43 protein-coding genes are annotated in these 43,052 nt (G+C 46.0%); 39 read left to right on the forward strand and 4 right to left on the reverse strand.

The window, feature by feature from the left end:
• The first annotated feature begins 1 nt into the window (after position 1).
• The 3 genes from trmB (at position 2) to pepF (ending at position 3,706) form a co-directional block, all read left to right on the forward strand.
• A complete protein-coding gene (gene trmB, locus FC61_RS00735) occupies positions 2-613 on the forward strand; it encodes a tRNA (guanosine(46)-N7)-methyltransferase TrmB (RefSeq protein ID WP_057717076.1) in 612 nt (203 codons plus the stop codon).
• Between the two features lie 126 nt (positions 614-739).
• Positions 740-1,834 carry a competence protein CoiA gene (locus FC61_RS00740; protein ID WP_021740937.1) on the forward strand — a complete coding sequence of 365 codons (1,095 nt, stop codon included), beginning with the start codon at positions 740-742 and terminating at the stop codon, positions 1,832-1,834.
• 66 nt (positions 1,835-1,900) lie between these two features.
• Complete coding sequence (pepF, locus tag FC61_RS00745) at positions 1,901-3,706, forward strand: oligoendopeptidase F (RefSeq protein ID WP_021740938.1); 1,806 nt, start codon at positions 1,901-1,903, stop codon at positions 3,704-3,706.
• Between the two features lie 53 nt (positions 3,707-3,759).
• Here pepF and FC61_RS00750 read toward each other — a convergent pair whose 3' ends face one another.
• Positions 3,760-4,623 carry a DegV family protein gene (locus FC61_RS00750; protein ID WP_021740939.1) on the reverse strand — a complete coding sequence of 288 codons (864 nt, stop codon included), beginning with the start codon at positions 4,621-4,623 and terminating at the stop codon, positions 3,760-3,762.
• A gap of 162 nt (positions 4,624-4,785) precedes the next feature.
• The gene (locus FC61_RS00755) at positions 4,786-5,424 is read right to left on the reverse strand and encodes a ClpXP adapter SpxH family protein (RefSeq protein WP_024526733.1); all 639 of its coding nucleotides are present in this window, start codon (positions 5,422-5,424) and stop codon (positions 4,786-4,788) included.
• Between the two features lie 326 nt (positions 5,425-5,750).
• Between FC61_RS00755 and yjbM the strand changes: the two genes are divergently transcribed.
• From yjbM to FC61_RS00800, 8 genes are all read left to right on the forward strand, one after another.
• Positions 5,751-6,410 carry a GTP diphosphokinase gene (gene yjbM / locus FC61_RS00760; protein ID WP_011668198.1) on the forward strand — a complete coding sequence of 220 codons (660 nt, stop codon included), beginning with the start codon at positions 5,751-5,753 and terminating at the stop codon, positions 6,408-6,410.
• 1 nt (position 6,411) lies between these two features.
• A complete protein-coding gene (locus FC61_RS00765; protein ID WP_021740943.1) occupies positions 6,412-7,215 on the forward strand; it encodes an NAD kinase in 804 nt (267 codons plus the stop codon).
• Positions 7,212-8,111 carry an RluA family pseudouridine synthase gene (locus FC61_RS00770; protein WP_042516744.1) on the forward strand — a complete coding sequence of 300 codons (900 nt, stop codon included), beginning with the start codon at positions 7,212-7,214 and terminating at the stop codon, positions 8,109-8,111. Before FC61_RS00765 ends, FC61_RS00770 begins: the two co-directional genes overlap by 4 nt.
• 694 nt (positions 8,112-8,805) lie before the next feature.
• Positions 8,806-9,588, forward strand: coding sequence for a hypothetical protein (locus tag FC61_RS12520; RefSeq protein WP_021741810.1), 783 nt, complete (start codon positions 8,806-8,808; stop codon positions 9,586-9,588).
• A 31-nt stretch (positions 9,589-9,619) separates the two neighbouring features.
• Complete coding sequence (locus FC61_RS12525; protein ID WP_021741809.1) at positions 9,620-9,976, forward strand: hypothetical protein; 357 nt, start codon at positions 9,620-9,622, stop codon at positions 9,974-9,976.
• A gap of 428 nt (positions 9,977-10,404) precedes the next feature.
• Entirely contained in the window at positions 10,405-10,611 is a 207-nt protein-coding gene (locus FC61_RS00790) for a hypothetical protein (RefSeq protein ID WP_021741807.1), read from the forward strand.
• 33 nt (positions 10,612-10,644) lie between these two features.
• Positions 10,645-12,168, forward strand: coding sequence for an accessory Sec system glycosyltransferase Asp1 (gene asp1 / locus FC61_RS00795; RefSeq protein WP_021741806.1), 1,524 nt, complete (start codon positions 10,645-10,647; stop codon positions 12,166-12,168).
• A 28-nt stretch (positions 12,169-12,196) separates the two neighbouring features.
• The gene (locus FC61_RS00800) at positions 12,197-13,702 is read left to right on the forward strand and encodes a glycosyltransferase (RefSeq protein ID WP_011668189.1); all 1,506 of its coding nucleotides are present in this window, start codon (positions 12,197-12,199) and stop codon (positions 13,700-13,702) included.
• A gap of 331 nt (positions 13,703-14,033) precedes the next feature.
• Here the strand turns inward: FC61_RS00800 and FC61_RS00810 are convergent, their stop codons facing one another.
• A complete protein-coding gene (locus FC61_RS00810) occupies positions 14,034-14,666 on the reverse strand; it encodes a copper homeostasis protein CutC (protein ID WP_021741804.1) in 633 nt (210 codons plus the stop codon).
• 89 nt (positions 14,667-14,755) lie between these two features.
• Between FC61_RS00810 and FC61_RS00815 the strand changes: the two genes are divergently transcribed.
• The 4 genes from FC61_RS00815 to FC61_RS00830 all read left to right on the forward strand — a co-directional run bounded on the left by FC61_RS00815 (position 14,756) and on the right by FC61_RS00830 (position 19,960).
• The gene (locus tag FC61_RS00815) at positions 14,756-15,943 is read left to right on the forward strand and encodes an AI-2E family transporter (RefSeq protein ID WP_021741803.1); all 1,188 of its coding nucleotides are present in this window, start codon (positions 14,756-14,758) and stop codon (positions 15,941-15,943) included.
• Positions 15,930-16,784: a methyltransferase domain-containing protein gene (locus FC61_RS00820; protein ID WP_021741802.1), complete on the forward strand. Its 855-nt coding sequence runs from the start codon at positions 15,930-15,932 to the stop codon at positions 16,782-16,784. Before FC61_RS00815 ends, FC61_RS00820 begins: the two co-directional genes overlap by 14 nt.
• Before the next feature lie 299 nt (positions 16,785-17,083).
• The gene (locus FC61_RS00825) at positions 17,084-17,596 is read left to right on the forward strand and encodes a tRNA (cytidine(34)-2'-O)-methyltransferase (protein WP_011668185.1); all 513 of its coding nucleotides are present in this window, start codon (positions 17,084-17,086) and stop codon (positions 17,594-17,596) included.
• A gap of 18 nt (positions 17,597-17,614) precedes the next feature.
• The gene (locus FC61_RS00830) at positions 17,615-19,960 is read left to right on the forward strand and encodes a DNA translocase FtsK (RefSeq protein ID WP_035464561.1); all 2,346 of its coding nucleotides are present in this window, start codon (positions 17,615-17,617) and stop codon (positions 19,958-19,960) included.
• Positions 19,961-20,019: 59 nt separating this feature from the next.
• Here FC61_RS00830 and FC61_RS12250 read toward each other — a convergent pair whose 3' ends face one another.
• Positions 20,020-20,142: a DUF4044 domain-containing protein gene (locus FC61_RS12250; protein WP_011668183.1), complete on the reverse strand. Its 123-nt coding sequence runs from the start codon at positions 20,140-20,142 to the stop codon at positions 20,020-20,022.
• Between the two features lie 172 nt (positions 20,143-20,314).
• Between FC61_RS12250 and FC61_RS00835 the strand changes: the two genes are divergently transcribed.
• The 24 genes from FC61_RS00835 to FC61_RS00950 all read left to right on the forward strand — a co-directional run.
• Complete coding sequence (locus FC61_RS00835; protein ID WP_035464557.1) at positions 20,315-20,668, forward strand: DUF3397 family protein; 354 nt, start codon at positions 20,315-20,317, stop codon at positions 20,666-20,668.
• A 210-nt stretch (positions 20,669-20,878) separates the two neighbouring features.
• A complete protein-coding gene (gene mraZ, locus FC61_RS00840; protein WP_011668181.1) occupies positions 20,879-21,310 on the forward strand; it encodes a division/cell wall cluster transcriptional repressor MraZ in 432 nt (143 codons plus the stop codon).
• A 31-nt stretch (positions 21,311-21,341) separates the two neighbouring features.
• Positions 21,342-22,286, forward strand: a complete 945-nt coding sequence (gene rsmH, locus FC61_RS00845) for a 16S rRNA (cytosine(1402)-N(4))-methyltransferase RsmH (protein WP_021741799.1) — start codon at positions 21,342-21,344, stop codon at positions 22,284-22,286.
• Between the two features lie 44 nt (positions 22,287-22,330).
• Complete coding sequence (gene ftsL / locus FC61_RS00850) at positions 22,331-22,726, forward strand: cell division protein FtsL (protein ID WP_021741798.1); 396 nt, start codon at positions 22,331-22,333, stop codon at positions 22,724-22,726.
• Positions 22,726-24,885 (forward strand): penicillin-binding transpeptidase domain-containing protein, encoded by a 2,160-nt coding sequence (locus tag FC61_RS00855; RefSeq protein ID WP_021741797.1) that lies wholly within the window; start codon positions 22,726-22,728, stop codon positions 24,883-24,885. The genes ftsL and FC61_RS00855 overlap by 1 nt, the downstream gene beginning before the upstream one ends.
• Positions 24,886-24,906: 21 nt before the next feature.
• Positions 24,907-25,878 carry a phospho-N-acetylmuramoyl-pentapeptide-transferase gene (gene mraY / locus FC61_RS00860; RefSeq protein WP_011668177.1) on the forward strand — a complete coding sequence of 324 codons (972 nt, stop codon included), beginning with the start codon at positions 24,907-24,909 and terminating at the stop codon, positions 25,876-25,878.
• A gap of 101 nt (positions 25,879-25,979) precedes the next feature.
• Positions 25,980-27,359: a UDP-N-acetylmuramoyl-L-alanine--D-glutamate ligase gene (gene murD / locus FC61_RS00865; protein ID WP_035464568.1), complete on the forward strand. Its 1,380-nt coding sequence runs from the start codon at positions 25,980-25,982 to the stop codon at positions 27,357-27,359.
• A complete protein-coding gene (gene murG, locus FC61_RS00870; RefSeq protein ID WP_021741795.1) occupies positions 27,359-28,453 on the forward strand; it encodes an undecaprenyldiphospho-muramoylpentapeptide beta-N-acetylglucosaminyltransferase in 1,095 nt (364 codons plus the stop codon). The genes murD and murG overlap by 1 nt, the downstream gene beginning before the upstream one ends.
• 32 nt (positions 28,454-28,485) lie before the next feature.
• On the forward strand, positions 28,486-29,355 hold the full coding sequence (locus FC61_RS00875) for a cell division protein FtsQ/DivIB (protein WP_021741794.1): 870 nt from the start codon (positions 28,486-28,488) through the stop codon (positions 29,353-29,355).
• A 141-nt stretch (positions 29,356-29,496) separates the two neighbouring features.
• On the forward strand, positions 29,497-30,825 hold the full coding sequence (gene ftsA / locus FC61_RS00880; protein WP_021741793.1) for a cell division protein FtsA: 1,329 nt from the start codon (positions 29,497-29,499) through the stop codon (positions 30,823-30,825).
• Positions 30,826-30,846: 21 nt separating this feature from the next.
• Entirely contained in the window at positions 30,847-32,106 is a 1,260-nt protein-coding gene (gene ftsZ, locus FC61_RS00885) for a cell division protein FtsZ (RefSeq protein ID WP_035464556.1), read from the forward strand.
• Between the two features lie 35 nt (positions 32,107-32,141).
• A complete protein-coding gene (locus FC61_RS00890) occupies positions 32,142-32,573 on the forward strand; it encodes a cell division protein SepF (protein WP_021741791.1) in 432 nt (143 codons plus the stop codon).
• A gap of 12 nt (positions 32,574-32,585) precedes the next feature.
• Positions 32,586-32,870 (forward strand): YggT family protein, encoded by a 285-nt coding sequence (locus FC61_RS00895; protein WP_011668170.1) that lies wholly within the window; start codon positions 32,586-32,588, stop codon positions 32,868-32,870.
• A 21-nt stretch (positions 32,871-32,891) separates the two neighbouring features.
• Complete coding sequence (locus FC61_RS00900) at positions 32,892-33,671, forward strand: YlmH family RNA-binding protein (protein ID WP_021741790.1); 780 nt, start codon at positions 32,892-32,894, stop codon at positions 33,669-33,671.
• Between the two features lie 19 nt (positions 33,672-33,690).
• Positions 33,691-34,401, forward strand: a complete 711-nt coding sequence (locus FC61_RS00905) for a DivIVA domain-containing protein (protein WP_011668168.1) — start codon at positions 33,691-33,693, stop codon at positions 34,399-34,401.
• 351 nt (positions 34,402-34,752) lie between these two features.
• Positions 34,753-37,566, forward strand: a complete 2,814-nt coding sequence (ileS, locus tag FC61_RS00910) for an isoleucine--tRNA ligase (RefSeq protein WP_021741789.1) — start codon at positions 34,753-34,755, stop codon at positions 37,564-37,566.
• Between the two features lie 102 nt (positions 37,567-37,668).
• Positions 37,669-37,893 (forward strand): cold-shock protein, encoded by a 225-nt coding sequence (locus FC61_RS00915; protein ID WP_011668166.1) that lies wholly within the window; start codon positions 37,669-37,671, stop codon positions 37,891-37,893.
• 1 nt (position 37,894) lies between these two features.
• Complete coding sequence (locus FC61_RS00920) at positions 37,895-38,437, forward strand: NUDIX hydrolase (RefSeq protein ID WP_011668165.1); 543 nt, start codon at positions 37,895-37,897, stop codon at positions 38,435-38,437.
• A gap of 8 nt (positions 38,438-38,445) precedes the next feature.
• A complete protein-coding gene (locus FC61_RS00925; protein ID WP_021741788.1) occupies positions 38,446-38,739 on the forward strand; it encodes a hypothetical protein in 294 nt (97 codons plus the stop codon).
• 23 nt (positions 38,740-38,762) lie between these two features.
• On the forward strand, positions 38,763-39,455 hold the full coding sequence (locus FC61_RS00930; RefSeq protein WP_011668108.1) for a 5'-methylthioadenosine/adenosylhomocysteine nucleosidase: 693 nt from the start codon (positions 38,763-38,765) through the stop codon (positions 39,453-39,455).
• 26 nt (positions 39,456-39,481) lie between these two features.
• On the forward strand, positions 39,482-40,678 hold the full coding sequence (locus FC61_RS00935) for a cysteine desulfurase family protein (protein WP_080664798.1): 1,197 nt from the start codon (positions 39,482-39,484) through the stop codon (positions 40,676-40,678).
• A 1-nt stretch (position 40,679) separates the two neighbouring features.
• Positions 40,680-41,021 carry a DUF1831 domain-containing protein gene (locus FC61_RS00940; RefSeq protein ID WP_011668106.1) on the forward strand — a complete coding sequence of 114 codons (342 nt, stop codon included), beginning with the start codon at positions 40,680-40,682 and terminating at the stop codon, positions 41,019-41,021.
• 218 nt (positions 41,022-41,239) lie between these two features.
• Positions 41,240-42,367, forward strand: a complete 1,128-nt coding sequence (mnmA, locus tag FC61_RS00945; protein WP_021741785.1) for a tRNA 2-thiouridine(34) synthase MnmA — start codon at positions 41,240-41,242, stop codon at positions 42,365-42,367.
• 142 nt (positions 42,368-42,509) lie between these two features.
• Positions 42,510-43,052: histidine phosphatase family protein (locus FC61_RS00950; RefSeq protein ID WP_338086364.1), on the forward strand; the 543-nt coding region annotated here is incomplete at its 3' end.

The following is a 43,052-nucleotide window of genomic DNA, read 5'->3' on the forward strand; positions in this document are numbered from 1 at the left end:
TATGGCCGATCATTTGGACCGGTTGGTGGTGGAGCCAGAACCATTAAAGGGAAATTGGCAAAGTCGTTTTCCAAGTAACCAACCGTTATTCGTGGAAATTGGTACTGGTAAGGGGCAATTTATCATTGAAATGGCCCGTCAGCACCCAGATCGCAATTTTATTGGGATTGAAATTCAAACGTCTGTGATTGCGGTCGCTTTGAAGGGTGTCGTCAATAGTGGCTTAACCAACATCCAGTTGGTGCATACGGATGGTGAAGCCATTAATACTTTCTTTGAAGCTGGCGAGGTCGCAGGACTTTACTTGAATTTCTCCGATCCGTGGCCCAAGAAACGACATACGAAACGACGGCTAACATCACCAGTCTTTTTGGCGCATTATGCGGATGTGTTACAGCCAGAGGGGCAATTACAATTCAAGACGGATAACCGGGGCCTATTTGAATATTCTTTGGGTAGCCTGAACAATTTTGGCATGGTGTTTGAAGGCGTATGGCTGGATTTACATGCAGCTACCGACGGCGTTGAGGATATTCAAACGGAATATGAGCAAAAGTTTTCCAAGAAAGGGCCAATCTATCAGGTGATTGCCCGCTTTCCAACCAACAACTAATATTTAAGTGGAAGTTCGGGTCAAATGGCCCGGACTTTTTGTGTCTTTAAAATCTAGTTGGAATGACGCCCTTTTACAGGTTAGTGGCTATTCTTTGCGGATTTACTCGTAGAGGAGGGATGCTTCATGTTAATTGCGGCGCATATGTCTGGCTTGATCGATGCCAGCGAGGCAACTCGGGGACTTGATTATCGGTGTCCTGCTTGCCAGCAACCGGTGGTATTACGCCATGGGTCACAGATCCCACCATACTTTGCACATCACCCCCAAGCGCCTTGCCATTTAGCTGGCGAAGGGGAGACGCGCCAACACCTGTTGGGCAAGCGTCAGCTAGCTACCTTCTTTTCGGACTGGGGACCGGTGACATTAGAGCGTGTTTTACCGGCCATTCAGCAACGTGCAGATGGGTGGTTGGACGTACCTCAGCCAGTGGCTTTGGAGTTTCAGTGTAGTCCCATCAGTCGCGAGGCAGTTGCACAACGAACAGCTGGCTACCGACGTATAGCCTGTTACCCATTTTGGCTACTGGGAAGCCGGTATGCCCAACAAAAATTGAATTGGCGGTTAATTGAGCGCTTTGCCTGCTGGTTAACGGGATGGGACCTTTGTCTGTTATTCTGGGAAGTTGACCAGAATCGATTACGGGTAGTCCATCACTTACGCCAAACAGCAACTGGGGCTTACATTAATGAAACAGCGTGGATAACGACGCTGTCTGAGTTAGTGGCAGGGCCCACCCCATGCACCACTGTTGTTCGAAACCTTGGGCAAAAACAGTATCGATCTTACCTTAATCAGGCATTACGGCGTGCTACGCCAACTTTACGACCGATTCAAGAGGCCCTTTATTTAACGGGACACCAAGTCGCCGGCTTCCCAGGTTGTTTGATGACAACGACCTTAACGGTCCCAATTTTTGGTCAGGGATTGATCTTGTGGCGAATCGTCTTAACTACGTGGATTGAAGAACAGGTAGATATGACGTTTTTGACCCTAGCCGAATTAAGTCAACGGGCCTTGTTACTGGTCAACGGTCAGACCACTGCCGTTCGATTTGATGGTCAGTCAGCTTTTCGGCAAGAACAACGAAAATTATTAGCACTTCTCACGCAAGCTGGCATTTTGCGCCCCACGACGCAGGGATGGCACGTGTGTGGTCATCTCGAATGGGCGCGTGATTATACTGATTGGTTAGAAAATGATGAGAAAAATGGATGCTAGTTCACCTAATGTTAGCTTGAAAGTGGTAAACTATCTCTATGCAATCTTAAAGGAGGATGAGAAAAGGTGAAACAAATTCCGAAACGATCAGAGGTTCCCACGGCACTGACTTGGGACCTGACAACTATTTTTCCCGACGAGGTAGCTTTTAAGACCGCAATTGCCGCGATTAAAGCGCAAACAACGGTTGTGGCCGGCTTGAAGGGACAATTGGCCCAAAGTGGGGCCGCGTTATATCGTGTCACGACGGCGGTATTTGATTTGAATCGCCAGTTGGAGCGGGTATACGTCTATGCGTCTTTAAACAATGATCAGGATACCGGCAATGCTGCGGCCCAAGCATTAATGGGGCAGGCCGAGAGCTTGGTGGCAACTGTGGGTGCCGCCACGGCTTGGTTTGAACCTGAGGTATTGGCCTTGTCAGCGGATCAGCTGCAAACGCTGATTGATAACGACCCCCGGCTGGCAGATTATCAGCATGTGTTTGACGTATTGGGCCAGCAGCGGGCACATACGCTGTCAGTGGCGGAGGAAAAATTGTTAGCGGGGGCTAGTGATATCTTTGGTGCATCTGCTAAAACTTATAGTGTGCTGAGTGATGCTGATCTAAAGTTTCCAGTTGTTCAAGACGAGGCCGGCAACGATGTGCGACTGTCAGAAGGACTGTATGGTGTTTTGCTACAATCCACAACACCACGGGTGCGGCAGCAGGCCTTTGAAGCATTATATTCGGTTTATCAACAATTCCGACATACCTTTGCTGCAACCTTGGCGAGTGAAGTCAAAACGCATAATTTTAGCGCTGAGACGCGTCACTATGCGAGTGCCAGAGCGGCCGCAATGAGTCGCAATAATGTGCCAGCAGTGGTCTATGATACCTTGGTGGAAACAGTCAATGATCATTTAGACTCGCTGCATCGCTATGTTAATTTGCGCAAAGAGATTTTGGCCTTGCCGCAACTGCACATGTACGACCTGTATACGCCAATTACGGGTGAACCCAGCTTGAAATATACCTACCAAGAAGCACAAGAGATGGCGTTAAAGGCACTAGCAGTTTTGGGACCGGATTACATTGCCAATGTTCAAAAGATGTTTGATGGCCGGGCAATTGATGTGGTTGAAAATCAGGGTAAGCGAACGGGCGCTTACTCAGGCGGGATGTATGATACCAAACCGTATATTTTGTTGAATTGGCAAGATAGCTTGGAAAGCTTGTTCACGTTGGTTCATGAGATGGGACACAGCATGCATAGCCATTACACTCGGACAAATCAACCGTACCAGTATGGTGATTATTCAATCTTTGTTGCGGAAATTGCCTCGACAACGAATGAAAACTTGCTGACGGACTACCTGTTGAAAACCCAGACTGACCCCAAGGTGCGAGCTTATGTATTAAACCATTATCTGGATGGCTTTAAAGGCACGGTATACCGTCAGACGCAGTTCGCAGAATTTGAGGACTACATTCACCAACAGGATGCCGCTGGCGAAACTCTGACGGCTGACTTCATGAGTGATTTCTACGGCAAACTTAATCAGCGTTATTACGGTGATGGGGTGATTTCCGATCCACAAATCGCTGATGAATGGACCCGAATTCCACATTTCTACTATGACTACTATGTGTACCAGTACGCAACCGGGTTTGCGGCGGCCACGACGTTATCGCAACGGATTTTGAGTGGTGACGAGGCAAAGCGGGATGCCTACTTGGCCTATCTAAAGGCGGGCAGTTCTGCCTTACCACTTGATGTGATGAAACAAGCGGGCGTCGATATGACGCAACCGGGCTATTTGCAGACGGCTTTTGCAACGTTCGACGAGCGCTTGGCAGAATTCACGCAATTGGCGCATGAATTAAACTAACAGATCGACTAAAAACACGACCACTCCGTTTCGGAGGGTCGTGTTTTTAGGGATTAATCAGTAGGCAACCAGTCACGTTGCCAAATTAACCCCATAGTTTTTTCACCGGTGTGCACGCTAATAGCTGGTCCGAGCTGGCTTTGAACAAGTCGGACTTCGGGGAATTGGTCAGTGAGCGTGGCGGTCCACTGAGCGCCCAGTTCAGGATTATTCGCATTGATAACTGTCACGACGAGTGGATAATCGACTTGCTGTAAAGTAGCTTTCAGCTTAGCAAGCATGTAGTTAAAGGCTTTGCGCATAGTGCGCTCCTTGCCAATCGCAATGATTTGACCGGTGTCATTAAAGGTCAATAGGGGCTTGATATTTAACAGGTTGCCAATCATAGCGGAGCGGTTGGTTAGTCGTCCTGTTCGCGCCAGATGACTGAGGTTGTCAACCGCGAAATAAACGTGCATGGTATCGCGGAGATTCTCTAATTCGGGAACAATTTCACTGGCAGAGTCACCATTGGCAATCATTTGACCAGCCAGAAGACAAAGATTAGCTTCGCCAGCGCTGGCAACGAGTGAGTCAACCGGATATATCTTGGCCTTTGTGTAGGTTTGGCAAAACATCTTGAGGTTACTCATAAATGACGTAATCCCACTCGAAAGGTGAATCGAAATAATCTCATCAAAACCAGCTGCAGCCAACCGATCATAGGCAGTTTCAATTTGGCCTAAGGAGACTTGCGCAGTCGTTGGGAGTTCTTGATTGGTTTTCAAGTAGTCGTAGAAAGTGGCGAGGCTGAGTTCGGATTCAGGATACTGGTGGTCGCCCAAAATAACGGTAATCGGCAGAACTGTAATGTGGTACTGTGCGACCTGCTCAGCGGTTAAATACGCGGCAGTGTCCGTGACGATAGCGGTTGGCATAGACGTTCCCCTTTGTTCTTCAAAAAATAGTTGGGTCAATCATACCATATTGATTATCATTTGCGTATTTTTCTTCAGGATAAACGCGAAATAATACTATTTTTTGACCAAAAAAACACCACTAGCTGTCTGGTAATAGCTAGTGGTGAGCATTGATTAAACTTAGAGAACGTGCAAATTAGGCTGTAAAGTGGTGGTTGAACCTAAGTTTGGTGCATAAGTTGGTTCAGCCATCAAGGATTGTTTTGTCGCAATTCCTTGGCTTTCGCAGACTTCACAGAGTGCTTCGTAAGTCACGTCATTTAGCAGTAATCCGCATTGAGAAACATCACAATTGAAGATAACGGCCGAAGGAGATTGGGTAATCTTCATTTCAGCAGCCAACTTCTGATCGGTCTTGAATGCCTGCTTGGCTAGGTCAGAAGAACAATCTTCCTTAAACATATCAATATCCAAATGACAGGCTTGAGCTAAAGATAAGGCTAAATCAGTCGAGAACTGTTGATGATCCGCAACAACGGCTGTTTGCATCTTAAGTAGAAAATCACGGCCTTTGCGTTTACCTTGAAATAACGCCGCTTTATAAGCCAAAATAGCATTATAATGAACCTTGAACTGGGCATTACGCTCAGCTAAAGTGGGCTGTGCCGGAAGTGATCGTGCCACCACCTGTTGTGTCAACAGGGGCACGAACTGAAAGGATACCTTGCTATTAAGACGCGCCGCTAACTTCATAATGTTTTGTTCGGAACGCATACACGGTGCGCCCAATGGGTTAACGAACAAATAGACTTCTAACACATTGCTTCCTCCTAATATCCATCCTGGTTGGTGACGAACGAAGGTGACCAACCAAAAAATAACAATACCACTACATTAGCAAAATTTCAAAAAATAGCAACTCGGAACATTTGTTTGTTAGTAACTTACTCGTTTAAAACGCAACCTAATCATGCAACATTTTTCCAGATAGGTAAAGCTAAACGCCTTGTAAAAATGAAGGGGCGTGACGAATGCATAATTAGTGAAGAAAACCACAAGTCGTTGAGGTAATTACTCTCGATTCTGGTTAAAATATGGTAGAATCGTAAGATGGAACGTGTAATTAAAGTTGGGGGATAGTCAGTATGGTAACCAATTGGGATCAATTTTTATTACCCTATCAACAGGCCGTGAGCGAGCTGAAAGTAAAGCTACGTGGTATTCGTAAACAATTTGAGAATCAAAGTGAGCGACCACCGATTGAATTTGTGACGGGCCGAGTTAAGCCAATCGCTAGTATTAAGGAAAAGATGTCCCGACGACACGTTGCAGAAGAACGGTTGGAACAAGATATGCAAGACATTGCGGGCTTGCGTATCATGTGTCAATTTGTCGAAGATATTTATCAAGTAGTTGATCTTTTGCGACGCCGGACTGACCTAACGATTTTAGAGGAACGGGATTACATCCACAATGAAAAACCAAGTGGATACCGTTCTTACCATATTGTTATTGAGTATCCGGTTCAACTGGTGTCCGGTGAAAAAAAGATCTTGGCTGAAATTCAGGTGCGAACGTTGGCCATGAATTTTTGGGCAACGATTGAACATTCGTTAAATTATAAGTACCAAGGTGCGTTTCCTAAGGCGTTAAGTGATCGACTGCAGCGCGCAGCCGAAGCAGCGTTTAAGCTGGATACGGAAATGTCTGAAATTCGTGAAGAGATCCAAGAAGCACAGCAGTATACCCCCAAACATGATGATGGCACCACCGGTTCGCCGGCACGGCCAAGCAAGGAAGAATGATATGAAGGTTTCCATTTTTAGTAATAATGGGTTGTCCTCTCAAAAGGTGGCGACCGCTTTACAAAAAGGTTTAACAGCAGCAGGCGTTCCGATTGATAGTTTGGACCCTGATGTGGTCGTAACGGTTGGTGGCGATGGGACATTATTGTCGGCCTTTCATCACTACAATGACCGGCTAGATAAGGTTCGCTTTGTTGGGATACATACGGGGCACCTCGGCTTTTATACGGACTGGCGCGACTATGAGGTTCAAGAGTTAATTGATAGTCTGGCGCAAGACAACGGTCAAAGCGTGAGCTACCCGTTGTTGACGATACAGGTAGAGTATGCGGATGGTACCCACCCAGATCAAGCATTGGCGCTAAATGAGTCAACTATCAAGAAAGTCTCGGGGACAATGGTTGCTGATGTCTATATTAAGGATGAGTTATTCGAAAGTTTTCGAGGAGACGGTTTGTGTATCTCGACGCCAACTGGTTCGACGGCTTATAATAAATCAGTCGGTGGTGCGGTGTTGAACCCACGGTTTAATGCCGTTCAGATGGCCGAGATTGCCTCTATTAATAATTTGGTTTTCCGGACGTTGGGATCGCCTTTGATTATTCCGGCGGATGAGTGGATTCGTATCGAGCCGGCTGATCCGACTGACAACGTGTTGATGTGTGATCAGTTGGGAATCGAGGGCCGACCGATCAAGGCCATTACGTACCGAATTGCCCGGCAGCGGATTGCCTTTGCGGAGTATCGGCATACGCATTTCTGGCAACGTGTGGAATCTTCCTTTATTGGGAGGGAGAACGCATGATGACATTTGAATGGCAAGTCACTGGTGAAAGTCCCGTGCACGTGCGGACCGTGTTAATGGCCCACGGTGTCACGCGGACTTTTTTAAAACAGGTGAAGTTCCATGGTGGTGTGGTAACGTTGGATGGTCAACCGGTGCGGGTGATTGCGATGGCTACGCCAGGGCAAGTGGTTGGATTGCAATTACCACCAGAGCCAGATAACCCGCACGTGACGCCGTCGTTTGCGCCTTTAGATATTCTGTATGAAGATGAGCACTTTCTGGTCGTCAATAAGCCAGCAGGGATGGCGTCAGTGCCCTCGCACCTCTATTCAGAGGATACGTTAGCGAATCGGGTCAAAGGGCATCTGATGACGATTCAAGCGCCAAGTACGGTGACCCATATTGTTACACGATTGGATCGAGATACGAGTGGCGTGGTGTTATTTGCCAAACACCACTTTGCCCACTCAGTGTTAGATAAGCAATTAAAACTGAAACAAATTGATAAGCGTTATGTTGCGGTGGCAAGTGGTCGGATGATGCCGGCTCATCAGCAGTTGACGGGACCGATTGGGCGCGAAGCAGGGTCCTTTATTAAACGGACGGTTAGACCGGATGGACGAGCTGCTGAAACGGAGGTATGGGTGCGAGCAACGTCAGCAACGGCAAGTCTATTGGCGGTCAAGCTGCATACGGGGCGAACGCATCAGATCCGGGTGCATTGTGCAAACGCGGGGCACCCCTTATTAGGGGACTGGTTGTACGGGCGACCAACTAATCCGTGGATTCAGCGCCAAGCGCTGCACTGTGCCCGCGTGCAGTTTTTTCAGCCATTTGCGGGTAAGTGGGTAACCTGTTATGCCCCGTTGCCAGATGATATGGCGCGAGTTATTTCTCAAGAATTTGATAGTTGATTAACTCTAAAAAAGGTGGAGCTGGGTAAAACTGGAGTTCCGCTAGCTGCGGCACTTTCAGCAATTAGTGCTGGTTCATGGCGGCTTATTGATGGTAAACGCCGGAAACGCGACGATGATCAATAACCAAAAAGAAAGAGTAGTCAGTGAGCTACTAGCGAAAAAGGTCATGCTTAATTGCGTGGCCATTTTCGTGTTTATGGGTGGATTAATGTTGAAATGTTAAAATCACACATATCGTTAAATGTGAGCATAATGCAATTCTCGTGGCTAGAGGTAATTGGGATAAATAGGTCTTTTAAATTTCATTTTAAAAAATGATGCATTTTTTAGTAAATACTGAATTAAATTAAAAAACAACATAATGAAAGAGACACCAGTTTGAATAAGAATCTCGTAATCGCGTATTTTTCACTAGTTTTGATAATATGGTTGTGATAAATCAGATTTTAAGTAATAATAATTTGACAAGGCTATTTTGCAGCTGCGTTAGTATGTAGAGTAAAACTATGCTAATATAAATTTATACGAGCAATGAACAAAAAAGCTGATTGATAAGCCATGTAAAAGGGGTTGCCATCTGACTAGGTGGATGGCTGTCCAATGGTCGACGAAGGTTCGCGTTGGTGGTAATAACCGGTATGAAGAAAAGCGTAATAAAAGACTTTAAATCGACTATGGAAAACTAGAAAATATGAAGGATCATGCAACTGACAGCGTTACGTTAGCGGTATCTATTTCCGATCGACGGCACCGAGCTGATGTAAAATTTATTCGTGCGGTGAGCTTTAAGCGTGCTTGGGAACCGATTGAAGGGCTATTAGCGAAAGCACCGCAGAATATTTGGATTAGAATTGAAATCATCCATTCGGTTCAAAGAAAACGGCGCGCTCAGTTAGAACGAATTTTACATGAGATGACACGGATGAATTACTGGCGGCAAGGTGTTAGCTTTGATGCAGATTTTAAAACGGCCCTTTTAGAGATGGAAATCAACGGACACGAGTTCTTTAAACCAGGTAAGGGCCACGTTGTAGGTAAAGGACGTTCGGAGTCGTGGATTGATTATCAGCAAGTTACTAAGTATCTGAGACGGCGAAATGGACAACTAAGTTTTGATATTGAAAGCAGCGAGTATGTTTGGCTATTTACGACTTCTGGTATCTTTTCTGATGGTGAGCAGATTTGGGTGTTAAATGATACAGAGACAGCGGAAAAGGGAGTACGACGCTTAGAAAATCCTAAAAAGGAATTACAGTCTTACTTAGTAGCAGGTGAGGATTTCTTGACTTGGCAAATCAAAGAAGACGGTAAGTTTATTTACGGATATTATCCGGGACTTCAGCGGATTTTAAGCAATTATAATAGTGTTCGACATTTTTCCTCAGTATATGCATTATTGGAAGCGATTGATTTTACTGGAAACTATGAGGATACTAGACGAGCTAAGAAAACGCTACAATGGGGGATAGATTAATCACCAGCATGAAAAAAAGCCATTGTTGTTTGTGGTAGAAAAACGGAAACAGGGAACCGATGAAATTAAGCTTGGCGCCCAAGCAATGCTTATTTTGGCCCTATGTAAGTATCAGGAGGTCACAAAAGATGCTAGTTTTTTACGGCGACTTATGGAAGCATTCAATGCAGTTGTGTTCTTCCGTCAAAAGTCTGGGCGCTATAATCATGTATTAAATACTGATTTAACGGTCAAAGATGAGTTTCGGATTATTTATTATGAGGGTGAGATTACATTCGCATTGGCCCGGCTCTACGAACTCACTCAAGATAAACAGGTCTTAAAAATGGTTAAGCAATCTTTAGACTTCATGGTTGATAATGATTATGGCAAATATCATGACCATTAGATATCTTATGTAGTAAATGAGTCCTTGCAGATTTTTCCGAATAATCGAGAGTATATGAAGTTGGGCCTTAAGAATGTTTTTAGTCACCTAGATTTTATTACGAAGCGAGATACGTCATATCCAACGCCGTTGGAGCTAATGAATGTTGCTGTGAAGATGACGGATATCATCAGGCTTACGGGCAACGATGATTTGTTAGAGACGTATGATTTAATTCGATTACGAAGAATTTGGAAGTATCGAGTTGAATATGAGCTGGCAACGGGAAGCTTCCAGCCAGAATTAGCCATGTATTTTTATGTACCATATAAGTTTGTTGGTGGTTTTTTTGCCCGACATGATCACTTCCGTACGAGAATTGATGACTGTGAGCATTTCTTATCCGGATTAATTACTATAACTATACGTATTAAGGAAAGGATTAAGCCATGATTATTCTGACGAGCATTTTCGCCTATAAGAAGGTTCAATTTGCCATTCGAATGTCGCCTTACGTCATCTTTGGTGGGTTAGTACTGTTTGTGCGCTTCAAGAACAAGAAGAAAACACGTAAACGGCTAGATAAAAGAACAGAGCATATGATGAAGAACACCCCTAAAGACAAAGATGGCAAATATCCTTGGGAAAAAAAGTAAGCGCTCAATAACTATGAAGAGGAGTGTTAGGCCGTGTTTTATTTTATTAATGAATACATTCTGCAAAAGAATTCTAGTGTAGAACACACTGCGATTAATCGGGTGAAACTATTTACGCACTATAAGCAACCAGCTAAGATTGTCACAAAGATTTATGATCGTTTGCTGCATCGAACGATTACTGACTTTAGTCTGACAGATGAGCAAGTGATAAACATGTTTGATTATTTTCAGGAAGCGACGGATTTAAAACAATCTGTTTTTTTGAAAGCCGACGACATTCATTTACCAATTGACTATGAAATCTCAGTCGGTGCGAATTATAGTCAAGTGTCTAATGGAGATACATTGGTTGAAAATGTGGGCTTCATTCCCGGCACTATTGGGCGAGTGTTTTATCAAGAATTTTTTGATCCCCAAGGTAATCGAATTGAAACAGATCTATGGGACTGGCGAGGATTCAAGTCAGCGACGCAATACTTTGGGCAGAATGGCAAATTAATTATGCAACGGTATTACACACCAACTGGTAAAAATGTGCTGGAAGAATACTATGCACCAGATACTCAAGGCAATCCACTACTATCACGAGTGATTTTAAAGAATTATCACGGTGAGGGAGATCGCTTCTTCCAAAACAGTGACGATCTGTTCGTCTTTTTCTTAAAAGAATTGAGTAAACAAGCTGAAGGGACGACTACCTTCATTAGTGATCGACCAGGGACCGGAGTTAAACCGCTCTTAGCGTTAGATGACGCTTCCCGTAAGTATGTATACATTCCAATCAATCATGCTGTTAATCCGAATGATCCAGTTCACGCGGATTTGGATGGCTTCTTACAGCCGGCCTTTGAGCACTTTAAGCATTTTGATGGGTTTATTACTGCTACGGTCCAACAAGCAGAACATCTCTCGGTGCGTTATCCGACTGCCAATATTTTTGCGATGCCGGCGGCGACAACTTTGCCGTTATCCAAAGAGGCTGATGATCAGGTTACACCGGACCAGCGTAAACGGCATAGTTTACTTTACGTTGGTCGGATCGCACAAGATAAACGGATTGATCAATTACTGCGGATGTTTTCTCTAGTTAAGGATCGTGTGCCAGCTGCTACCTTTACTCTGTTTGGATATGGTGATCCTAAGTATTTGGAAGATATGCAAAAGCTAATTACTGAATTAAATCTGGAACATAATGTTACCTTGAATGACTACACACCAGGTATTGAAAGTGAATATGATCATTATCAGGTTTTGGTAAACATGGCCTTTGCTGACGGGGGTCCAGTTGCAATGGCTGAGGCAATGATGCATGGGTTGCCAGTCGTTAGTTATCGATTTAACTATGGACCGGCTGAATATATTGATGAAGGCGTTAATGGTTATTTGATTGATTCCGGTCAGAGTCTGGCAATGGCTGAAAAGATTGTTGATTTATTTAATGATGATAAGTTATTGGCTGACTTTAGCAAGGCAGCGTATACCTCAGCGCATACGCGATGGACTCGCCGTAAGGTTTGGAATCGTTGGCAACGTAATCTGAAAACCTCATTTTAAATTTGCCTAAGAAGGGAAGACATCTGGTATGTATTATTTCTTGAACGATAACATGCAATATTCTAAGTCGGGGATTGAACATGCAGAAATCAATCGCTTAGATCTGTTTAAAAAGCATCATGTCCCCGCTAAAATTGTGACACGTGTGTTTTCCATGAAATTAGAAAATGTTTTACAGCAGTCGGGTATTGCACGTGAAGACTTTATTAATCTGTTTGAATTCTTTTGTGGCAGTATGCATGTGGCTACAAAGACTTTTACGATGAATGATCTATCGCTACCGGTTAATACCACTTCCACGCGTAAAGATAATCAATTGCAGATTTTCAGCCAAGGAAAGATGCTGATGATTATTTACTTCCGTCAAAATAGTGAAGAAATTAGTAATATCCAGTACTTTGACGTCAATGGTCGAACACTGAAGATGACCTGGTGGGACGTACGAGGTTTTAAGTGTCTAGAACAGTATTTTGACTGGGATGGCAAGATCTCACAAGAACAGTACTTTGGTCCTGATGGTCAGGTTCATATCGAGAAAAATCACTTGTTGGATCGTACGGGTAAAGAACGCATTTCTTGGAAGGTTGTTAACTACCATCAAGGAAGCTGGGTTTTTACAGGGATGAATGATTTAACTCGATTTTTCTACGATGAGTTGAATGCGAATGGTGAAGACAATGTCTTTATTTGTGACCGGACAGTGGAATGTGACTGGGGGTTGTTCCACATGCAGACGCCGGCAAAGAAGGTCTTGCATCTGCATAACGATCATGTTAGCGATCCAAGTGATATGTTGCACTCAACCTTGAATAATAATTATACGAATGCCTTGAATAATTGGGATAAGTGGGATGCGGTTATTTCTGCAACACCAGAACAAAGCAAGGATATCGAAGACCGTTTTGGTAAGAGCATCCCGGCCTTTACCATTCCAGTTGGCTATGTGACTGATGCGGAAATTGCGGCTAAGCATCAGGACTTTGAACAGCGACAAAAGGGGTTGATTGTTCACGTGGCCCGGTTGGCCCCAGAGAAGCAACAAAATCATTCCATTCAAGCCTTTGCGAAAGTTCGCGAACAGTTTCCGAATGCGCGTCTGGAACTGTGGGGGTACGCTAACGGTGATATTGAAAAGCAATTAAAACAACAGGTAGCAGATGCGGGATTGAATGACGTGATTAGCTTTAAGGGCTATACAACAGATGTGAATGCCGTCTATAATCGTGCCCAAATTGGCTTGCTGCCAAGCCGCGCTGAGGGATTTTCTTTGATGTTGTTGGAAGCCCAGTCCCACGGTGTAGCGATGATTGCTAATGATGTTAAGTACGGCCCAAGTGATATTATTCAGGATGGTGTTAGCGGTATTTTGACGGAAGATGGCAAGCCAGAACAATTGGCCGAGGCCATGATTAAGCTGTTGGATGATCAGTCGTTACTGAACCAGTACAGTGATGCAGCTTATGAGAATGCTAAGCGTTATTCAGAAGATACGGTTTTTGAGAAGTGGCAAAGATTACTAGATTACTTTGGCTAAAGAAAATATGGTGGTGGCTTTAATTGATTCTGTCTTTGGAGGATTGTTGTATGAACTATTTTATTGGTCAGAATTTAGGAGATAGATTGACTGGTATTGAGAAGGCACAACTGAATAGGCTGAAGCTTTTTGAAAGCAAGAAACTTAAGGCAAAGTGTGTTTATACTGAGTATAGTGGACGATTGCATGAACACACAACGCGTTTTGGGGCTACGGATAATTGTTTTACGATGTATGATTTCTTTCGGTGATATTCATTCGGAATCCCATTAATAAGAAAAACTGTGAAAGATTGCTGATTTGGCAATCTTTCACAGTTTTTTGATAGTGATTATAAATCGATCACAGCTGGACCAGCAATCAAATGGACGTCAAGCTGCTGACTAATTTTGGCAACTTCGGCTGCAGTGACATCTGTTGGCACTAACGTTAAACCAACAGAATCTGCCAATCGTTTGCTAGCTGTCCAGTCGGCAAGCCGGTCTGTTGAGTTACCAGCGCTCCAGATCCGATCAAATCCTTGGTTTGCTAACCAATCAATGGCCGTCCCGCGGTCTTGTGGACGAATCTGATCAAATGCTGTGCTGAACGTGAGGCTCATACCGCCTGCTGCCGCAATCAGCGGGGTTAGGGCTTCGGTATCGACCTGTTGTTGATCAGTCAAAGCACCTAAGATGACACCATCTACACCCAGTTGTTGGGCCTCTAGCAGGTCAGCTTCCATCATTTTAATCTCAACGTCATTGTAAGGTGACACACCGCCACGCGGCGCAATGACCAACTCTATGCTTACTTGATGCTCATGGGCGTAACGAACAGCTTCACCCATTACGCCTTTACTAACGGTGGTTCCGCCCACAGCTAGATTATCAGCTAATGCGACACGCTTACTACCAGCCGCTACTGCGTTGGGCAACTGCACATAGTTCTCTAATAAAGGTTCTGTTAATAGCAAAGTTGACATCCTCTCTAACGTTCCCGCTTTAGTCACAGCAGGTGACAGTATGTTACAATATATGCACTTAAATTAATTCAGATTAGGAGGGACAATTAATGAAAGAACCCGCGAAGCAACGGCGCTCTTGGTTCTGGAATTGGGTTATCAACAATCGCCTAGTTTCCGTCCTAACCGTCATACTTCTTATTTTACTCATTTTATTAGTCTTAAGTAAAGTCCCTTGGCTCGCAACCCCCTTTGTCTTGGTGGGCGAGATCCTCGGTTTACCTATTGTATTAGCAGGAGTCGGGTACTATCTCTTAAATCCGATTGTGGATTGGCTGGAAACGAAGCATGTGAAACGGACCTGGTCGATAAGTGGCTTATTTGTGATCGTGGCTGGGTTACTCGCGTGGGGGATTATCAGCTTAATTCCTATGATTCAACAACAAGTAACTGGATTGATCACGGAGTGGCCTCATTACTGGCGTGAAATTACCAATACGACCATGCATTGGCTCAAAGATGATCGACTAGATGGTATTCGAAAACAGCTAGAGCAATTCAACCAGCAATTGTCTGACAGTTCTTCGTCCGCGATCTCAAGTCTGGCTAAGAACACCGTCAGCTCCGTGGGCGGGATTGTGAGCCGCGTAGTTTCAATTGCTGTTGCGGTGGTGACGGCGCCTTTCATTCTGTTCTATCTTTTGCGTGATGGTCATCGACTTCCTGAGTACTTGGCACGATTATTTCCAATTAAGCGACGAGAAGACGTGGTTCATCTGTTACGGGAGATGAACTTACAGGTTAGTAACTACGTTCGAGGACAGTTAATTGTTGCCTTTATCGTTGCGATCATGTTTTATATTGGTTTTCTCATCATCGGTCTGCCATTTGCGCTGTTGCTGGGGATTTCAGCCGGTATTTTGAACTTGGTACCGTATCTGGGGTCCTTCTTGGCGATGGTACCAGTTGTCATCGTTGCTGCCTTTATTTCCCCGTGGATGCTGATAAAAGTGCTGATTGTCTTTGTGATTGAGCAAACCTTAGAGGGACGAGCAATTTCGCCACTTGTTTTGGGTAGCTCTTTGAAGATTCATCCGCTAACGATTATTTTTATCTTATTAGTGGCCGGCAAAGCATTTGGTGTTGTTGGTGTGGTGCTGGGAATCCCAGGCTATGCCGTGATTAAAGTTATTGCCACTGAGTTTTTCCAGTGGTATCAGAAATTTATCGGTGGATATGAAACCACTCAACCGGCCGATAAAGGCAATCAAGGAGTCGAAAAAAATGAAGAAAATTGACCAAGCTGCCGCTTTTTTGGCTGCTCAACCGGGATTATTTCGTTGCCCAGTCTGTCTAACACCGTATGCGGCCGTCGTGGGTCACAGCTTGCGGTGTCCCAACGGTCATGGCGTGGATTTATCCAAAAAAGGGACGTTATACTTTATGCAACGAGCAGTGGCCAGTGAATATGACAATGCGATGTTAGCTGCACGACGGCGGATGCTTCAAGCGGGCTTGTTTCGTGGAATTACGGATGAGTTTGTCGCCCACCTTCCCCAAACGTCACAGACGATTTTGGATGTGGGCTGTGGTGAAGGAACACCATTAGCCGATGTTTTACGCCAACGGAATAATATTGAAGATGTAGCGATTGGTTTCGATTTATCAAAACCAGGGATCAATTTAGCGACGCAACTAGCTAGTGGGGCCTTCTTCTGTGTTGCTGATTTGGCGCAGATGCCGTTTGCCAACCAGCAGTTTACGGCTATTTTAGATCTGTTCTCGCCGTCAGCTTATCAGGAATTCAACCGTGTTCTGGCACCAGGGGGACAATTGCTCAAGGTTATCCCTAACGCTGATTACCTTATTGAATTACGTCAGGCAATCTTTCCTGCAGGGAGCACTCATGCAAGTTATGATAACAGTAATGTGTTGAACCTGTTCCAGCAGCATTATCCCACGGCCACAACACAGCGCATTCGCTATCAAGTGCCGGTGCCCACAGAATTGTTTGCGGATCTCATGCTGATGACACCGATGCACTGGGGCGCAGACGAGTCACGCCTAGCAGAAGTGCGGGCTAATCCGTTTCCCGCAATTACGGTGGATGTAACCCTCCTAATGGCACAAGGGGTTTAGGTAAAACGTTTAAAAATCTTAGGAAAAGGACTTGCGAAGCTGACAGCAGCGTGTTATATTGACTCATGAGAAATCGTTTGGCGGTCGATATCAGCGTTTAACTGTTAGCGGCAGACAAGTAGCACTTCACTAAAGTAGTTCCTCGCCGTGCCCACACCGAGGAGCTGCTTTTTTTGTCCCATTAATTTGATAACAGATGGGAATCTCACGTTGGGACACCTCTTGTCAAAACCTAGCCGAAATGGCTATAATAGTGAGACAGAACGAATGTTTGATAATAGATCGGAGAAGAGAATTTTATGACTAACCACATTGCGCTATTTGAACCGTTATTTCCAGCCAATACCGGAAATATTGCCCGGACGTGCGCTGGTACCGACACCATTTTGGATTTAATTAAACCCTTGGGGTTTTCTGTGGATGATGCCCATCTTAAACGAGCTGGCCTGGATTATTGGGACAAAGTTGATGTCCGCTATCATGAAAACCTACCAGCTTTTCTAGATACCATTTCAGATTTGAGCCAACTATACTTAGTGTCCAAATTCGCAGATCAAGACTATACGGAGCCAGATTACCAGGTGAATGAGCATGATCATTACTTCCTATTTGGTAAGGAAACAACTGGGCTACCAGAGCCCTTTATGCGGCAGCATGCAGAGAAGTGCATTCGGATTCCGCAAGACGACACGCATATTCGGGCTTTGAACTTGTCTAACAGTGCGGCCATTGTGATTTATGAAGTCTTGCGCCAACAACAATTCTTGAATTTAGAGCGGGTTCATCAGTATCCCCACGATAAGCTCAAGTAAGTGAAAGGGGGCAGTTGATTGGCTACGAAACGAAAAACACCCCGCCGGCGCCCAACTAAGCGCAAACCAGCCCGTCGCAAGTCAGCTAAACGACAACCATTTCCCTATACGAGCAATGTATTAGGCCTAGTTTTAGTTGCGCTTGCCATGCTCGGATTATTTAATCTAGGGGTTCTCGGCACATTAGCAGCTAATATCGTGCGACTCTTTTTGGGTGACACGTATCAGTTCGGATTAGTGATTATCGGGGCCTTAGGCGTTGCTTTGACGGTCACTGGGACGTGGCCACAGTTAGCACGGCACTATCCGATTGGCAGTGCGACGATTTACGGTGGCTGGCTCTTGTGGATCAGTGCGAACCATTTTATCGATGTTGATCAGCACCGGCAGTTTATGGCAACCATCTGGCATGCGAGTCTGGCAGACTTGTGGAGTGGTGGACTAACCTCACAACTGGGTGGCGGACTAATCGGGGCCTTTGAATTAAGCATTGTTGCGTGGTTGATTGCACTGTTGGGTGCCCAGATTGCCGCTTGGCTAATTATGGCCGGTGGTGTGATGATTTTCTTCCAGATTCCCTGGGCCAAAGTCGAGCAGGGATTACAGACCGTTTGGCAGATGGTGCATACGGGTGTCCAAGCTAGTGGAACCGCATTGAAGCGGGGTAGCGAGCTGGCTAAGAAACGACAGAATCAGCGACCATCGAAGCCGGCTTCGGTGGCACCAGCAGTGACGCCAATGGATCCAGATGATAAGGACTTGCCAGAACCAATTGCCCAAGCCAAACCAGCGGCTGAAGAACCCAGCTATCATATCACGGTGGCGGCCAATGAATCGGCTAAGGCGCCAGTCGCACCAGCTACGACATCTTCTCATGAAGAAGACACGACCGCGGATGCGTTGGCTAGCAGTACACCGGTTGATCCCAATTATCAGTTACCAACGGCGGATTTGTTGAAACAAGTGCCACCAACTGATCAAACGGCGGAGGTTAACGCCATTGATGCGAATACTAAAATTTTGAAACAAACGCTGGATAGTTTTGGCGTTGATGCTGAAGTTAAGAATGTTAGTTTGGGACCATCTGTGACTGAGTATGAGTTGCATCCAGCCATTGGGGTTAAAGTTTCTCGGATTGTGAATCTAGCGGATGACTTAGCGTTGGCTTTAGCGGCCAAAGGCATTCGAATTCAAGCACCCATCCCTGGTAAATCACTGATCGGGATTGAAGTGCCTAATCGGGAAGTCTCAACGGTGGCCTTTCGCGATGTTGTCGAAGCCCAACCGGCTCACCCCAACCATCCGTTGGAGGTCCCGTTAGGACGTAATGTAACGGGACAAGTGGTCACCATGGATCTAACGAAGATGCCACATTTACTGATCGCCGGGGCAACTGGTAGTGGGAAATCTGTCGCCATCAACGATATTATTACCAGCATGTTGATGAATGCACGACCAGATCAATTGAAGCTGATGTTGATTGACCCCAAGAAGGTTGAACTGAGCGTGTACAATGGGATTCCACATTTACTAACGCCGGTGGTTTCTGAACCTAAAAAAGCGGCCCGAGCCTTGCATAAGGCGGTGGCCGAGATGGAACGGCGGTACGAATTGTTCTCGCAATTTGGTCAACGTAAAATTTCTGGTTACAATACCTTTGTGCAAAAGGCTAACGCTGAAGACGGGCAAGAACGGCCGTTGCTGCCATACATTGTGGTGGTGGTCGATGAATTGGCTGACTTGATGATGACGGTTTCGAGTGAAGTGGAAGATGCCATTATTCGCTTAGCCCAAATGGGTCGGGCGGCTGGTGTGCATATGATCTTGGCAACCCAACGACCATCCGTTGATGTTATTACCGGGCTGATTAAAGCCAATGTGCCATCCCGAATCGCCTTTGCCGTTTCTAGTGGAACGGACTCGCGGACGATTCTCGATGCTAACGGGGCAGAAAAACTACTTGGGCGGGGCGACATGTTATACCAACCGGTAGACGCCAATGCCCCAGAACGGGTACAGGGGGCTTTTATTCCTGATGAGGATGTCGCTAACGTGGTTGACTTTATCAAGGAACAGCAGCCGGCTGATTATGATGACGATATGATGGTCACGGACGAAGAAATACAGCAAGAAGAAGCTGGTGACAGCGATGATGAGTTGTTCAACGATGCCTTGAGCTTCGTGGTTGAGCAACAAAAAGCTAGTACATCTTTGTTACAGCGGCGCTTTCGAATTGGATACAATCGGGCCGCCCGGATTATGGATGATCTGGAGCAACGTGGTTATATTGGACCCCAAGAGGGAAGCAAGCCACGGCAAGTCTATAAACAACCAGACAGCTCTGCTGATGGACCAACGCAATGATCAAATAAAAATAGGTGTCAAGTCCATCTACGGACTTGACACCTATTTTGTGTTGGTAATTACCCCATCAAACCTAATGATGAAATGGCTCCAAAGACGAGTGAACCAATCGTTGCGAGAATCATGATCCAGACGAAAACGTTCGTAATTTTTTGAAATGTTGATTTTTTCTTCTTTTCCATGTGGAAATAGCCACCTCTTTGCGTCTAATTTTACTCAATTAGTTTACCGTGGCTACCGCAGAATTGCAACCGGCAGGGGGAAGTTGTCAAGAGCTTGTTACAAATGGCGATTGCAACTCTCATGGGAAATCTCTATAATTAAACGGAAATCAACGTGTAAGGGGATATGAACATGGCGTTTTGGATCACACCTGGTGGTCAGCTCGTAATTTTAGTTGTAGGGTGGCTATTAATCCAGGCGGTTAAACGGATTTTGCGGCGAAACTGGCCGAAGTATTTGAATACATGGGATCTAATGGCGCCACTACTACTGCTTTGTTCGGTGTTGTTAATCCCTAATGGTGCTGGAGCCATCTTGCCGTGGTTAGTTATAGGTTGGATGGGAATTGGCATCGCTGTGGCGTTATTGCAGGCAATTCACAACAAGGAGTTACTTTATGGGCCCTTTTTGCGAACATTCTGGCGTTTGACTGATCTCTATTGGACAGCTGGTTTTGCCTGCTGCTTCTTACTGGTAATCAGCTAGGATGGCTGTATAAATGTATAAATATTAAGTTAATTGATTATCTACTCATTTTAAGTAAGCGCTGTGAAGCGTGTTAAGCCATGGTGAACACCTGTTCGCCATGGCTTTTTTGTCGTTGGTGGGGAAATTTATAAAAATTCGGAAACGTTGTGGTAGAAAGTGGGGGGGTGTGGTAAACTTGATAGCAGTTACAGTTGGGAGTGATTGGCCATGTTTATGGGTGAATTTGAACATTCAGTTGACACCAAAGGACGACTAATCATTCCCGCCAAGTTTCGGGAGCAATTAGGAGAACAATTCGTGGTCACTCGCGGGATGGATGGGTGTTTGTTTGGCTATCCGATGACCGAGTGGACGGCATTGCAAGAAAAATTAAAAGCGTTGCCAGTCAATCGTAAGGATGCCCGGGCCTTTGTCCGGTTTTTCTACTCCGCTGCAACCGAATGTGAACTTGATAAGCAAGGGCGCATTAATTTACCCAAATCTTTACGAGACCACGCTGCGTTAACTAAACAATGTGTGATTGTTGGGGTCGCGAATCGATTTGAAATTTGGAGTGCCGAACGGTGGAATGATTTTTCCACGAAGGCTGAAGAAGATTTTGACGATATTGCAGAAAATTTGATTGACTTTGGTATGTAGCAATTACAGCTATCTAGAAAGGAGAGTGTTCATGGAGGACTTTCATCACGTCACGGTATTACTAAAAGAAGCAGTTGCGGGTTTAGCAATTAAACCAACGGGAGTCTACATTGATTGCACTCTCGGCGGTGGCGGTCATAGCCAGCGCATTCTGGAACAATTGACGACCGGACATTTATACGCCTTTGATCAAGATCAAACGGCGATTACTTACAATGAAGAACATTTGAAAACTTATCTAGATGCCGGCAAATTGACATTTATTAAAAGTAACTTCCGTCAGATTCAAGCAGAATTAACGCAACGTGGGATTACCCAGGTGGATGGTATCTTATACGATCTAGGTGTCTCATCGCCGCAATTTGATGAAGCTGATCGAGGATTTAGTTACCAACACGATGCACCTTTGGATATGCGGATGGATCAAAGCCAAAAGCTTTCGGCGTGGATTGTCGTGAACGAGTGGTCATTTAATGACCTACTACGAATCTTCCATCGATATGGTGAAGAAAAGTTTGCGAAACCCATTGCCAGGGCGATTGAACGGCATCGTGAGCAAGCACCGATTGATACGACCGGTCAGTTGGTTGAGATTATCAAAGAAGGTATTCCAGCGGCTGCCAGACGACATGGTGGGCATCCCGCTAAAAAGGTGTTCCAAGCGATTCGCATCGCAGTGAACGATGAATTGGGAGCACTAGAGGATTCCTTAGAACAAGCGGTTTCACTACTGGACGTCAATGGCCGAATCAGTGTGATTACTTTTCAATCGTTAGAGGATCGATTAGTTAAAACCATGTTTCGAGAACAATCATCTCTACCGGAACTGCCCCATGGCATTCCAGTTATTCCAGATAATTTGCAACCTGATTTTAAATTGGTTAACCGTAAACCGATTTTGCCGTCAGAAGAAGAGTTGGCAGTTAACCACCGCGCGCACAGCGCAAAATTACGAATTTTAGAAAAAATTAAGTAATGAGTGGCACTCAAATAAATATCGACATAGGAAGATGATAACTTATGGCGCAAAACAGCTTAGCAGAAGCCGTTCCGTTTACCGCGGAGCCGCAACAACGCCCAAACATAGAACAACCCAAACGACAAACACGACAGGCCCCACAGCAGCACCCTCAAGGGGAGAAGCTACCGGTCTCCAAGTTTGAAAAGTGTTTAATGACCGTTTGTGGATTAGCTTTGGCTTTGTTGATGGTTTGTGTGGTATCGTCTAAGATTGCAATGAGTACGGCTGAACATAACTTACAGAGCATCAATAACAAAGTGACAACCATTCAAAATCACAATACGAGCAAGCAACAACAGATTAATGAGTTGCAGAGTCGTAGTCGACTTGATAAAATTGCTAAAAAGCAGGGCTTGACTCTCGAAAATGCTAGAATAAGGAATGTAAACAAATAATGAAAGATTCCCAAAAGCGACAAACGATGAATAAGCAACCCAGCAGAAACCGCAAGAGTGTTGGTCGGTTTCTGTTTTACATTTTTCTCGGGGTGTTTATCCTCATCGTCGGTCGCTTTTCGTATATCTCCATTGGCAAAAAGGTCCAAAACGTTAATTTGAGTCGGCAGGCACAAAAACTGTATACGGCAAATGAAACGTTAAAGGCCAAACGCGGGACGATTTACGATGCTAACGACCAGGCGATTGCGGAAGACACCAGTGTGTATTCGATTTACGTGGTGCTGGACAAACGGCAGGTATCAACGAGTGGTCAAAAACTCTATGCCACAAATAAAGAGAAGATTGCGACCGTGTTAGCCAAAAACTTACCGATCAGTCGCAAGAAAGTTCTGAAGATTTTGAACCCTAGCAAAAAGAATACGTTCCAAGTTGAATTTGGAACGGCCGGGCAAAACATTTCGTTGATGACGAAACAAAAGATTCAGGCGGCCCACTTGAGTGGGGTTAACTTTGTGCAACAAGAAGCTCGGCTATATCCCAATGGGGTATTTGCCTCGCATTTAATTGGGTTGGCACAATCGACAACTAATAAGTCCGGGACAACGAAGCTAACTGGAACCATGGGGATTGAACAAGCGTTTAATCAGCAACTAACGGGAACGAATGGCTCACAAAAGATTAAGAAAGATATGTATGGTTACCAGTTGCCCGGAACGAAACAGAAATACAAAAAAGCGAAAAATGGTGACAACGTCTATACAACATTGGATACCCGATTACAAACGCTGTTGGAAACGGAAATGTCTAGCGTTCAAAGTCAGGTCCATGCCAAATCAATGAATGCCGTCTTAATGAATGCGAAAACGGGCGCGATTCTCGCGGCAACGCAACGGCCCACGTTTAATGCGTCAACCAAGTCGGGCCTCAGCCAAATTTGGCGGGATACGTTGGTTCAGGATGCTTACGAACCGGGGTCAACGATGAAAATCTTCACGTTGGCTTCTTCAATTAATAGTGGAAATTATAATGGTAACGCGATGTATCAATCAGGGAAATACAGAATTGGGACCCAGACAGTTCCCGACTGGAACACGTCCGGATGGGGCACAATCACGTACAATAAGGGATTTGCTTTATCCAGTAACGTGGCAATGGCTCATTTGGAACAACAGATGGGGGCTAAAACCTGGCGTAAATACATTAATCGTTTCCGCTTCTTGAAGAGCACGAAGTCAGGGTTACCTGGTGAGTTGACGGGAAGTATTGCCTTTGAACGCCCAATTGAGCAAGCAGATACGGCATTTGGTCAAGGGATTCAGGTTACCGTTTTCCAAATGTTACAAGCCTTAACGTCTGTCAGCAATAATGGGACGATGATGAAGCCGTACGTGATTAGCAAAGTCGTCGATCCCAATACGAATAAGACGGTCAAAAAGTATTCACCAACTGAGGTGGGTAAGCCAATTTCTGCCACCACGGCTAAGAAGGTTCGGCAGCATATGGAAGACGTCGTGTATAAGAGCTACGGGATTGGTAGTGACTACAAGATGGCTGGCGAACGAGTGGCGGTTAAAACTGGGACGGCACAGATTAGTAACGGCAGTGGGTACCTAAACGGTGATAATAATTACTTGTATTCTGTTGCGGCTATGGTGCCAGCAAGCCATCCGAAATACGTGATGTATATTACGATGAAGCAACCCACGCTGGGAAGCAAAACGGCGACTAAGTTATTGGCGTCGATCATGAAGCCAGTCATGGCGCGGGCTTTGCAAGAAGATACGCAAACCAAGCAGACTACAAGCACCAAAATGCCATCGGTTGTTGGTCAAAGTGCCACTAGCGCAACCACGAAATTGACAAAGGCCAATACGCAAGTGACAACGTTGGGGACCGGTAGCAAAGTTACTAAACAGTCTGTCGCGGCCGGAACCACACTGTATTATGATGAACGGGTCTTTTTAACCACAAGTGGTGCGGTTAGCATGCCAAGTTTAACCGGCTGGTCGAAGGGCGATGTGGTAAAATTAGCACAGTTGGAAGGTTTGAAGCTGACTGTGTCAGGTGACGGTTATGTGACGAAGCAAAGTATCAAGACGGGGACGACCCTGTCAGCGAATGACACCTTAACGGTTACTTTGAAACAAAATAAATGAGAATGAGGATTGAGTAAGACAATGATGAATATACTGTTGCCCCTGTTGGGTGGATTTATAATTACTGCGGCATTTATGCCCGCGTTGATCCGGTATTTCCGGGCACGGCATGAAGGTCAAATGATTCGTGAAGAAGGCCCAACGTGGCATGAGAAAAAATCGGGTACGCCTACAATGGGGGGCCTCCTATTCATTGTTGCGATTGCGGTAATGACGCTATTGACCAGTTGGGTACTAGCGCCTCACCATATGTTACCGACAACGTGGATTTTAATTTTTATCCTAGTACTCTACGGGGCGTTAGGCATGTGGGATGACAGTATTAAGTTATTCCACCGACAAAATGAAGGTCTAAAGGCCTGGCAGAAAATGCTGGGGCAGATCGTTGGGGCCCTCATTTTGTTTTGGGTCTACACGCATGAACAGTTACCAATGGCGCTACATGTGCCAGGAATTGGTAACTGGCACATGAGTGGCTGGTATGCTGTGTTTGTTATCCTCTGGTTGGTCGGCTTTAGTAACGCGGTGAACTTATCAGATGGATTAGACGGCTTGGTGAGCGGGTTAGCCAGCATTGCCTTTGCGGCGTATGGTATTGTCGCTTGGCAACAGGCCCAGATTAATATTGCGATTTTCTGTTTTGCCGTAGTCGGCAGTCTTCTCGGATTTCTTATCTTCAATCACAAACCAGCTAAGATTTTCATGGGTGATACCGGGTCATTGGCCTTAGGTGGCGCCTTAGCGGCAGTTTCCATCCTGTTGCACCATGAATTATCCCTGTTATGGATCGGGCTGATATTTGTGATCGAGACGGCGAGCGTTATTTTGCAGGTTGCCTCATTTAAGCTAACGGGTAAGCGGATTTTCCTGATGAGTCCAATTCATCACCACTTCGAAATGAAGGGGTGGAGCGAATGGCGGATTGATTTGACTTTTTGGGGTATTGGTTTGGTCACGGCTCTGAGTGGTGTCTGGGTGATCTTGGCAAAGTAAGTTTTGGTCGACTAATGGGCTAACTGGCTCGTTAGGAGTCGGTTAGTCCTTTTTTAGTGAAAGTAAGTCAATTAACGATGAATGGAGAGCGAACGGTTATTATGAAACATCTCACGACATATCAAGGTAAAAAAGTCCTCGTATTGGGGTTAGCAAAGAGTGGTGTCAATGCGGCGCGACTATTACGGAAATTGGGGGCTCAGGTCACCGTCAGTGATGTTAAACCGTTGGCTGAAAATCAGGACGCGCAAGAGTTACAAAACGACGGATTTACGGTAATTACGGGAGAACAAACAGCCGATCTATTAGATCCCGGATATGATCTCGTCGTTAAAAATCCGGGAATCTTTTACGATGTGCCAGTGGTTAAACGGGCATTGGCTGATAAGGTGCCCGTTATTAGTGAAATGGAACTGGCTAGCGAAGTTGCTGAAGCCGAACTGATTGCGGTCACTGGTAGCAACGGAAAAACGACGACGACCACGATGATCCAAAAAATGGTTGACCATGATCGGCGTGCCGGCAAGGCCGTGTACGCTGGGAATATTGGGATTCCTGCCAGTCAGGTTGCCCAAACGGTGACGGCTGATGATACGCTAGTATTAGAGGTCTCAAGCTTTATGCTGGTGGGAACAACCACCTTCCATCCCCATATTGCCGTGTTGACCAATATCTTTTCCAATCACTTGGATTACCATAAAACACGGGAAAACTATGTCGCTGCTAAGATGAAGATTACGGCTAACCAAACGGCTGATGATTACTTCGTGGTAAATTTCGACAGTCCGGAACTTCGCGAGCTTAGTGAACAGTCAGCGGCGCAAGTAGTGCCATTTTCTCGGGAAGCACAGTCGCAAGCTGGTGCTTATGAATTGAATGGTGACTTGTATTTCAAAGACGAGAAGCTAATGCCAGCTAGCGATATTAAAGTCCCTGGTGATCACAACGTTGAAAATGCGCTAGCAGCAATCGCCGTAGCTAAGATCAAAGGGGTCAGCACCGCGGCAATCGTGGCTGTATTGCGTAGTTTTGGCGGTGTTCGTCACCGAACGCAATATGTCTTAGAAGCAGACGGTCGTCAATACTATAATGATTCTAAAGCAACCGATATGGAAGCTACAGAGATGGCCTTGAAGGGGTTCACTGCACCAGTTGTCTTAATCGCTGGTGGATTGGATCGGGGCTATACGTTTGAGAAGCTGGTTCCTTCATTGAAGGCCCATGTCAAGGCCGTAGTGCTGGTTGGACAAACGGCGAAATTATTAGAAGATGCCGCTAAACAAGCTGGCATTCAAACGATTCGACTGAGCGAAAATGTAGAGACGGCAGTGCCTACAGCTTACGAACTGAGCGATGCCGGTGATATTATCTTGTTGTCACCAGCCAATGCCAGTTGGGATCAGTATCCAAACTTTGAAGTTCGGGGCGATAAATTTATTAAGGCGGTTGAACAATTAACCGGCAAACAGGAGGAAAAATAATGCGATTAATGGTATCAGGTGGTGGGACTGGGGGCCACATTTACCCGGCACTTGCTCTGATCAAGGCGCTAAAAAAGCGCGAACCGGATTCCGCAGTGATGTACGTTGGATCTGAGCGTGGTTTGGAAAGTACGATTGTTCCGGCTAAAGGGATTCCATTTCAAGCAACGCGCATTCAAGGGTTTAAGCGGTCCCTCTCGTTAGAAAATTTCAAGACAGTCTATCTGTTCTTAAAGAGTGTTCACGAGGCTAAAAAGATGATTCGGCAATTTAAACCGGATGTGGTCGTTGGCACGGGGGGCTATGTGTCAGGGGCGGTTGTCTATGCGGCAGCCCGGCTACACGTGCCAACACTGATTCACGAACAGAACAGTGTGGTTGGCATTACGAACCGCTTTTTGAGTCGTTACGTTGATCGGATTGCCTACGTCTTTGACGCCGCTTTAGATCAATTGCCAGTGAATAAAATGGTCAAGACTGGGAACCCACGAGCGCAGGAAGCTGCTGAGGTGGTCAGTCACTTTAGTTGGACCGAGTATGGACTTCAAGATGATGTGCCCACACTGCTGATTTTTGGGGGCTCCCAAGGGGCTTTGAAGATTAACGCCGCCACGGTTGCGGCGATTCCTGAATTTAATCATCGTGAGTATCAAGTTGTGTTTGTCACTGGACAGAAGCGCTACGACGGTGTGATGGCCCAGTTAAAAGGTATGACTGTTGCGGATAATGTTGTGATTAAGCCATACATTGGAAATATGCCGGAAGTGTTACCTCGGGTTGCGGCCATTGTTGGTCGGGCTGGGGCAACCAGTTTAGCTGAGATCACGGCTGATGGGATTCCATCAATTTTGATTCCAAGTCCGTATGTAACGGCGGATCACCAAACCAAGAATGCAAATTCCTTGGCAACGGTGGGGGCAGCTGAGATCATTAAAGAGGCTGACCTGACGGGTGAGACGTTAATTGCAAAGGCTGATCAATTAATGACCAATGATGCGTTGCGGCAAGACATGGCAACGGCCTCTAAGCAACTCGGTGTGCCAGATGCGGCCGATCGGGTGCTGGATGTGGTAGAAGCTTTGAAACGTGACTAGGCCGATTTCAATGAGATAGGAGGTGAATAATCGTGAAATTCCGGCTAAACCGTCAGGAGTCTAAGCAGCAGCGTTCTTTGACGCCTTGGGAGCAGTACCAGGAACAAGCAAAACAAAAGCGCCGACAGCAGCAACGTCAGGCACGAACGCCCAAATGGTTTCACCAAGCCAAACGGATTGGTGATAAATTACCACGGCTCAAGCATCAACGAAATCGGCAGTTAGTTCGGCGACTGACCATTCTATTAACGAGTTTCACGGTTGTTATCCTAGCTATGGTCTATCTGGTATCACCATTGAGTCATTTACAACGTGTGCGGGTAACCGGGGCGCATGCGCTATCGGTTCGTCAGATTCAAACGGCGACTGGTGTGTTGCCAGGCGATTCGATTTTTAACGTGATGGGCCACGAAAAGAAGTTGCAGCAACAGGCGTTGCAACGAAATTCGCGGCTAAAAAAAGTCACGGTCCAGTTTCATTTACTCAATCACGCGACCATTCGGGTCACAGAATATGTGACTGCGGGCTACGTGATGAGGCAAAATCGTTACTATGAGGTACTGGAAAATGGTATTGTTAGTCAACAGTCGGTGAGCCAGCCTAAGAGTGGTACCCCAGTTTATGGGCAATTTAAGACGACCAAGCGGCTACACCGAATGATTCTGCAGTATGCTAAATTAGATAGTGACATTAAGAGTAGTATCAGTGAAATCCAAGATTCACCGACTAAAAGTAATCCTGATCGCGTTCATTTGTTTATGAATGATGGCAACGAGGTTTACGCTAGTATTCCCAGTTTCGCTAAGAAAATGGCCTATTATCCAAGCATTGCGGCCAAGATGAAACAAAAGGGCGTGGTCAATCTGGAAGTGGGTGCCTACTCATATGCGTTTAAAAAATAATTTCATTTTGATTGCATTGCATAAAAAAGCGTCATTTAGGCTTTTTCAACCCCTATCAAGTGTGTTAAACTGAAAATTATTAGGGAAAAAGCGAATTCATGCAGTGTTATAAGATCATTAACTTAGGAGGTTCCTTTTTCTATGGATAATTCAGGGATGTACGTTGGCCTCGATATAGGAACCACCTCAATAAAAGTCATTGTTGCTGAGAATGTTAAGGGGCAAATGAACGTTATTGGTGTGGGAAATGAACGTTCGAATGGTGTCAGCCGCGGGGTTATCGTGGATATTGACAAGGCAGCGGAAGCAATTCAGCGCGCCGTTCGACAGGCCGAAGAAAAGGCTAGTATCGAGATTCACGATGTGATTGTGGGAATTCCCGCAAATATGTTAAAAATTGAACCTTGCAGCGGCATGATTGCCATTGACGATCAGTCACGAGAAATCACTGGGCGCGACGTTCGGAGCGTGGCCACGGCGGCTTTGATTCAAAGCTTACCACCAGAACGAGAAGTTGTGGATATTTTAGCCGATGAATTTGTCGTGGACGGTTTTGATGGGATCAAGGATCCCCGTGGTATGGTGGGTGTTCGCTTAGAGCTTCATGGTACCTTATTCACCGGGCCCAAAACGATTATGCACAACACGCGCAAGGCCGTAGAACAGGCCGGACTACATCTTCGCGGCACGGTAATTAATCCGATGGCGCAAGGGATGATGGTTATGAACGATGGTGAGCAAGACTTTGGTACGGTCTTGATTGACTTAGGTGGTGGCCAAGCAACTGCCGCTGTGATTCATGATCATCAGCTTAAGTATGTGGACGTGGACCAAGAGGGGGGCCAATTCATTACCAAGGACATCTCCGTGGTCTTGAATACGTCACTGGACAGTGCAGAAAAGCTCAAGCGTGACTACGGCTATGCTGATTCAACGCAGGCTAGCGATGAGGATGAATTTCCAGTTGACGTGGTTGGTCAAAGCCAGCCAACGCCAATTTCAGAAAAATACTTAGCAGAGATTATTGAAGCACGGTTGGACCAAATCTTTAAACGACTACGTGCTAATTTAGATAAGGTACAGGCTTTGGAACTACCAGGTGGCATTGTGTTAACTGGTGGGGTAGCAGCTTTGCCGGGCATTACGGATCTGGCAACGGATGAATTTAATACCAATGTCCGGGTTTACGTTCCGGATCAGATGGGATTACGTCATCCATCATTCACTTTGGCTTTAGCCCTGGTGAACTACTATGGGGGACTGAGTGAAATTGATTTACTCATTAAGAGTGCATTAACGGGCTCCACCCAATTAGCCGATGAAACCGACGAGATTCGTCAACGCGAACAGGTTGCTGAAGATGCGGCCAACGAAGCGGCACCGGTAACTCAAGGCAAATCAGCGAAACCAAAACAGAAGAAAAATCGGACCGAAGGCATTAAAAAGTTCTTCAGCGACTTCTTCGACTAACCTGAGATGGAGGAATACACAATGGAATACTCATTAGATTCTGCGCAGAACAATGGCGCAATCATTAAAGTTATCGGTGTCGGTGGCGGTGGAAACAACGCTGTTAACCGGATGATCGCGGAAGACGTTAAGGGTGTCGAGTTTATCGTCGCTAACACCGATGTTCAAGCACTTGAAGCCTCAAAAGCCGAAACCAAGATTCAATTAGGACCAAAATTAACTAAAGGACTTGGCGCGGGTGCCAATCCAGAAGTTGGTGCCAAGGCAGCTGAAGAAAGCGAAGAAGCAATTACCGAAGCCTTGGATGGTGCCGATATGGTCTTCGTTACTGCCGGAATGGGTGGGGGTACTGGTAACGGTGCCGCACCTATCGTGGCTAAGATTGCCAAGGAAAGCGGCGCGTTAACTGTTGGTGTCGTGACCCGACCATTTAGTTTTGAAGGCCCACGGCGGGGACGTTTCGCTGCCGAAGGGGTTGCCCAAATGAAGGAAAACGTTGATACGTTGATCGTCATTGCTAACAACCGCTTATTGGAGATTGTTGACAAGAAGACGCCAATGATGGAAGCCTTCCAAGAAGCTGACAATGTGTTACGTCAAGGGGTTCAAGGGATCTCTGACTTAATTACGAGTCCTGGCTACGTTAACTTGGACTTTGCTGATGTTAAAACGGTTATGAAGGATCAAGGTGCTGCCTTAATGGGAATTGGGTCTGCTAATGGTGAAAACCGGACAGAAGACGCAACCAAGAAGGCTATCTCATCACCACTTCTGGAAGTGTCAATTGATGGGGCTGAACAGGTACTGTTGAACATCACTGGTGGCCCCGACTTGTCCTTGTTTGAAGCACAAGCGGCCTCACAAATTGTGTCCGATGCGGCCACGAGTGACGTTAACATTATCTTCGGGACATCAATTGATGAAGATCTGGGCGATGAAGTTCGGGTTACGGTTATTGCCACAGGAATTGATAAGAAAAAAGAAGAACGCGAAGCGGCTCACAGTCGCGTAGCACGACGGGCTGAAAGCCAAAATCGGGCTGATAATGCAACCGAAACACCAGCAAAGGAAACCGAAAAGGATCCATTCGGAAACTGGGACATTCGTGAACCAGCTCATCGGCCAGAACCCACTAGTTCGGCGGCTAACACCAGTAACGAATTCGCTGGGGTTGATAAACCAGATTTTAATATTTTTAATCCGAACCAGAATGATAGCTCAGCTTCAGATGATAACAAGAGTGAAGATACACCACCATTTTTCAAACGGCGGCGTAAGTAACCGTTTGGAATTCGTTGTGAGAGGAGTGGCGAATCATGGCGGAAAAATTTAGTCTCAGCAAGTTTTTCGGGATGAATGATGAGTATGACGATGACTACGCGGAAGAGCCAACACCGACAACTAAGTCAACGCCAACACCGCCAACTCGGCCGAATGATAGTCGGAAGGTGGTTGCTATGCGAACTGCAAAACCTAATGCCAGTCATATCGCGATTTGTGAACCGCGAATCTACTCGGATGCCAAGTCAATTGCTAAACAATTGACGAACGGTGATGCAGTCATCGTTAATTTTGCACGGGTTGATGAAGCACAGGCCCAGCGAATTGTCGATTTCCTTAATGGAACTGCGTACGCTGTAGGTGGCGAAATTAAACGAATTGGGGAACAGATTTTTCTATGTACGCCCCATAATTTCGAAGTTAGTGGCGATGTGGCCGCTAATCTAGGCACGCAAGTCACACAATAAAGGAGCGACATTGTGTTAACTTTAGTCTTATGGATTTTTAAAGCCTTAAACTGGCTAGTCAGTGCCTATATATTACTGATCGTGGTGTATGCCTTATTAAGCTGGTTACCTGGCGGTTATCAGTCTAGATTTGGTCAAATCGTGGGGCGCTTGGTTGAACCCTTTCTGCGGTACTTCGAATTTATTTCGTTGGGACCGATTGGGTTTGGGCCAGTAGTGGCAATTGTGGTCTTATCGTTGGTCCAATATGGGTTACAGGCCCTACAAATAATGATTTTAAATTTACTATTTACGTGACAACGCTAGGAGGCGAAAACGTTGGATGAGAATGTTTTACAACATTTTCGGCCAGATGAAGCGCCGCTGATTGATGCTGTGGGGGGCTGGATTCAGCAGTCACAAGACGAATATCGTCCCGTTCTCACCAACTTTTTGAATCCGCGGCAGGTCTATATCGCAACAACTTTAGCGCGACGAGCGGATGTTCCTGTTCAGTTTAATGGGGGCCATGCCCACGCTGAAATGCAGCGGGCCCTATTTTATCCAGATTATTATGAACCCGTGGCTAAAGATTTTGAGTTAGCAGTTTTGCGCGTCGATTATCCGGTGAAGTTCGCTACTTTACATCACAGTCAGATTCTGGGGACATTGCTGGGAACTGGCATTGAACGGGAAATTCTTGGTGACATTTTAACCGATGGCACTACCTGGCAGGTCGTCACTGAGGCGGGGATGGCCGATTACTTAACCGGGCAGGTCGACCGAATTGGTCGCGTTAAGGCGCGGTTACAGCTCGCCGATTTTGCTGATTTGGTGCACCCCTTAAGTGAGTGGACAGCAGAAGGTGCGACCCTGTCGTCATTGCGGTTGGACAACATCGTGGGGACTGGGTTTCATTTATCCCGGCACCGCGCTAAAGAATTGATTGAAGCCGGTCATGTGCGATTAAATTGGGCGGAAACGCAAAAGCCTGACTATGAGCTAGATGTGGCCGATATTGTTTCGGTCCGGGGGTTTGGTCGGATTCGCTTAGATGAAGTCGGCGGTCGGACGAAGAAAGATAAAATACGAGTCACACTAGCGGTACTACAGAAATAGATGCGGAGGGAACAGTGCAATGGTATTAAGTCCATTAGATATTCATAATAAAGAGTTCGGCACCAAGATGCGGGGCTACAATGTCGATGAGGTTAACGATTTCTTGGATCAGATCATCAAGGATTACCAAATCACGTTGAACCACAACAAAGAATTAGAAGAACAATTGGATGCGGCTAATGGGAAACTCAAGTATTTTAACGACTTGAAGGATTCCTTGAATCAGTCCATCTTAGTCGCGCAAGAGGCCGCCGATAAGGTGAAAGCCAACTCTCAAAAGGAATCGGAAATTATCATTCGCGAAGCCCAAAAGCAGAGTTCAGATATTGTTTCTGAAGCGACTAATAAGGGTAACCAAATCATGGCGGAAGCATCGAAGCGAGCGAAGAAGCTGGCTGTCGAAACGGACGACTTGAAGAAGAGTACCCGGGTCTTCCGACAACGGCTTCAGGTAATGTTGGAAAGCCAGTTAGAAGTGGTCAAGTCTAACGATTGGGACAGCTTGCTTAAGGAAGGTTCCATGTCGAGCTACGAAGAAATCAAGAAGGTCGTTGGCGATCGACTTGACAATGAAGCGGCTCAGGGCGTACACTCAAAGCCTGAACAAACAGTTGCGGAACCGACTGAAGAAGCTGTGACTGAAGCACCCGTTACGGATGGTGGGGACAATGGTGAAACTGTTGTGATCTTCCCTGAAAATGACGACGAGCATTTTGATCAAAATAAATAATGGCATGAAGAACCACGTCAACTAAAAAGATGGTTTTAGCGAGTTAGCGATAGTGGAAGGCTAACAGCCCGCTCTTTTAGGTGATATCACTCTTCCAAGCTCTGTAGCCGAATCACAGTAAGCTATAGCGAGAACGTCGCGATATGACGATTGAGGGTTAATGTTAGTTGAACATTAACCGAATTTGGGTGGTACCACGAACGATTTCGTCCCTTGACGAGGTCGTTTTTTGTTTACCATCAGTTAGATTGATTCTAGGCAATTGATTTGGTGAACCGGTGAGCTGAGACCAGACATGGTTTGAGCTCACCGGTTCACCAACCGAGAAACATCACTTAAGGAGGAAATGGTATGCGAGTAAAAGACACGCTGAACTTAGGCAAAACCAAGTTCAAAATGCGCGGTAATTTACCGGTCAAGGAAGTTGATCGGCAAAAAGCTTGGGCCGAAAACAAAATGTATGAAGCCCGCCAAAAGTTAAATGAAGGGAAGCCCACATTTATTTTACATGATGGGCCGCCATATGCGAACGGTCCGATTCATATGGGGCATGCGTTGAATAAGATTTCCAAGGATATCATTGTCCGCTACAAGTCAATGAGTGGCTTCCGGGCACCTTATGTTCCCGGTTGGGATACCCATGGCCTACCAATTGAACAGCAATTAACGAAGGCCGGTTACGACCGCAAGAAGATGTCAACGGCCGAATTCCGCGATTTATGTCGGGAATATGCATTAAAGCAAGTTGACCAACAGCGAGAAGGCTTCAAGCGATTAGGGGTCTCTGCTGAATGGGATAATCCATATCTGACCCTAAAGCCAGAATTTGAAGCCGCCGAAGTTCGCGTGTTTGGTGAAATGGCTAAACGGGGCTTGATTTATAAAGGAAAGAAGCCCGTCTACTGGTCCTGGTCATCTGAATCAGCGATGGCTGAAGCTGAAGTGGAATATCATGATGTTACGTCACCTTCTGCTTTTTATGGTGAGCAAGTTGTCGATGGTAAGGGCGTCTTAGATACGGATACGTACCTAGTTGTTTGGACCACCACGCCATGGACGATTCCGGGTTCTGAAGGAATCACAATTGATGCTGGGATCGAATACGCTGTGGTTAAACCAGCTAATGATGACCGCAAGTTTGTTTTGGCTGCTGATCTGGTCGATCAAAATGCAGAAATGTTCGGTTGGGAAGACGTTCAGGTTATCAAGACGGTCATGGGTCAAGATCTAGATAACGTGACGGCACAACACCCATTTATTGCAGATCGAAAGCTAGTTGTGATGCTGGGTGATTTTGTGACAACTGAATCTGGGACTGGCTTGGTTCACACGGCACCAGGTTTAGGGGAAGATGACTTTAACGTGGGTGCCTTGTATCACTTGCCAGTCTTAGTTCCCGTTGATGACAAAGGATACATGACAGCTGAAGCTGGTGCGGATTTTGCGGGTGTCTTCTACGAAGACGCAAACCAAATCGCTTTGGATAAGTTGAAGGCGGCTAACGCACTGCTGAAGTACATGCCTTATGAGCACAGCTACCCATTCGACTGGCGGACTAAGAAGCCAGTTATCTTCCGGGCAACGCCACAATGGTTTGCTTCTGTTGACAAGATTCGGGATGAAATTTTAGCCCAACTCAAAGACGTCAAGTTCCAACCGGACTGGGGTCAACGGCGCTTAGCCAACATGATCAAGGACCGGGGCGACTGGGTCATCTCTCGTCAACGAGTTTGGGGTGTGCCACTACCAATCTTCTATGGTGAAGATGGTGAGGCCATCATCACACCAGAAACGGTTGATCACGTGGCGGACTTATTCGCTGAATATGGGTCAAACATCTGGTTCAAGCGAGAGGCTAAGGATCTCTTACCTGATGGGTTTACTAGTGAACATTCACCTAATGGCGAGTTCACTAAGGAAACTGATATCATGGATGTCTGGTTTGATTCAGGGACTTCCCATCAAGGCGTGTTGGCTGAACGGGATTATTTGGATTTCCCAGCCGACTTGTACCTTGAAGGGTCCGACCAATATCGTGGTTGGTTTAACTCAAGTCTGATCACTAGTGTTGCGGCGACTGGTAAGGCACCGTACAAACAAGTGGTTTCTCAAGGCTTCACGTTGGATAAAGATGGGCACAAGATGTCCAAGTCTTTAGGCAACACAATTGCCCCAGACGAAATCATTTCAAAAATGGGGGCCGACATTGTCCGGCTCTGGGTGACATCCGTTGACTCTTCTGCCGACGTTCGCGTATCTACCGAAGCCTTTGTGAAGATTTCGGATAGTTACAAGAAACTGCGGAACACAATGCGGTACTTGCTGGCCAATACCAGTGATTTCGATCCGCAGACAGATGCAATTGCAGTTGATGATTTACAACCGGTTGATCGCCACATGTTGTATCAGCTTAATGAATTTACCAAGAGCGTTCGTGCTCACTATGATCACTATGACTTCTTGAATATCTACAAAGAGCTGATTAACTTTGTCGTCAGCGACTTGTCAGCGTTCTATCTCGACTTCGCCAAGGATATCTTGTACATTGAAGCCGCTGATAGTCCAATTCGTCGGTCGATGCAAACGGTCTTCTACCAGATTGCCGTAAGTTTGACCAAATTAATCACGCCAATTCTGCCACATACGGCTGAAGAAATCTGGGACTTCTTGAAGGAACCAGAAGACTTCGTTCAATTAGCAGAAATGCCAGCTGTTCTAGAATTGACCGATGCTAACGAACAACCGGACGATGGACATCAGTCAGCGTGGGATCATTTCATGACGTTACGAAGTCATGTTTTAAAGGCCTTGGAAGAAGCCCGCGATGCTAAGTTAATTGGGAAGGCTGCTGAAGCGCACCTTGACTTGTACGTGGACGAGGAAACTAAGCACCTACTCGATCAATTGAATGTGAATGTTCAACAAATCTTGTTGGTTTCTGGTTTAGACGTCGCCAGCTTAGATCAAGCACCAGCAGATGCGTTGACGTTTGACCACTTAGCGGTGAAAGTCACGCCAGCGGCCGGTGAGGTTTGTGATCGTTGTCGGTTAACCAAAGAAGACGTTGGGAGCGACAGTGCTTACCCACACTTCTGTGCCCGGTGTGCCGCTATTGTGCGGCAGAATTTCCCGGAAACGGCTACTGAGGGATTTGACGAAAACTAAAGATCGATAAGTTTTAGGAAACGGCAGCGCTCCGGGAGACCGGGGACTGTCGTTTTTGTGTGAAAACGAGTATAATTTGTTCTATGTAATGGGAGGGATACCATGTTAACCGGAAAAGTGAAGAGTTATAACGAGCAACGCGGCTTTGGGTTTATCACAACCCCCGCTGATGGTGATGTGTTCGTGTATTACACGGGCATTATTGGCGAAGGCTTTCGTAAATTAGAAGCGGGACAAACTGTCCAATTCGTGATTGTCCAAGGGATGCGTGGTCCTCAAGCGGCCAAAGTGACCCCCGTTGTCACCGCAAGTACTGAGGAGGATTAACATGGATTTAGAAGAACATGTTGAATCGACAGAGGAGCTTTATAATGGGGTGATCATCAAGGTTGAACGCCAACAAGTGCGTTTGCCTAATGGTGACTCTGCTTCTCGTGAAATTGTCCGACATGCTGGTGCTGTGGGGATTTTAGCCCTGACAGCGGATAATAAAATGATTTTAGAACGCCAATGGCGAGCACCAATTGCGGCAGCAACATTAGAGATTCCAGCCGGAAAACTCGATCAGCGTGATGCGGATAATGTTGAACACGCCGTCATTCGTGAATTAAATGAAGAGATTCGGTATCAACCCGGGCAACTAAAACGGATTACCGGTTTTTATTCCAGTGTTGGCTTTTCCGATGAATACATGACGTTATTTTTGGCAACGGATTTAAAACCCGTGACGACTGAATTACCGCGAGATCAGGGGGAAAATCTGGAGTTGCTGACAGTAACCAAGGAAGAAGCCCAAGCGATGATTGATAGTGGCGAAATCAATGACGCCAAAACGATTACGGCCATCTATTACTGGCTATTACAGAAGTAGGTGACGATATGCGTAACGATTGGCAAGATCAAGATGAACAACCCAAAACACGAGCTGACTATCGGCGAGAACAAGAACGTGCTGAGCAGGATTTCCAGGAGCGCGATCGTAAACGGGTGGAGGTGGAAAAAGAGTACGCCCGCACGCATGGTCGATCGATGCCCGAGGATGATGATGATCGTCAGCGCATCAGTCCGGCGGAACAAAAGCAACAACGTTTGGGACGACGATTAAATTGGGCCATTGGCTGGCTTGTCGTCTTAATTGTCATTGTGTATCTAATTTTATTTTTAGTTGATTAAGACTTAAGGGAGTGGACAGCAACATGACATTTGGCATTATCTGCGCCATGGAAGAAGAAATTAAAGAATTACACGAAGCCTTGGTGGATGCTAAGACAACCAGCATTCACGGCTTGGAATTTTACACGGGTACCATTCATGACCAAGCGGTTGTGTTGGTTCGTTCAGGAATCGGTAAAGTGGAAGCCGGATTGACGACGGCCCTGTTAATTACACAATTCAATGTAGATTTAGTGATTAATTCTGGTTCTGCGGGAGCCTTGGCACCGGACTTAAATATTGGTGATGTGGTAGTTTCAACCGAAACGGCCTACCATGATGCCGATGCCCGGGCCTTTGGCTACGAATACGGGCAATTGCCCCAGCAACCTGCCCGATTCATTGCGTCTAAAGAATGGGGCGATAAGATTGTGGCCGCTGCCAGTGAAACGGGGCTGACAACGAAGCAAGGCTTGATTGTTTCTGGTGATCAATTCTTAAATAGCCCAGCTGTCATTAAAGAAATTATGGGTTACTTCCCAGATGCCCTTTCCGGTGAAATGGAAGGCGCGGCGGTCGGCCAAGTGGCGCATCAATTTGATGTGCCTTATGTGGTCGTTCGGGCAATGTCCGACAATGCCGACAATAATTCAGGCGTTGATTTTGATGATTTTATTATTGATGCGGGTCATCGTTCCGCACAGATGTTATTAGCTCTGCTAGCAGCACAGAACTAGCACGGGTGATTCAGGAGGTTTTGAGCGTGCAAGAGATTCACATTGACAATAGCAATGCAGTTCACGAAATTTATTTAGACAATGCGGCGACGACCCCATTAGCCCCAGAAGTTTTGGCAGAAATGACCAATAAGCTGGCAACGGTGTACGGTAATGCGTCAACGTTATATGGCTTAGGTCGTCAGGCCCATACGATTATGGAAAATAGCCGGCAGGTAATTGCGCAGAGTATTAATGCCGCTCACGACGAAGAGATTATCTTCACCAGTGGGGGCAGTGAAAGTGATAATACGGCGATCACGCAAACGGCGATGGCCCGTCAATCATTGGGCAATCATATTATTACGACCGCGATTGAGCATGAAGCAGTCTTGCGGCCGTTACACGCTCTTGAAGAGCAAGGCTTTGAGGTGACCTATTTGCCAGTTGATGAGCAGGGACGGATCAGCCTAGATGATTTTAAAGCAGCCTTGCGAGATGATACGATCTTGGTAACCATCATGATGGGGAATAACGAGGTCGGTAGTCGGATGCCCATTCATGAAATTGGCGATATTTTGAAAGACCACCAAGCTTGGTTCCATACGGATGCCGTCCAAGCTTATGGTTCATTGGATATTGATGTGCAACGTGATCATATTGATATGTTATCGACGTCTGCACACAAGATTAACGGCCCTAAGATGATTGGTTTTCTCTATAAACATGAGGGCGTTAATTTTCCAAGTCTAATCAAGGGCGGCGACCAAGAAGAAAAGCGACGTGCAGGCACTGAAAATGTTCCGGCAATTGCAGGCTTTGCTACCGCAGCGCAGTTATTAACGCCAGAGGTGAAGGCTGAAAAGCGAACACGGTTCCATGGCTTTAAGGAGCAAGTGGTTCAAGGCTTGACGGCTAACGGCGTTGACTTTGCTGTTAATGGGTCACTTGAAGGCGAAAATCTGGAACATGTTTTGAATATTTGGATTAAGGGGATTTCCACGTATGTCATGCAGACAAACTTGGACTTGGCCGGAATTGCCGTTTCAGGTGGGTCAGCTTGCACGGCCGGATCGATTGAACCGTCGCACGTGTTGACTGCGATGTTTGGTGCGGACAGTCCCCGCATCGCCGAATCCATTCGATTATCATTTGGACAGCAGACAACGCGTGATGATATTCAGGCATTCGTTGACAATGTGACGACCATTGTCAATCGGTTATCCCACAGTGAGGTGAAGTAGGATGTTATTTGAAAAACAGATGCAAGTTGATGGTGATACAGAGACATATGAACTGCACCCCAACATCAAGCCGTATGCATTAAAGGATGTTGGCTTTCAAGTGTCCAACGCTGGTAATTACACATTGGAGCGGTCCGTTGATCCCACGTCACCATACAATAAGAATCAAATGTTAAAGGTGACGGTTGCCAAGGATCTAAGCGGGTTTAAGATGGCCACGACCAACGCTTCCGGTAATCGCCGGATTAACATTTTTAAAGGGCCTCACGCCACTGAAAATGTCGAGCAATATCACTTTATCTTACAGAATTTAATGGACCGAGAAATTCTACAGAAAAAATAATGAGACAAGTAGGCCGAAAAGACATGACTTTTTGGCCTACTTTTTTTGAATCTGGATTTGACGACCGGCCATTCTTGGATAGTCAAGACCACCATGTTTCACTTGTGATACGCCAGGCTTGCAAAACGCTGTCAGAATCGGTAAACTAGGTCATACTGGATTTGTGCGACCTTCAAATCGTAGATTCTCCAGAATCTGATAGAAATGATGGTGATACCATGCAAGACAACAGCCAAACACGGGTTGTCGTTGGTATGAGTGGCGGGGTCGATTCTTCCGTTGTAGCTTTGCGATTAAAGCAGCAGGGTTATGATGTAATCGGCGTCTTCATGAAGAACTGGGACGATACAGATGAAAATGGGGTCTGTACCGCCACTGAAGATTACAAAGATGTGGCTAAGGTGGCTGCCAAGATCGGCATTCCTTACTACTCTGTAAACTTCGAAAAAGAATATTGGGACCGGGTATTCACATACTTCTTGGACGAGTACAAGAAGGGGCGGACACCGAACCCAGATGTTATTTGTAACAAGGAAATCAAGTTTAAGGCGTTCTTGGATTACGCGTTAGAGTTGGGTGCCGATTACATTGCCACGGGACATTACGCACAGTTGACCCGTGACGAGGCTGGGCATGCCCACTTAATGCGTGCAGTTGACCAGAACAAGGATCAGACTTACTTCTTGAGTCAGTTGTCGACTGAGCAGCTAGATCGGGTAATGTTCCCAATTGGTGACTTAGTCAAGCCTCAGGTTCGTGAGATTGCTAAGGAAGCTGGGCTGGCGACCGCTGAGAAGAAGGATTCCATGGGAATCTGCTTTATCGGTGAGAAGGGGCACTTCAAGGACTTCTTGAAGACTTACTTACCAGCCAAGGCGGGTGACATGATGACGGTTGATGGTGAAGTCAAAGGCCATCACGCCGGTTTGATGTACTACACGATTGGTCAGCGTAAGGGCCTGGGTATCGGTGGCGATGGTATCGACAACGAGCCTTGGTTTGTGATTGGTAAGGACCTGCAAAAGAATATTCTGTATGTGGGCAAAGGCTATCACAACCCGCATTTGTACGCGACTCACTTGTCAGCGTCAGATATTCACTGGGTCAACACGATTGACCGTGGTAGTGACTTCCACTGTACAGCGAAGTTCCGTTATCGGCAAAAGGATACAGGGGTTACGGTTCATTTAAGCGACGATGGTCAGCAAGTGACGGTTGAATTCGATGATCCGGCCCGAGCAATCACACCTGGGCAAGCAGTCGTGTTCTACAATGGAGACGAGTGTTTAGGTAGTGCCATTATCGATGCAGCCTATAATCAGGAACGTGAATTACAGTTAATCTAGTTAAATGAGGAGTATTGCTATGAATTAGCAATGCTTTTTTTATTTGAAAAAAATTCGCATTTCTGATATCCCGGCTTTGAAATTCAGGTTAAAACTGGCATAATATAGACTATGTGACTTTATGGAAAGGACGGATCGCAGCGTGAAATTATACTTTATTCGCCACGGAAAGACCCAGTGGAATTTGGAAGGTCGGTTTCAGGGAGCTGGTGGGGATTCACCGCTACTGGATGAAAGTTATCAACAAATGATTCAAGTAGGCCAATTTTTACGGCAAAAGCCATTTGTTCACGCCTATGCCAGCCCAATTAAACGCGCCCGAATAACTGCTCAACGCGTTATCAAGGAACTGCATCAATCGGTCCCGTTGACACTGTTGAATCGGCTAGAAGAATTTCACTTAGGTAAGATGGAAGGCATGGCATTTAGTGCGGTTAAGGATCAGTATCCGGCTGAGCTGGATGCGTTTCGCAATCATCCAGAGCGTTACGATGCCCGAACCATCGGTGGTGAAACATTTGCCGAGGTGACAGCTCGAATGACACCAGCGATCCGTCAAATTGTTGCGGCTCACAATCACCCCACAGATAACGTCTTGGTCGTGAGCCATGGGGCGGCCCTTAACGCAGAAATCAATGCGTTAATTGGCACGCCACTAGCCGATTATCGGAAGCGCGGCGGGCTG

The sequence above is a fragment of the Levilactobacillus brevis ATCC 14869 = DSM 20054 genome (assembly GCF_001433855.1).
GTDB lineage: Bacteria > Bacillota > Bacilli > Lactobacillales > Lactobacillaceae > Levilactobacillus > Levilactobacillus brevis.

What these genes read in the sequence shown, in the direction of transcription:
- mraY (WP_011668177.1), top strand. Translation starts at nt 24,907, where the DNA reads ATGATGAATATACTGTTGCCCCTGTTGGGTGGATTTATAATTACTGCG.
- FC61_RS00920 (WP_011668165.1), top strand. Translation starts at nt 37,895, where the DNA reads ATGGATTTAGAAGAACATGTTGAATCGACAGAGGAGCTTTATAATGGG.
- FC61_RS00835 (WP_035464557.1), top strand. Translation starts at nt 20,315, where the DNA reads ATGGCGTTTTGGATCACACCTGGTGGTCAGCTCGTAATTTTAGTTGTA.
- FC61_RS00740 (WP_021740937.1), top strand. Translation starts at nt 740, where the DNA reads ATGTTAATTGCGGCGCATATGTCTGGCTTGATCGATGCCAGCGAGGCA.
- trmB (WP_057717076.1), top strand. Translation starts at nt 2, where the DNA reads ATGGCCGATCATTTGGACCGGTTGGTGGTGGAGCCAGAACCATTAAAG.
- FC61_RS00800 (WP_011668189.1), top strand. Translation starts at nt 12,197, where the DNA reads ATGTATTATTTCTTGAACGATAACATGCAATATTCTAAGTCGGGGATT.
- FC61_RS00750 (WP_021740939.1), bottom strand. Translation starts at nt 4,623, where the DNA reads ATGCCAACCGCTATCGTCACGGACACTGCCGCGTATTTAACCGCTGAG.
- murD (WP_035464568.1), top strand. Translation starts at nt 25,980, where the DNA reads ATGAAACATCTCACGACATATCAAGGTAAAAAAGTCCTCGTATTGGGG.
- FC61_RS00855 (WP_021741797.1), top strand. Translation starts at nt 22,726, where the DNA reads ATGAAAGATTCCCAAAAGCGACAAACGATGAATAAGCAACCCAGCAGA.
- ileS (WP_021741789.1), top strand. Translation starts at nt 34,753, where the DNA reads ATGCGAGTAAAAGACACGCTGAACTTAGGCAAAACCAAGTTCAAAATG.
- mraZ (WP_011668181.1), top strand. Translation starts at nt 20,879, where the DNA reads ATGTTTATGGGTGAATTTGAACATTCAGTTGACACCAAAGGACGACTA.
- FC61_RS00765 (WP_021740943.1), top strand. Translation starts at nt 6,412, where the DNA reads ATGAAGGTTTCCATTTTTAGTAATAATGGGTTGTCCTCTCAAAAGGTG.
- ftsA (WP_021741793.1), top strand. Translation starts at nt 29,497, where the DNA reads ATGGATAATTCAGGGATGTACGTTGGCCTCGATATAGGAACCACCTCA.
- FC61_RS00925 (WP_021741788.1), top strand. Translation starts at nt 38,446, where the DNA reads ATGCGTAACGATTGGCAAGATCAAGATGAACAACCCAAAACACGAGCT.
- FC61_RS00915 (WP_011668166.1), top strand. Translation starts at nt 37,669, where the DNA reads ATGTTAACCGGAAAAGTGAAGAGTTATAACGAGCAACGCGGCTTTGGG.
- rsmH (WP_021741799.1), top strand. Translation starts at nt 21,342, where the DNA reads ATGGAGGACTTTCATCACGTCACGGTATTACTAAAAGAAGCAGTTGCG.
- FC61_RS00820 (WP_021741802.1), top strand. Translation starts at nt 15,930, where the DNA reads ATGAAGAAAATTGACCAAGCTGCCGCTTTTTTGGCTGCTCAACCGGGA.
- FC61_RS00890 (WP_021741791.1), top strand. Translation starts at nt 32,142, where the DNA reads ATGGCGGAAAAATTTAGTCTCAGCAAGTTTTTCGGGATGAATGATGAG.
- mnmA (WP_021741785.1), top strand. Translation starts at nt 41,240, where the DNA reads ATGCAAGACAACAGCCAAACACGGGTTGTCGTTGGTATGAGTGGCGGG.
- FC61_RS00940 (WP_011668106.1), top strand. Translation starts at nt 40,680, where the DNA reads ATGTTATTTGAAAAACAGATGCAAGTTGATGGTGATACAGAGACATAT.
- yjbM (WP_011668198.1), top strand. Translation starts at nt 5,751, where the DNA reads ATGGTAACCAATTGGGATCAATTTTTATTACCCTATCAACAGGCCGTG.
- FC61_RS00770 (WP_042516744.1), top strand. Translation starts at nt 7,212, where the DNA reads ATGATGACATTTGAATGGCAAGTCACTGGTGAAAGTCCCGTGCACGTG.
- FC61_RS00790 (WP_021741807.1), top strand. Translation starts at nt 10,405, where the DNA reads ATGATTATTCTGACGAGCATTTTCGCCTATAAGAAGGTTCAATTTGCC.
- FC61_RS00825 (WP_011668185.1), top strand. Translation starts at nt 17,084, where the DNA reads ATGACTAACCACATTGCGCTATTTGAACCGTTATTTCCAGCCAATACC.
- FC61_RS12520 (WP_021741810.1), top strand. Translation starts at nt 8,806, where the DNA reads ATGAAGGATCATGCAACTGACAGCGTTACGTTAGCGGTATCTATTTCC.
- FC61_RS00815 (WP_021741803.1), top strand. Translation starts at nt 14,756, where the DNA reads ATGAAAGAACCCGCGAAGCAACGGCGCTCTTGGTTCTGGAATTGGGTT.
- ftsL (WP_021741798.1), top strand. Translation starts at nt 22,331, where the DNA reads ATGGCGCAAAACAGCTTAGCAGAAGCCGTTCCGTTTACCGCGGAGCCG.
- FC61_RS00810 (WP_021741804.1), bottom strand. Translation starts at nt 14,666, where the DNA reads ATGTCAACTTTGCTATTAACAGAACCTTTATTAGAGAACTATGTGCAG.
- FC61_RS00905 (WP_011668168.1), top strand. Translation starts at nt 33,691, where the DNA reads ATGGTATTAAGTCCATTAGATATTCATAATAAAGAGTTCGGCACCAAG.
- ftsZ (WP_035464556.1), top strand. Translation starts at nt 30,847, where the DNA reads ATGGAATACTCATTAGATTCTGCGCAGAACAATGGCGCAATCATTAAA.
- murG (WP_021741795.1), top strand. Translation starts at nt 27,359, where the DNA reads ATGCGATTAATGGTATCAGGTGGTGGGACTGGGGGCCACATTTACCCG.
- FC61_RS00930 (WP_011668108.1), top strand. Translation starts at nt 38,763, where the DNA reads ATGACATTTGGCATTATCTGCGCCATGGAAGAAGAAATTAAAGAATTA.
- FC61_RS12250 (WP_011668183.1), bottom strand. Translation starts at nt 20,142, where the DNA reads ATGGAAAAGAAGAAAAAATCAACATTTCAAAAAATTACGAACGTTTTC.